This is a genomic window from Acinetobacter legionensis, assembly GCF_048551735.1.
In the GTDB taxonomy this organism is placed as follows: Bacteria; Pseudomonadota; Gammaproteobacteria; order Pseudomonadales; family Moraxellaceae; genus Acinetobacter.
Map to the genome: position 1 here is coordinate 1 of NZ_JBIMBV010000022.1, position 57,671 is coordinate 57,671.

Annotated in this window: 54 protein-coding genes and 1 pseudogene (1 of these 55 running past the window's edge); 27 read left to right on the top strand and 28 right to left on the bottom strand. The window is 37.1% G+C overall.

Translation table 11 applies throughout. The annotated features are described in order from the left end of the window. Positions 1-264: 264 nt before the first annotated feature. Together ACG9ZL_RS17450 and ACG9ZL_RS17455 are read right to left on the bottom strand one after the other, a co-directional pair. A complete protein-coding gene (locus tag ACG9ZL_RS17450; protein ID WP_336954643.1) occupies positions 265-831 on the bottom strand; it encodes a peptidylprolyl isomerase in 567 nt (188 codons plus the stop codon). 290 nt (positions 832-1,121) lie between these two features. Beyond that, positions 1,122-2,189, bottom strand: coding sequence for an alpha/beta hydrolase (locus tag ACG9ZL_RS17455; RefSeq protein WP_336954641.1), 1,068 nt, complete (start codon positions 2,187-2,189; stop codon positions 1,122-1,124). A gap of 201 nt (positions 2,190-2,390) precedes the next feature. Between ACG9ZL_RS17455 and ACG9ZL_RS17460 the strand changes: the two genes are divergently transcribed. The 3 genes from ACG9ZL_RS17460 to erpA all read left to right on the top strand — a co-directional run bounded on the left by ACG9ZL_RS17460 (position 2,391) and on the right by erpA (position 4,695). After that, positions 2,391-2,855 (top strand): hypothetical protein, encoded by a 465-nt coding sequence (locus ACG9ZL_RS17460; protein WP_419328814.1) that lies wholly within the window; start codon positions 2,391-2,393, stop codon positions 2,853-2,855. A 370-nt stretch (positions 2,856-3,225) separates the two neighbouring features. After that, complete coding sequence (locus ACG9ZL_RS17465) at positions 3,226-4,230, top strand: putative solute-binding protein (protein ID WP_004818193.1); 1,005 nt, start codon at positions 3,226-3,228, stop codon at positions 4,228-4,230. 129 nt (positions 4,231-4,359) lie between these two features. Then, a complete protein-coding gene (erpA, locus tag ACG9ZL_RS17470) occupies positions 4,360-4,695 on the top strand; it encodes an iron-sulfur cluster insertion protein ErpA (protein WP_004718915.1) in 336 nt (111 codons plus the stop codon). Positions 4,696-4,766: 71 nt separating this feature from the next. On the opposite strand, the gene ACG9ZL_RS17475 is transcribed toward erpA, so the two are convergent. After that, positions 4,767-5,609 carry an alpha/beta fold hydrolase gene (locus ACG9ZL_RS17475; protein ID WP_336954638.1) on the bottom strand — a complete coding sequence of 281 codons (843 nt, stop codon included), beginning with the start codon at positions 5,607-5,609 and terminating at the stop codon, positions 4,767-4,769. A gap of 285 nt (positions 5,610-5,894) precedes the next feature. Continuing rightward, positions 5,895-7,022, bottom strand: coding sequence for an anhydro-N-acetylmuramic acid kinase (locus ACG9ZL_RS17480; protein ID WP_419328816.1), 1,128 nt, complete (start codon positions 7,020-7,022; stop codon positions 5,895-5,897). Positions 7,023-7,104: 82 nt separating this feature from the next. On the opposite strand from ACG9ZL_RS17480, the gene tyrS reads away from it, so the two are divergent. Continuing rightward, the gene (gene tyrS / locus ACG9ZL_RS17485; protein ID WP_004718921.1) at positions 7,105-8,319 is read left to right on the top strand and encodes a tyrosine--tRNA ligase; all 1,215 of its coding nucleotides are present in this window, start codon (positions 7,105-7,107) and stop codon (positions 8,317-8,319) included. Positions 8,320-8,383: 64 nt separating this feature from the next. Here tyrS and ACG9ZL_RS17490 read toward each other — a convergent pair. Further along, a pseudogene (locus tag ACG9ZL_RS17490) lies at positions 8,384-9,386 on the bottom strand (putative solute-binding protein). A gap of 467 nt (positions 9,387-9,853) precedes the next feature. Between ACG9ZL_RS17490 and ACG9ZL_RS17495 the strand changes: the two are divergent. Together ACG9ZL_RS17495 and ACG9ZL_RS17500 are read left to right on the top strand one after the other, a co-directional pair. Further along, positions 9,854-11,788 (top strand): ATP-binding cassette domain-containing protein, encoded by a 1,935-nt coding sequence (locus tag ACG9ZL_RS17495; RefSeq protein ID WP_336954633.1) that lies wholly within the window; start codon positions 9,854-9,856, stop codon positions 11,786-11,788. A gap of 1,009 nt (positions 11,789-12,797) precedes the next feature. Beyond that, the gene (locus ACG9ZL_RS17500; protein WP_336954631.1) at positions 12,798-13,805 is read left to right on the top strand and encodes a putative solute-binding protein; all 1,008 of its coding nucleotides are present in this window, start codon (positions 12,798-12,800) and stop codon (positions 13,803-13,805) included. A gap of 170 nt (positions 13,806-13,975) precedes the next feature. Here ACG9ZL_RS17500 and gyrB read toward each other — a convergent pair whose 3' ends face one another. The 4 genes from gyrB to dnaA all read right to left on the bottom strand — a co-directional run bounded on the left by gyrB (position 13,976) and on the right by dnaA (position 20,255). Further along, entirely contained in the window at positions 13,976-16,444 is a 2,469-nt protein-coding gene (gyrB, locus tag ACG9ZL_RS17505; protein WP_336954629.1) for a DNA topoisomerase (ATP-hydrolyzing) subunit B, read from the bottom strand. A gap of 52 nt (positions 16,445-16,496) precedes the next feature. Next, positions 16,497-17,579, bottom strand: a complete 1,083-nt coding sequence (gene recF, locus ACG9ZL_RS17510; protein WP_336954627.1) for a DNA replication/repair protein RecF — start codon at positions 17,577-17,579, stop codon at positions 16,497-16,499. 24 nt (positions 17,580-17,603) lie between these two features. Beyond that, the gene (gene dnaN, locus ACG9ZL_RS17515) at positions 17,604-18,752 is read right to left on the bottom strand and encodes a DNA polymerase III subunit beta (RefSeq protein ID WP_336954626.1); all 1,149 of its coding nucleotides are present in this window, start codon (positions 18,750-18,752) and stop codon (positions 17,604-17,606) included. A 111-nt stretch (positions 18,753-18,863) separates the two neighbouring features. Continuing rightward, positions 18,864-20,255 carry a chromosomal replication initiator protein DnaA gene (gene dnaA, locus ACG9ZL_RS17520; RefSeq protein ID WP_336954624.1) on the bottom strand — a complete coding sequence of 464 codons (1,392 nt, stop codon included), beginning with the start codon at positions 20,253-20,255 and terminating at the stop codon, positions 18,864-18,866. A gap of 693 nt (positions 20,256-20,948) precedes the next feature. Between dnaA and rpmH the strand changes: the two genes are divergently transcribed. The 9 genes from rpmH to ACG9ZL_RS17565 all read left to right on the top strand — a co-directional run bounded on the left by rpmH (position 20,949) and on the right by ACG9ZL_RS17565 (position 29,811). Then, the gene (gene rpmH / locus ACG9ZL_RS17525; RefSeq protein WP_000831329.1) at positions 20,949-21,083 is read left to right on the top strand and encodes a 50S ribosomal protein L34; all 135 of its coding nucleotides are present in this window, start codon (positions 20,949-20,951) and stop codon (positions 21,081-21,083) included. A 33-nt stretch (positions 21,084-21,116) separates the two neighbouring features. After that, positions 21,117-21,509 carry a ribonuclease P protein component gene (gene rnpA, locus ACG9ZL_RS17530; RefSeq protein ID WP_004718937.1) on the top strand — a complete coding sequence of 131 codons (393 nt, stop codon included), beginning with the start codon at positions 21,117-21,119 and terminating at the stop codon, positions 21,507-21,509. A gap of 9 nt (positions 21,510-21,518) precedes the next feature. Next, entirely contained in the window at positions 21,519-21,839 is a 321-nt protein-coding gene (gene yidD / locus ACG9ZL_RS17535; protein ID WP_004718939.1) for a membrane protein insertion efficiency factor YidD, read from the top strand. Between the two features lie 5 nt (positions 21,840-21,844). Beyond that, positions 21,845-23,584, top strand: coding sequence for a membrane protein insertase YidC (yidC, locus tag ACG9ZL_RS17540; protein WP_004718941.1), 1,740 nt, complete (start codon positions 21,845-21,847; stop codon positions 23,582-23,584). An 89-nt stretch (positions 23,585-23,673) separates the two neighbouring features. Next, positions 23,674-25,038, top strand: a complete 1,365-nt coding sequence (gene mnmE / locus ACG9ZL_RS17545) for a tRNA uridine-5-carboxymethylaminomethyl(34) synthesis GTPase MnmE (protein WP_419360946.1) — start codon at positions 23,674-23,676, stop codon at positions 25,036-25,038. 202 nt (positions 25,039-25,240) lie between these two features. Then, the gene (locus ACG9ZL_RS17550; protein WP_419360948.1) at positions 25,241-26,467 is read left to right on the top strand and encodes a tyrosine-type recombinase/integrase; all 1,227 of its coding nucleotides are present in this window, start codon (positions 25,241-25,243) and stop codon (positions 26,465-26,467) included. Positions 26,468-26,795: 328 nt separating this feature from the next. Continuing rightward, positions 26,796-27,026: a helix-turn-helix transcriptional regulator gene (locus tag ACG9ZL_RS17555; RefSeq protein WP_419360950.1), complete on the top strand. Its 231-nt coding sequence runs from the start codon at positions 26,796-26,798 to the stop codon at positions 27,024-27,026. Continuing rightward, the gene (locus ACG9ZL_RS17560; protein ID WP_419360951.1) at positions 27,026-27,334 is read left to right on the top strand and encodes a CHC2 zinc finger domain-containing protein; all 309 of its coding nucleotides are present in this window, start codon (positions 27,026-27,028) and stop codon (positions 27,332-27,334) included. Before ACG9ZL_RS17555 ends, ACG9ZL_RS17560 begins: the two co-directional genes overlap by 1 nt. Next, entirely contained in the window at positions 27,331-29,811 is a 2,481-nt protein-coding gene (locus ACG9ZL_RS17565; protein WP_419360953.1) for a DUF927 domain-containing protein, read from the top strand. The genes ACG9ZL_RS17560 and ACG9ZL_RS17565 overlap by 4 nt, the downstream gene beginning before the upstream one ends. Before the next feature lie 129 nt (positions 29,812-29,940). Here ACG9ZL_RS17565 and ACG9ZL_RS17570 read toward each other — a convergent pair whose 3' ends face one another. Genes ACG9ZL_RS17570 through ACG9ZL_RS17580 form a run of 3 tightly spaced genes read right to left on the bottom strand, consistent with a single transcriptional unit; the run spans position 29,941 to position 33,562 of the window. Further along, the gene (locus ACG9ZL_RS17570) at positions 29,941-31,452 is read right to left on the bottom strand and encodes a hypothetical protein (RefSeq protein ID WP_419360955.1); all 1,512 of its coding nucleotides are present in this window, start codon (positions 31,450-31,452) and stop codon (positions 29,941-29,943) included. Further along, positions 31,442-32,527 (bottom strand): DNA cytosine methyltransferase, encoded by a 1,086-nt coding sequence (locus tag ACG9ZL_RS17575; RefSeq protein ID WP_419360956.1) that lies wholly within the window; start codon positions 32,525-32,527, stop codon positions 31,442-31,444. The genes ACG9ZL_RS17570 and ACG9ZL_RS17575 overlap by 11 nt, the downstream gene beginning before the upstream one ends. After that, the gene (locus tag ACG9ZL_RS17580) at positions 32,528-33,562 is read right to left on the bottom strand and encodes a DNA cytosine methyltransferase (protein WP_419360958.1); all 1,035 of its coding nucleotides are present in this window, start codon (positions 33,560-33,562) and stop codon (positions 32,528-32,530) included. 383 nt (positions 33,563-33,945) lie between these two features. On the opposite strand from ACG9ZL_RS17580, the gene ACG9ZL_RS17585 reads away from it, so the two are divergent. Beyond that, positions 33,946-34,308, top strand: coding sequence for a NirD/YgiW/YdeI family stress tolerance protein (locus ACG9ZL_RS17585; RefSeq protein ID WP_004818181.1), 363 nt, complete (start codon positions 33,946-33,948; stop codon positions 34,306-34,308). 32 nt (positions 34,309-34,340) lie between these two features. On the opposite strand, the gene ACG9ZL_RS17590 is transcribed toward ACG9ZL_RS17585, so the two are convergent. Continuing rightward, complete coding sequence (locus tag ACG9ZL_RS17590) at positions 34,341-35,522, bottom strand: MFS transporter (RefSeq protein WP_336954621.1); 1,182 nt, start codon at positions 35,520-35,522, stop codon at positions 34,341-34,343. Between the two features lie 161 nt (positions 35,523-35,683). Further along, on the bottom strand, positions 35,684-35,950 hold the full coding sequence (locus tag ACG9ZL_RS17595; RefSeq protein WP_004818177.1) for a metal/formaldehyde-sensitive transcriptional repressor: 267 nt from the start codon (positions 35,948-35,950) through the stop codon (positions 35,684-35,686). A gap of 87 nt (positions 35,951-36,037) precedes the next feature. Between ACG9ZL_RS17595 and dmeF the strand changes: the two genes are divergently transcribed. After that, positions 36,038-36,988: a CDF family Co(II)/Ni(II) efflux transporter DmeF gene (gene dmeF / locus ACG9ZL_RS17600; RefSeq protein ID WP_419360960.1), complete on the top strand. Its 951-nt coding sequence runs from the start codon at positions 36,038-36,040 to the stop codon at positions 36,986-36,988. A 156-nt stretch (positions 36,989-37,144) separates the two neighbouring features. Next, positions 37,145-37,846 (top strand): DsbC family protein, encoded by a 702-nt coding sequence (locus ACG9ZL_RS17605; RefSeq protein ID WP_336954618.1) that lies wholly within the window; start codon positions 37,145-37,147, stop codon positions 37,844-37,846. Positions 37,847-37,915: 69 nt separating this feature from the next. Here ACG9ZL_RS17605 and ACG9ZL_RS17610 read toward each other — a convergent pair whose 3' ends face one another. The 3 genes from ACG9ZL_RS17610 to guaD all read right to left on the bottom strand — a co-directional run bounded on the left by ACG9ZL_RS17610 (position 37,916) and on the right by guaD (position 40,457). Further along, a complete protein-coding gene (locus ACG9ZL_RS17610; protein WP_004718955.1) occupies positions 37,916-38,167 on the bottom strand; it encodes a GlsB/YeaQ/YmgE family stress response membrane protein in 252 nt (83 codons plus the stop codon). Between the two features lie 198 nt (positions 38,168-38,365). Further along, entirely contained in the window at positions 38,366-38,893 is a 528-nt protein-coding gene (hpt, locus tag ACG9ZL_RS17615) for a hypoxanthine phosphoribosyltransferase (protein ID WP_004718958.1), read from the bottom strand. A gap of 232 nt (positions 38,894-39,125) precedes the next feature. Beyond that, on the bottom strand, positions 39,126-40,457 hold the full coding sequence (gene guaD, locus ACG9ZL_RS17620; RefSeq protein ID WP_419360962.1) for a guanine deaminase: 1,332 nt from the start codon (positions 40,455-40,457) through the stop codon (positions 39,126-39,128). A gap of 243 nt (positions 40,458-40,700) precedes the next feature. On the opposite strand from guaD, the gene ACG9ZL_RS17625 reads away from it, so the two are divergent. Next, positions 40,701-41,267 (top strand): nucleotidyltransferase family protein, encoded by a 567-nt coding sequence (locus tag ACG9ZL_RS17625; RefSeq protein ID WP_419360964.1) that lies wholly within the window; start codon positions 40,701-40,703, stop codon positions 41,265-41,267. Positions 41,268-41,453: 186 nt separating this feature from the next. Here the strand turns inward: ACG9ZL_RS17625 and ACG9ZL_RS17630 are convergent, their stop codons facing one another. The 3 genes from ACG9ZL_RS17630 to ACG9ZL_RS17640 all read right to left on the bottom strand — a co-directional run bounded on the left by ACG9ZL_RS17630 (position 41,454) and on the right by ACG9ZL_RS17640 (position 44,963). Then, the gene (locus tag ACG9ZL_RS17630) at positions 41,454-42,419 is read right to left on the bottom strand and encodes a TerC family protein (protein ID WP_004718969.1); all 966 of its coding nucleotides are present in this window, start codon (positions 42,417-42,419) and stop codon (positions 41,454-41,456) included. A 292-nt stretch (positions 42,420-42,711) separates the two neighbouring features. After that, positions 42,712-43,251, bottom strand: a complete 540-nt coding sequence (locus tag ACG9ZL_RS17635; protein ID WP_419360966.1) for a cysteine hydrolase family protein — start codon at positions 43,249-43,251, stop codon at positions 42,712-42,714. 494 nt (positions 43,252-43,745) lie between these two features. Further along, a complete protein-coding gene (locus ACG9ZL_RS17640; protein WP_419360968.1) occupies positions 43,746-44,963 on the bottom strand; it encodes a sugar transporter in 1,218 nt (405 codons plus the stop codon). 172 nt (positions 44,964-45,135) lie between these two features. Between ACG9ZL_RS17640 and ACG9ZL_RS17645 the strand changes: the two genes are divergently transcribed. From ACG9ZL_RS17645 to ACG9ZL_RS17655, 3 genes are all read left to right on the top strand, one after another. Beyond that, entirely contained in the window at positions 45,136-45,423 is a 288-nt protein-coding gene (locus tag ACG9ZL_RS17645) for a GNAT family N-acetyltransferase (protein WP_336954609.1), read from the top strand. A gap of 51 nt (positions 45,424-45,474) precedes the next feature. Next, positions 45,475-45,759, top strand: coding sequence for a GNAT family N-acetyltransferase (locus ACG9ZL_RS17650; RefSeq protein ID WP_336954607.1), 285 nt, complete (start codon positions 45,475-45,477; stop codon positions 45,757-45,759). A 62-nt stretch (positions 45,760-45,821) separates the two neighbouring features. Next, on the top strand, positions 45,822-46,199 hold the full coding sequence (locus tag ACG9ZL_RS17655; protein WP_419328826.1) for a hypothetical protein: 378 nt from the start codon (positions 45,822-45,824) through the stop codon (positions 46,197-46,199). A gap of 44 nt (positions 46,200-46,243) precedes the next feature. Here ACG9ZL_RS17655 and mpl read toward each other — a convergent pair whose 3' ends face one another. Next, positions 46,244-47,611 (bottom strand): UDP-N-acetylmuramate:L-alanyl-gamma-D-glutamyl-meso-diaminopimelate ligase, encoded by a 1,368-nt coding sequence (mpl, locus tag ACG9ZL_RS17660; RefSeq protein WP_336954604.1) that lies wholly within the window; start codon positions 47,609-47,611, stop codon positions 46,244-46,246. Between the two features lie 664 nt (positions 47,612-48,275). Between mpl and ACG9ZL_RS17665 the strand changes: the two genes are divergently transcribed. The 4 genes from ACG9ZL_RS17665 to ACG9ZL_RS17680 all read left to right on the top strand — a co-directional run bounded on the left by ACG9ZL_RS17665 (position 48,276) and on the right by ACG9ZL_RS17680 (position 52,538). Continuing rightward, the gene (locus ACG9ZL_RS17665; RefSeq protein ID WP_034613299.1) at positions 48,276-48,620 is read left to right on the top strand and encodes a DMT family protein; all 345 of its coding nucleotides are present in this window, start codon (positions 48,276-48,278) and stop codon (positions 48,618-48,620) included. Between the two features lie 282 nt (positions 48,621-48,902). Continuing rightward, the gene (gene purE / locus ACG9ZL_RS17670; protein WP_004718991.1) at positions 48,903-49,415 is read left to right on the top strand and encodes a 5-(carboxyamino)imidazole ribonucleotide mutase; all 513 of its coding nucleotides are present in this window, start codon (positions 48,903-48,905) and stop codon (positions 49,413-49,415) included. A 16-nt stretch (positions 49,416-49,431) separates the two neighbouring features. After that, a complete protein-coding gene (locus ACG9ZL_RS17675; protein WP_419360970.1) occupies positions 49,432-50,553 on the top strand; it encodes a 5-(carboxyamino)imidazole ribonucleotide synthase in 1,122 nt (373 codons plus the stop codon). 695 nt (positions 50,554-51,248) lie between these two features. Next, a complete protein-coding gene (locus ACG9ZL_RS17680) occupies positions 51,249-52,538 on the top strand; it encodes a lytic murein transglycosylase (RefSeq protein ID WP_336954602.1) in 1,290 nt (429 codons plus the stop codon). A gap of 51 nt (positions 52,539-52,589) precedes the next feature. Here the strand turns inward: ACG9ZL_RS17680 and ACG9ZL_RS17685 are convergent, their stop codons facing one another. Continuing rightward, positions 52,590-52,973 (bottom strand): hypothetical protein, encoded by a 384-nt coding sequence (locus tag ACG9ZL_RS17685; RefSeq protein WP_154130490.1) that lies wholly within the window; start codon positions 52,971-52,973, stop codon positions 52,590-52,592. Between the two features lie 111 nt (positions 52,974-53,084). Then, on the bottom strand, positions 53,085-54,005 hold the full coding sequence (locus ACG9ZL_RS17690) for a matrixin family metalloprotease (RefSeq protein WP_336954601.1): 921 nt from the start codon (positions 54,003-54,005) through the stop codon (positions 53,085-53,087). A gap of 152 nt (positions 54,006-54,157) precedes the next feature. Here ACG9ZL_RS17690 and ACG9ZL_RS17695 point away from each other — a divergent pair, with 152 nt between their 5' ends. Next, the gene (locus ACG9ZL_RS17695; RefSeq protein ID WP_419360972.1) at positions 54,158-54,757 is read left to right on the top strand and encodes a hypothetical protein; all 600 of its coding nucleotides are present in this window, start codon (positions 54,158-54,160) and stop codon (positions 54,755-54,757) included. Positions 54,758-54,766: 9 nt separating this feature from the next. Here the strand turns inward: ACG9ZL_RS17695 and ACG9ZL_RS17700 are convergent, their stop codons facing one another. The 5 genes from ACG9ZL_RS17700 to dnaK form a co-directional block, all read right to left on the bottom strand. Beyond that, positions 54,767-55,282 (bottom strand): hypothetical protein, encoded by a 516-nt coding sequence (locus ACG9ZL_RS17700; protein ID WP_336954599.1) that lies wholly within the window; start codon positions 55,280-55,282, stop codon positions 54,767-54,769. A 2-nt stretch (positions 55,283-55,284) separates the two neighbouring features. After that, on the bottom strand, positions 55,285-55,701 hold the full coding sequence (locus tag ACG9ZL_RS17705; protein WP_419360974.1) for a hypothetical protein: 417 nt from the start codon (positions 55,699-55,701) through the stop codon (positions 55,285-55,287). 108 nt (positions 55,702-55,809) lie between these two features. Continuing rightward, positions 55,810-56,106 (bottom strand): putative quinol monooxygenase, encoded by a 297-nt coding sequence (locus ACG9ZL_RS17710; RefSeq protein WP_419360975.1) that lies wholly within the window; start codon positions 56,104-56,106, stop codon positions 55,810-55,812. Between the two features lie 49 nt (positions 56,107-56,155). Then, complete coding sequence (locus ACG9ZL_RS17715; RefSeq protein ID WP_419360977.1) at positions 56,156-56,518, bottom strand: MerR family transcriptional regulator; 363 nt, start codon at positions 56,516-56,518, stop codon at positions 56,156-56,158. Between the two features lie 89 nt (positions 56,519-56,607). Then, positions 56,608-57,671, bottom strand: partial view of a molecular chaperone DnaK gene (dnaK, locus tag ACG9ZL_RS17720; RefSeq protein WP_336954595.1) — the 3' portion only. It continues 880 nt past the right edge of the window; the window shows 1,064 of its 1,944 coding nt (coding positions 881-1,944); its start codon lies beyond the right edge, outside the window — the gene reads right to left on this strand; it ends in the stop codon at positions 56,608-56,610.

Genomic DNA, 57,671 nt, shown 5'->3' on the forward strand with positions numbered 1-57,671 from the left:
ATTAATTTATCACTTCGTCAGTGATAAATAAGACGCAATAAACATTTAACAACTTAACCCTCTAAGCTAAGTTCGTTTGCTGTATCGCGTCGGGATGAGCTCATTATAGGGCAATTTCTTACACACGCAAGTGCTTTTAACTGATTGTTTTATTGAGTGTTGTATTTTTATGCACTATTTTGGATCATTTTTAAACTTTTTATCGTGTAAGCTTTTAATATTAAAGCAGAAATATGAACAAAATATTTCTGCTTTATTTTTTAACTATTTTTTCACATTTGTTTTTATTGTTTGAATACTGATGATTTTTACAGCTTGTTTAGGCACATCTTGGTGCATACCAACTGTTTGTGTTGGTGTCTGTACGATTTTATCGACGATATCCAGTCCTTGAGTCACCTTACCAAATACTGCGTAACCAGGGTTTCCAGCAGACTTATTTAAAAAGTCATTATTTGCAACATTAATAAAGAATTGACTGGTTGCAGAGTTTGGCGCATTGGTTCGAGCCATTGCCAAAGTCCCACGAACGTTCTTTAAGCCATTGCTAGATTCATTCTGAATCGCTGGTTGCGTACTCTTCTCTTTCATGTTGCTATCAAAGCCACCACCTTGAATCATAAAACCAGGGATAACACGATGGAAAATGGTGCCGTTGTAAAATTGACTATTTACATAGCTCTTAAAATTTTTTACTGATATCGGGGCTTGATCATCATAAAGCTCTATATTGATGTTGCCTAAATTGGTTTTAATTTGCATATCTGTATTGGCGAACGCTTGATTCACCAAAACCACTAAAGCAAGACCGATACCTATCTTTTTGATCATTTTCTTTTCCTTAAACATTTTAAATTAATAAGCCTCTCATAGTAGTCTGCCTTTATTCTTTTGAAAAATGACATTTAAACACGTTTACCAATACTCAACAGTATTCACGACTATATTTATATAGCTGTCATAAGCCTTGCTGGTTGTTGAATATGTTTTATAAACAAAAAAAAGTATAGCTAAGCGATTGTTATTAGATTTTATAGAACAATTATTTTTTCTGATTACTTTTTAGCCAATCACTTTTGTTCCACGTGAAACAAAAGTGATTTGTAAAAGATGATATTTTGTTATTGTTTATCCCAGAATTTACGAAACTCTTTACTCATCTCTATAACGTATTTTTTAGCTTTACGTGAAACAGGGGTTAAGTTAATAAATCCGTGCGTTTGATCTTCATAATCCTGATAATGAACCTTTACGCCATTTTGACGTAACTTATAAGCATAAATTTTACCTTCATCATGCAAAAGATCATGTCCAGCCGTTACTACAAATGCAGGGGCAAGTTTCTTTAGCTGACCATTGGTTGGTGAAATGATTGGATCATCCAATGCCATATTAAAACGCGTCGCATAATAGTCAGTCACATAATCAATATCTGAGCCTGTCAAAACTAGGCCATCTTTATAAGCAAAGAAAGATGGATGTCGACTCTTAAAATCAACAGCAGGATAAATCAAGAACTGGGCTTGAGGCGCAAACACTGTATTGACTGTGCGTTGTGCAACAACAGCGCTAATATTTCCGCCCGCACTATCACCTGCAACCGCAATACGGTTTTTGAGAATTTTAAATTGACGGCGATTTTGATACACCCAAGCCAAAGCATCTTCACAAGATTGAATTAAGTCACGTGGGCTAACTTCAGGTGCGAGTGGATATTCAATACTTAAAACCTGAACTTTTGCATGGGCAGCAATTAGGCGACACACTTCATCATGGGTGTCCACACTACCCACCACAAAACCACCGCCATGATAAAATACAATCATTGGCAATTTTTTATTTGGTGCAGGATGGTAATGGCGTGCATAGACACTGCCACTTTGCAGCGGAAGACGAATATCTTCAACAAATTGGATATGGGTCGATTTATTTATAATAGATTGCATTTGTGATTCAAATTGCTTTCTAGAGCGCTCTACATCTGCGCCAATAAAACCCACTTTGCCCTGTTTAAGTTGAGCTGCCATCAAACATTTGGTGAAGCTATCCAATTGAGGAAACTGGTACGGGTAACCCAATAACTTGGTTAATGACTCTTGAGCGAATGTAGGCAAACGATCTAAAGCCCTACCTGCTGAACCCTGCCCTTTTTCGACTAAATCATGAATACTACGTTGAAAAGCAACCATTATGATTCTTCCTTAAATGTTCAAATTCTTCATATTGTCTACATGATCAGGCATCGACTGACTATAATCTTATACAAGTCTCATCATCGATATACAAATATAATTTTTAAATACGCTAATCTGAGTTAAATGACTTGTCATTGACTATTTTGCTATATCTGAATTTTTTTTGCTATTTTGCTTGTTAAATGGAGACAACTTATGGCTATAAAAGCATTAATTGTTTCATTCATGACGTCTATTATTGCTGTTGGTTGTGTTGCATTTCCTGAAGATGGTTATGACTCTCGCGGCTATGGACAACCAGTGTATCGAGATTATGGCTATGGACAACGCTATGATCCAAGATATGACCGAAACAATGATCGCCAACGTTGGGAACGCGAGCGAGCCTATCGTTTACAACAAATGCGCATTGAACAAGAACGGCGCCAAAAGAACTGGGATAAACAACGTTGGCAATATGAACAAGCCAAACGTGATCAAATGAAAAGACAGCAATGGGAACAACATAGAAAAGATTGGAACAATAAATCAAATCGTGACCACCGCTGGGACAACCGACCTGATCAAAAACAGTGGCAACAGCGTGATCGTCAAAATCAACAACAGCAACGTGATAAAAGACGTGATGAGCGTAAAAACAGAGATCAAAACAAAGATTAATCTTCAAGAATCTGGGGCTAACCCAGATTCTTTTGTCTTTTTAGCAAACAATTTAATCATTTATAAAAGCAAAAGTAATGATTTTCCTCAGTAATTAATAGCTTCTGGCGTTTCTTCTTTGCTGAGGAAATTTTGTCATTTGGGTCATTGCGAACTGACTCATTTCAAGTAATGATTTCAATAACATCAATTCATCATTGAACTTGAACAATTGATTTGGAAAATCGATTGTTCAGAATAGATCATGTTTGGTTTAGCAATAAACGATTTTCTAAACTAGATACATTTTTGATGTCACAAAGTTCTATTGATCGAAGCTCTTCGATTTGATTGAACATGAATAATATTGATCATGGAAAGGAAAAAAATAATGAAATGGTCTAATGCTCTCATTGCTGCTGCGGGTCTTTTGCTTGCAACATCTGCCACCCAAGCAAAACAAGTTATGTGTGTGTTTGATTTAGTGGGTAAAAATGGTGATGTTTTTACCTTAATGAAAGATTATCAACTTGCAGCGAAAAACTGGGGTGCGGATCTGGAATTAAAAGTGAATTCAAATGAATCTGTTATTGCTGAAGATTTTAAAGCGGGTAAATGTGATGCTGTCAGTATCACAGGTATGCGTGGCCGACAATTTAATAGTTTCACCGGCTCTTTAGATGCAATTGGTGCGATTCCAGATCTCAATCTCGCGGTAAAAGTAATGCAAGGATTAGCAAATCCAAACTTTGCAAAATACATGACCAGTGGAAAATATGAAGTTGTTGGTGTTATTCCAGTAGGTGATGCTTTCCTGATGGTCAATGATCGCAATATCAATACAGTTGCAAAAGCAGCAGGTAAAAAAATTGCGGTACTCGACTATGACCAAGCACAAAAAATTATGGTTCAACAAATCGGTGCTCAAGCAGTTGCCGCGGATGTTACAAATTTTGGCAGTAAATTCAATAATGGTCAGGTTGATATTATTGGTGCACCTGCAGCTGTATTTAAACCTTTAGAGCTGCATAAGGGTTTAGGCACCAAAGGCGCTATTGTGAATTACCCACTGCTACAAGTCACAGGTAATATTATCATTCGTCCAGATAAATTCCCTGCTGGCTATGGTCAAAAATCTCGTGATTGGATTAAAACGCAATTGCCTCGTGCAAACACCATCATTGGAAAAATGAAAGCAGATATTCCGGCGAAATACTGGATGCAAGTTCCAGATGGTGATAAGCCTGGTTATCAAAAACTCATGCGTGAATCTCGTATCAGTTTGACCAAACAAGGCGTTTATAACAAACAAATGATGAAAATCCTTTGGCAATTCCGTTGTAAAAACGATCCGAAAAACTTTGAATGTGCGCTACAAGATGAGAACTACAAATAATTCTAGATTAAATCTGATAAATTTAGTCTGAATTTACTTTAAAGTTCACTCACTGACCATATATTGAGTATGTTATACTGAATATATGGTCTTTTCATTTAAGCCATTTGAAATCTGAGGAACAATATCATGACCGCCCAAGCACTTGAGCTGACTGACAATGCTGCAAATAAAGTTCGCCAACTTCGTGATAGCGAAGGTAATCAAGATCTGATGTTACGTGTCTATGTAACGGGTGGCGGCTGTTCAGGATTTTCTTATGGTTTTAACTTTGCCGAAAGTATGAATGAAGATGATGCTGAATTTATAAATGGTGATGTAAAAATGTTGGTTGACTCGTTGAGTTATCAATATCTCGTCGGTTCTAAAGTTGACTATATTGAAGGCTTAGAAGGCTCACGTTTTATTGTAGAAAACCCGAATGCAACAACAACTTGTGGTTGTGGTTCATCATTCTCAATTTAATTCAAAGCATATTTTTGAAGCAAATCATGCCCTCTTCTTGTGAGGGCATTTTTATGCTTGAGACATCAATCTTAAATCGTTTCTAAAATATGTTGGCTTAATTGTTTAGCATTCTGTACTGGTATCCAATGCGTCGCATCCATCACAATTTCTTTATAAGCTGCTTTTACATAATGATGATTTAACGCCACGCTTTTAGAACCGATCGCTGAGTCATGTTTGCCCCAAATAAATAAAGTCGGCACATAAACTGGTTGGGTTAAATTTTTATTTGAACTAAATGGAAGTCCTCGATACCAATTTAATGCATAACTTAGACGCTTTTCCTCCACGATGTCTTGTTGGAAATCTTCAAGTTGTTTTGCGGTCATACCTGAATCTTTTAATAAACCCAGACCCAACTTGGGTAGTTTCTCAAATAATAATTCTGGAATTTTAGGTAACTGGAATAAACCGATATAGTAAGATTTTAACAATTGATTACTACTTAACATCGAACGCATAAATGCCGCTTTATGCGGTACAGAAATCGTAATCAAATGTTTTATTTTTTCAGGATAACGTTGAGCAACATCCCAAGCAACCACTGCCCCCCAATCATGTCCAACCAAATAAACCTGTTGTTGGATCATATCGATTAAAGCATTTACATCTTCAACTAAAGCAGAACTTCTATAATCACGGCGGTTTTGCGGTTGTGCACCTAAACTATAACCACGTTGATTAACAGCAAAAGTACGATAACCGTTTTGATTCAAGATCTCTGCAGTTTCTTGCCAGCTTTTATTGGTTTCAGGAAAACCATGTAACAAGACAAAAGGCTGCCCATCCCAAGGACCCGAATCTATCACATCAAAGCTAAAACCCTCTCTTTGAAATGATTCTATGCGCTGTTTCTGTATCGCTAAGTTCATTGTGATCTCAGTTTTAATTTTTATTGATATTGGAAGCTTATGCGCTATTTTTTAACAGCAGTAAAGGACAATCTCAGCGCTAAACAGGTCGATCATTGTTCTACAAAATATCTCACACTGCCAAGCAAAAATGAAACCACAGTTTGAATTAAAATAATCAGTAGCAATTATAAATCAGCAAAACTGGTTTCATTTTGGTTGCTTTCATTTGTTTTACAGCGCATTTATTCTTATGTAAATATTGATTGCTAAGGTGTATAACTCACTTTAACAAGCATATTAGTTTTAAACTGCTGTAATCGTGCCTAAGATACGATAGCCTTTTGCCCCTGTAACAGCAGGTAGGTTGCCACTTAACTGTTGGTCAAAGCGCATGGCGAGCCACGCAAATGCGGTTGCTTCTACCCATGTCGGTGCTAAACCTAATGCAGAAGTCGATTGTACAGACCAGTTGTGCTTACGTAGACGCCAACGGAGTTGTTCAAGTAGATGTGAGTTATAAGCACCTCCACCACAAACATAGACCTCACCCGTATCTAGGGGCGAACGATAAATGGCTTTCTTGATGGCACGTGTCGTGAGTTTCATCAATGTTGCCTGAATATTTTCAGGGGTATCTTCTAATTCATCGTATTCTAAATCATTGCGCCAATCTAAAATCTGCTCATCTAACCATTCCAAATTAAAGTCCTCACGCCCTGTACTTTTTGGAGGTTCTTTAGAGAAGTATTCATTTGCTTGCAGGCGGTCTAATAATGAACGGATCGGTTGACCATAAGCGGCCCAATTGCCATTTTCGTCATAAGGTTGTCCGGTATAACGATGACACCACGCATCCATAAGAATATTGGCAGGACCTGTATCAAAACCATAAACATTCTGCTCATCACCAGCAGGCAGCATGCTGACATTGGCAATCCCCCCTAAATTGAGAATCACTCGATGAATGGTTGAATGCTGGAATAAAGCTTGATGAAACGCTGGAACTAGAGGAGCACCCTGCCCACCTGCCGCCATATCACGACGACGAAAATCTGAAATCACAGGAATTTGAGTAATTTCCGTAATAATATTTGGATCACCAATTTGTAAAGTAAACCCATGTTCTGGGCGATGCCGAATGGTTTGTCCATGACAACCAATCGCTTTAATTTGGCTTTTATCTAAATTATTTTCTTGTATGAGTTGGTTAATACCATTGCCAATCATGGTTGCAAGAGCAACATCAGCCTTACCCATTCGATCGATTTCATTATCATCAGGTAAGGTCAATGCCATTAATTCATCACGTAAATGAGGATCAAAAGCGACTGTAAGCGTGGCATGGAGATGTAAAGGATCAAATGAAGCAGCAACAAAATCGACGCCATCCATGCTGGTTCCAGTCATTACGCCAATATAGATTGTTGTCATGAGATATTCTTCGCCTGCATTATGCTGAAAAAATGTTAGTATATCGCACAAATAGTCTAACTGAAGTATTTGGGTTTTTGTAATGTCAAATTTCCTGCCGGCTGAAGAACAACTTGCCCTCATTCGCCGAGGCACTCACGAAATTATTTCTGAAGAAGATCTTCTGAAGAAACTAAAAGAAAATCGTCCTTTAAAAATTAAAGCAGGATTTGATCCAACTGCACCAGATTTACATTTGGGTCATACTGTTTTAATTAACAAATTAAAAGCGTTTCAAGATCTAGGTCATGATGTCACCTTTTTGATTGGTGATTATACTGCCATGATTGGTGACCCAACAGGTAAGAGTGCGACTCGTCCACCGCTATCGCGTGAACAAGTTTTAGAAAATGCCAAAACATATCAAGAACAAGTGTTTAAAATTCTTGATCCAAATAAAACCAAAGTTCGTTTTAACTCGGAATGGTTTGCAACAAAAACCGCTGCTGATTTGATTCAATTGGCTTCGCAACAAACTGTTGCGCGTATGCTCGAACGTGATGACTTCACTAAACGCTATAATAGCCATCAACCGATTGCTATTCATGAGTTTTTATATCCTTTGGTTCAAGGTTACGACTCTATCGCGCTTGAAGCTGATGTTGAGCTTGGTGGTACAGACCAAACCTTTAACTTACTCATGGGGCGTACTCTTCAAGGTCGTTATGACCAAGAAGCTCAAGTATGCATTACCGTACCAATCCTAGAAGGTTTGGATGGTGTCAATAAAATGTCGAAGTCTTTAGGCAACTATATTGGTGTATTTGATGCCCCAGGCGCAATGTACCAAAAAGTATTGTCTATGCCTGACAGCTTGATTGAACGCTATTTTGAATTACTCAGCTTTAAGTCTATGGACGAAATTGACGTTCTTCTCAAAGAAATGGCTGAAGGTCGTAATCCGCAAGACATTAAGAAAATTCTTGCACTTGAGTTGGTTGAACGCTTCCATGGCGCAGAAGCTGCTGAACATGCACATAAAGGTGCGGGTAACTTAATCACTGAAGGCGAGCTACCTGAAGGTACGCCTGAAGTGACTATTTCTCGTGGTGAATACAACGGAGAAATCTCGATTGTTTCTATTTTACGTGCCGCAGGCTTAACCAAGAATTCAGCACAATCTAAAGATGCTGTTTCACGTGGAGCCGTAAAAGTAGATTGGGAAGTTGTGGATGCAAACTTCACTGTAAAAGAAAATGTTACTTTGGTTATTCAGGCAAGTAAAAAAGCCATTGCAAAAGTGACCTTTACCGATTAATCCCGTGTAAGCCAATAAAACCAGAAAAGCCATCAACATTGATGGCTTTTTTTATTGAATAAATTTATTCACCTGCAAGTGAACATTCAAAGTTGGTGCAATCTACCGTACAGCGTGCTTTTTTCAGTACCGACATCATCACAGGATCGTACACCCCTCTTTTTGTTAACTCAATCCGCCCTTCTCGCAATAATTTCTGATAACGGAGTGCATCATCCTTAGATACATTTAATTTATATTTTGCTGGAATTTCAGCTTCCATTTTTTATATTTTCTTAAATGAACTTGGTAACTGCTTCACAGCCCACTCACGTGACTTAATACCAAAACCTTCTGGAAACTGCTCAGGTTTAATAATTAAATCGGCAGTCACATTCACTACGGGATAAGTAAACATTGCACCATTGCTAGCTAAACCTTTATAAATTTCCAATGGTTTATAGGCATAGGCTGGCGAAGCAATCGCATCCACCTCACCATCATTAAATTTTTTCACAAAATTAAAAATATCAGAAGGAACCCCGATTGCACCTACACGTTCAACGGCAACCTTTTGTGCAAGATCGTAATGCAGATATGCAAACTTTTTACCTTTACCCTTTTCCAAAGTATTCATTGCGCGATCTTTAACAAAGATATAAGCAATACCAATCGGGGTAATCATTGCCAATTCATATTTGACCCCATTTTTTTCAGAAACCAATCTTTTTGCATTGCGTTTATCCAAGGCATAGTTGATCGCTCTTCTGGCAATTTCATTGTTGGGAATTCCTCCCAAAGCATCAATAGATCCACCAAATTTATTGTATTCACGTGAGCGCATGGTGGTCATTGCAGCGGCATCACATTTATTGGTTTTAAATTTTTTATCCACGGCTTCTTCTGACTGATACACGGTTAAATTAATATCAGCGCCCCATGCTTTGGCTGCTAAAGCCCATTCTTCCAAGAGTTTATAAGATTCACCCGCTTTACCCAGTAAATCAAACACACACACATTTTGTTTTGCGTGTAGCAGAGGTGAAAAAAGCTGAAAAAATAATCGGTAAATATCCTATTTTATTCATCATCTCACATCCATATTTTTATAAATAGATTTATCCTTGTAGATGTAAAAGCAATCCGAGTCTTTTACTTTAACTGCATATTTTTAGGTGATACTGTGATTAATTCTACATAAATTGGATATTTTGTATTAATTTTTTAACCAACTTTTAGATGAGATAAAAAATTCAGGGCAAAATTCTGATAAAAATAAGTAGCTGAGCTGATTTCATTGAGCGGTTTTTTATTGAGTGGTTTTAAAATTAAAATATTCTAATGATTATTGCTGGTTTGCGAGATATACGCTTTTTTTATTTAAGCATGCACCATAAAGCATTGTTTATTTTTTTGAATTGATCCTATTTACCCAATTTATTGTGCTTTTCACTCAAGAAAAGACATTTTGTCACTTCTTTTATCAAATACATTTTTTGAACTCTACCATTTATCCTTTACTATACCGCATCCGATATTCAATAGTCAGTTTCCTATGATTCAGTTAGACCAACTTTCAATTCGCCGTGGTGGACGCATTTTATTCCAAAAAGCGTCTATGCAACTTCATCCTGGTTGGAAAATTGGTTTAACAGGTGTAAATGGTGCGGGTAAATCCACATTGTTCTCAGCACTTTTGGGTGGAATGGAGTCAGACAGTGGTAGCTTAACCCGTCCAAATATATGGACCGTTGCCCATATGGCTCAGGAAATCAAAGCCTTAGATATGAAAGCTATTGATTTTGTATTATCTGGCGATGAAGAATATTGGCTAATACAAGACAAACTAAACCATTCTGAAGATTTGAGTAATGATGAGTTAGCGCATTTATATAGCCGTTTTGAAGAAATTCATGGCTATACAGCTGCATCTAAAGCATCTCAACTGATGGCCGGTTTAGGTTTTTTTGAGCATCAATCAGAACTTTTGGTTTCAAGTTTCTCTGGTGGGTGGCGGATGCGTTTAAATCTTGCTCGTACCCTGATGAGTCGTTCAGACTTACTATTACTCGATGAACCGACCAACCATTTAGATTTAGATGCAATTTTATGGTTAGAAGATTGGCTCAAGGCATATGAAGGGACACTCATTTTAATTTCACATGACCGCGATTTCTTAGATGCAATCACAGATCATATTTTGCATATCGAAAATCAAGTACTGACTTTATATACCGGCAACTACTCAACTTTTGAAACTACACGTGCTGAGCGATTAGCACAACAACAACAAGCTTTTGAAAAGCAACAAGAAGCTAAAGCACACTTACAAAAATTTATTGACCGGTTTAAAGCCAAAGCGACTAAAGCACGACAAGCGCAAAGCCGCATTAAACAACTTGAACGTATGCAAGAGCTTGCCCCTGCACATGTGGATAATCCATTTACCTTTAGTTTCCGTGAACCAAGCAAAATGAGTTCACCACTGCTCACACTTGAACATGCAGATATTGGCTATGGCGATAAATTGATTGTCACCAATGTAAATTTGCAGATTACACCAAGTAGTCGTATCGGTTTACTGGGAATGAATGGTGCAGGTAAATCGACCCTAATCAAATCTTTAGTGGGTGATTTGCCACTGATTCAAGGTTTACGTAAAGATTCAGAATTACTCAATATTGGTTATTTTGCCCAGCATCAAATGGATGCTTTAGATGGCAATGCCAGCCCGATGTTACAACTTTCTCGCATTGCTGACCCGAAGATCAGTGAAGCAGCCTTACGCTCCTTTTTAGGAAGTTTTGGCTTTAGTGGCGAACGTATGGACACCCCAAGTGAAAGCTTCTCTGGCGGTGAACGTGCGCGTTTGGCTTTGGCTTTAATCGTTTGGTTACGTCCAAATGTTTTAATCCTCGACGAACCTACTAACCATTTAGATTTAGATATGCGCCATGCACTTACGATGGCTTTACAGGATTTTGAAGGGGCTGTGGTTTTAGTTTCCCATGAGCGTCAGCTGATCGCTTCAGTCTGTGATGAACTTATTTTGGTCCATGCAGGTCAAAGTAAGGAATTTGACGGGGATTTACAAGATTATGCAACGTGGTTACGTCAAGCACGTATCGATATGATCAAGAATGGACAACAGCCTAGTGCCCCTGTTCAATCTCAGGTGGTTGAAAAACCAAGTATTTCAAAACTCGATAAAGAAGCACAACGTAAAGAAGCAGCTCGTCAACGTGAACTGAGCCGTCCTATTCGTAAAAATATCGAGAAAATTGAAAGTCAAATTGGAAAAATTCAACCTAGACTTGTAGAAATTGAAGCATTACTTGCAGACTCAACCCTTTATGAGGCAAACCGTAAAGAAGATTTACTCAAACTCATGAATGAACAGACAGAGTTAAAAGTAAAATTAGAACAAGCTGAAGAAAAAATGCTTGAATTGATGATGGAACTAGAAACATTAGAAAGTTCTTTCGATTAAAAGGCACTTTTAATTAAAAAGTACTATTTAATACAATAAGCTCCTCAAATCAGCTAGAAATAGGCAGATGCTTTTTCTAGCTTTATTTTTAATAAAATAACATTAATAATCAACAACCTAACTAATTAAAACATTTTATTATTTAAATTTTTAACCGCAACTTAATCATTTCAACAAAATTTAAAGCACTTTATCACTTCTCATAAATCTTCAGTAATTCAATACATAGCCACGCTATGCAAACACATTCTCGTATTGATTCTCATTATTCGAGACCCACAGATCAAAAGAAGGCTTTTTAACACAATAATCCAATAAAAATCATAAGCTTATTTTATTTAACATCCAGTCACTTCCAAGCCTAAAAGCATCTTCAAATCCACAAAATACAATCATAACTTTTATTTATAATAGATAATTCACACCGTGGAACATATTAGCATATCTAAATAATAGTAAAAAAGGCTTTAAAAAGGACAATTCATTTGAATTTAAAAATATTTTTATCAATTGTTTGTGGATAAGTTAAAAATTTTAAAATAGTTCTTCTGACTCATTTTTTAAGAGGAATTTTTAACGATTTTGAAATTTAATATGCAAATAAATCAGTCTGTATTCATTGAATTTAGGCCTAATTGCCAAGTTACCCACACACTTATCAACATTATTTTGGTTATTAATAGAACAAAATTCAAGTGCAAAATTTAACCGTTCGTCGCTTTTTATAATGAACATTCATCTATTTTTTTTAATTTCAGCAAAATTATTTAAAATTACATAGATCATGAATTTCGAACAATTTGTAATGAAAAAACATAACTCAGCTTAAAAAACTGATTTATTTATAAAAAGCTTGCCTCTGAAATGAGAGTTAACTCGCTAATTCACAATAATTGTCAAAAAAAAAATAATAAATGGAGTAAATGCTCTATTTTTTTCAAACAAAGCTGATTAATATTGCGCTTATGGAAAAGTTCCTAAAGATGGATAAATAGATAAGGAAGAAAATATGAAAAAAATTGTATTCGCTATTGCTGCAACTTCAATCGTTGGATTTAGTTCAGCATCTCAAGCTGCGACAGATGTCTGCGTATTTGATTTATTAGGTAAGTCAGGTGAGTCATTTCAAATGGCGCAAGAATGGGCATTATCAGCAAAAAGTTGGGGCGCTGATATCAATCTCATCCCAAAACAAGACGAAGCTGTTGCAGATAACGACTTTAAAGCAGGCAAATGCGATGGCGTATTTATGACTGCAATGCGTGCACGTCAATACAATAAATTTGTGGGTTCAATCGACTCTATTGGCGGTGTGCCAAGTAATGCGATTGCACAAAAAGCCATTACTTTTGCCTTAGATGCGCGTAATGCTGCAAAAATGACCACAACATTGGGTGGTAAAAAATACGAAGTTGCTGGTATTGCACCACTTGGTTCAGCATTTATTTTTGTACGTGATAAAAATATCAACTCAATTGAAAAAGCCGCTGGTAAAAAGTTTGCTGTTTTAAGCTATGATAGCGCTCAAAAAATTCTAGTACAACGTGTTGGTGCACAAGCTGTTCCTTCAGATATCACAAACTTTGTTGCAAAATTTAACAATGGTCAAGTTGATATGGTCGGAGCACCTGCTTATGCCTACAAACCTCTTGAAATTCAAAAAGGTTTAGGTGCAAATGGGGCAATGTTTAACTTCCCAGTATTACAAGTAACTGCTGACTTTGTCATCCGTCCGGAAAAATTCCCTGCAGGCTTTGGTCAAAAATCTCGTGATTATTTTGTGAAAAACTTGCCAAAAAGCTTTGCTATGATTAATCGTCTAGAAGCAACTATTCCAGCAAAATACAAAATGAATTTAACCGCTGAAGATAAACTGAAATACCAAAAGTTAATGCGTGATGGCCGTTTAGAACTGACTAAACAAGGTATTTATGACGCAGGTATGATGTCTGTGTTGAAAAAAGCACGTTGTTCAGTAGATAAAGCCAACTTTGAATGTACGCTTGGTGGTGAATAATACTTTAGATGAAATAAGCTAAAGCCTACAAAAAACCAGCTTTGATAAGCTGGTTTTTTTGCTTTAAATTTTTAAATAGAAGCAAAAGTACTATCAAAATTAATATAACGATATAAAAAAGGGAATAAACCGAGGTCTATTCCCTTATTTACTGGTTAGAATGAGTTTAATTAAGCATCAATATCTGCATTTAATGCATTTTCCTCAATGAACGCACGACGTGGTTCTACATCATCGCCCATTAAACATGCAAACATACGATCGGCTTCAATCGCATCATCAATGGTCACTTGCAGCATATTACGGTTTTCAGGATCCATCGTAGTTTCCCAAAGCTGTTCAGCATTCATCTCACCCAAACCTTTATAGCGTTGGATCATCATGCCGCGACGTGAATCTGTCAAAATGTGTTGCCAAACCTGATGGAAAGTCGAAACGTTGATTTTACGTTCGCCTTTTTGCAGATAAGCACCGTCTTCTAACAAAGTGAACCAGCTCTTCGAGTTCTGCAATAAACGCTTATATTCGCCCGATGCCAATAACCCCGCATCTAATAAATAGCTATGCGGTAAATTGTGCACATAAATCGTTATACGCGGGAAATAAATCGTCGTTTTAAGCCCATCAGCAGTTTCTTTATCAAATGATTCCAAGCTCAACACTGGACGTAAACTTGGTTGCGTTGTTTCGATCGCAGCACGAAGTTTTTCACCCCATTGTTGTACATAATCTTGGTCATGATTTTGATCAAGTTTAAAATGCTCAAGACTTAACAAACCATCAAGCAGAGTCGCAGGATAGCGCACGGTTAAACGCTGCAAACTTTTTTGAGAGGTTTGATAATCGGCAATCACTTTCTCTAGTGCTACACCACGAATTGCAGGCGCTTCAGCATTGACACGTAATTCAAGTTCATCAATCGCATTTGAAATCAAATACGTTTCTAAAGCATCATTGTCTTTAATGTATTGCTCTTGCTTACCCTTTTTCAGTTTATACAGTGGTGGTTGTGCAATATAAATATAGCCACGTTCCACAAGTTCTGGCATTTGACGGAAGAAGAAAGTCAAAAGTAGGGTACGAATGTGAGAACCATCCACGTCAGCATCGGTCATGATAATGATTTTATGATAACGCAACTTGTCTGGGTTATATTCTTCACGACCGATACCGCATCCTAATGCAGTAATCAGCGTACCCACTTCCTGAGATGAAATCATCTTATCGAAACGTGCACGTTCCACATTAAGAATTTTACCTTTGAGCGGAAGAATGGCTTGCATTTTACGGTTACGGCCTTGTTTTGCAGAACCGCCCGCAGAGTCACCCTCGACTAAGTATAATTCTGAAAGTGCTGGATCTTTTTCCTGACAGTCTGCCAATTTACCTGGAAGACCGGCGATATCAAGTGCACTCTTACGACGTGTCATTTCTCGTGCTTTACGCGCAGCATCACGCGCACGTGCAGCATCAATGATTTTGCCTGCAATAGATTTTGCAGCCTGAGGATTTTCTAATAAATATTCAGAAAAGGCTTTATTCATTGCCTGCTCGACAGCAGGTTTAACTTCACTCGACACCAATTTTTCTTTAGTTTGTGATGAGAATTTAGGATCAGGTACTTTGACTGAAACAATTGCTGTTAAGCCTTCACGCGCATCATCACCACTAACCGCAACTTTCTCTTTTTTGAGTAAGTTTTCATTTTCCATATAGTTGTTTAAGCCACGCGTCAACGCTGCACGGAAACCAGCTAAATGCGTCCCACCATCTTTTTGTGGAATATTATTGGTAAAACAACGAACATTTTCTTGATAGGTATCGTTCCATTGTAAAGCAACTTCAACACCTATGCCATTTTCAGCTTGTGTGGTGAAATGGAAGATTTCATTGAGATGGGTTTTACCTTGATTGATATATTTTACAAACTCAGATAAACCACCTTCATAATCGAAGACATGTTCTAAGGCAACACGTTGATCACGTAGGACAATACGTACACCGGCATTCAAGAATGAAAGCTCACGTAAGCGACGTGCCAAAATATCGACATTAAAAATCGTTTGGCTAAACGTTTCAGTACTCGGCCAGAAACGAACAATAGTCCCTGTCGTTTCAACATCACCCACAATTTTTAACGGGTAAACTGGATCACCATGTTTATATTCTTGTTGATGAATGTGGCCAGCACGATGAATCGTAAGTTCTAGTTTGCTTGAAAGTGCATTGACTACAGATACACCTACGCCGTGCAAACCACCTGAAACCTTATAGCTATTATCATCAAACTTACCACCTGCATGCAGAATAGTAAGAATTACTTCTGCAGCAGAGACACCTTCTTCTGGGTGAATATCGGTTGGAATACCACGTCCATTATCTGCAACGCTGACTGACTCATCCTCATGAATAGTCACTAAAATTTCATCACAATGACCAGCTAAAGCTTCATCAATCGCGTTATCGACCACCTCAAATACCATATGGTGTAAGCCTGAACCATCATCAGTATCACCAATATACATACCTGGGCGTTTACGAACTGCATCTAGACCACGTAATACTTTGATACTAGAGGAATCATAAGCCTTTTCAATGGTGGGTTCTGTTTGAGAAGCTATTTGATCTTCTGAACTCATGGTTTCTCCCTAGTGAAAAATAGGTCTTTCCAAAATTGGCTAAAATCTAAAATCATGTTGCAACAACACTTACCTGACCTTGGTCAACATTGAATAACTGGTAGGAAATAGACAAATCATGTAAATGTTTTTTTACTGATTCATGGTCTAGTGTGGTAATAAAAACTTGACTACCAAGTTGGCTCAATCGCTCAATTAAACGTTGTTGTGCGCTTAAATCTAATTCTGCTGTTACATCATCTAATAATACCACAGTTTCTTTATTACAGGCATGTAACATGGCAATTTGTGATAGTTTTAAAGCCATTATCAATAACTTTTTCTGCCCTCTAGACAGTACCACATCCGCTTCACCTAATGGAGTTTTTAATCGAATATCTGCACGATGAGGCCCATATTCGGTATAACGTCGATCAACATCTTTTTGGTGATATAGAATCAAATCATGGGCTAAACCATGTTCCACATGGAACCCTGCACTGTATTCCATCTCAATCTTTAAATCGGGCAATAACTGCCCCAAATCTTCTTGTAAATATAACTTCCATTGCTCAATAATTTCGACCCGTTGAGAATGCAACATTTCACCATAATCACTAAGCATTTTGTTCCACGGCTCTAAATCGAGCAACGTCAGATTACGTTTCGTTTTAAGTAAGCTATTTCTTTGTTTTAAAGCGCGTGAATAATATTGCCATGCATGATAGAAATCTGGTTCCACGTGAAACATGAGCCAATCCAATAATTGGCGACGTGGTTTTGCACCATGATCGATAATATCAGTACTTAACGGATCAATCAGTTGCAATGGCAAGATTTTGGCAAGTTGCCCTTGGGTTGCAACAGTATCACCATTTACCTTAATTAACTGCTCACCACTTTGTAGCTTTTGCATACCAATCTTTTCGGTCAGTGATTGAGCAAAAACAATGGCGTCTGATTGATTACTTTGAATGTAATTTTTAGGGATATGTGTTCGAAAAGATCGACCTGTTGCCAATAAATGGATGGCTTCCAAAATGGAAGTTTTTCCTGAACCATTTTGTCCGTAAAAAACATTAAACGGTTGCAACTCATGGAGGGCAACCGTCTTGAGGTTTCGAACACGTTGTATATTTAAACGCGTAATATGCATGGCTATGATTTAAAAATAAATCAATTAAACACGCATCGGCATTACAACGTAAGTTTGATTAGATTGTGTTGGATCTTGTACCAATACAGATTGATTCGCTTCAGACATGGTCATTGCAACATCATCACCATCTAAAACACTTAATACCTCTAAAATATATTGAGCATTAAATGACATTTCCATAGGAGCATTGGCATATTGAATAGCTAAATCTTCAATCGCTTCATCTTGCTCAGGGTTATTGGCACGTAATTGCAAAGAATCAGCATTAAAATTTAAGAATACCCCACGTAATTTTTCATTACTTAAAATCGCAACACGTTGTAATGATTGCTTAAATACATCATGTGGAATATTTACAACTTTGTCACCACCACGTGGAATCACACGTCGATAATCAGGAAATTTCCCATCAATCAATTTTGTGGTGAAACGTACGGTAATATCGCCTTGTTCTTTATCACGGCTAGAGGTTTGAATGGTAACATTCAGCAATTCACGACCAATTAACAAAGTAAGCTGCTCATCTTCGATACTTAAAAGACGCTGTAACTCACCTACTGCTTTACGAGGAACAATGGCTTGAACCAATTGAGCAGCAGTTGAAGACGCCAATGTTTCGCACAATGCTAAACGATGTCCATCTGTGGTGACTGCGCGTAATTGATTTTCATCAATTTCCAATAATGTACCAGTTAGATAAAAACGTACATCTTGAACAGCCATTGCAAACGAAGTTTTTTCAAATAAACGCTTTAATTCACGTTCAGTCACTTTAACTTGAGTGCCCTGGCTATTTTCATTGGTTAATAGTGGATAGTCTTCAGCAGGCAACGTCCCTAAAACAAAGCGACTGTTTCCAGATTTTAAAATACAGCGCTGATCTTCAGTAATCTGTAAATCAATCAAAGCTGCTGCTGGTAAAGATTTACAAATATCAACTAACTTACGTGCAGGAACAGTGGTTTCCCCTGCTTGTAAACATGCGCCTTCAGCTAGAGTTGTACTTGCAACAAGCTCCACTTCTAAATCTGATCCAGTAATCGTAAGCGCTTGATTTGTAGCTTGAATTTTCACGTTTGAAAGAATGTTTAAAGTATGGCGACGTTCAACTGCTCCTACCACATGGGACAAAACATTAAGTAAGCTCTCTTTCGCGATTTTCAAACGCACGGTGGAATTCCTCTAACTAAATATGACAGAAAATGTGGGTAATAAATTTTTTTTAATGACGTACTATGCGGCAGTTTATGCCGCATTGCAAGCGCGTAATTTGTACAAATTTTAACTTTGTAACAGGCGCATGAGGTTTTTATAATCCTCATTAAAAATTGGATCTTCGTCGCGTAAACTTTGCACTTTTTCACATGCATGCATGACCGTACTGTGATCACGCCCGCCAAATGCCATCCCAATTTCAGGGAAACTGTCTCCAGTCAGTTCACGTGCTAGCCCCATCGCCAACTGACGTGGTCGAGCGTAAATACGTGTGCGTTTTGGCCCCACCAATTCTTTCAATGGAATTCGGAAGTATTCACTCACCACTCGCTGAATATTTTCAGTACTGATGGTTCGGGCACGAATCGCCAAGACATCTTTCAAAGACTCACGAACCACTTCTAGATCGATTGCAGAACCCTTAAAGCGCGAGATCGCCACAACTTTGTTTAAAGCGCCTTCAAGCTCACGCACATTGGCAACAACTTGTTGTGCAATAAATAAAGCGCAATTGCGAGGAAGATCTATCCCACTACTTTCAGCTTTTTTCAGCAAAATTTCGATACGTGTTTCAATATCTGGTGGTTCAACTCCAACCGATAATCCCCATGAAAAACGCGATACTAAGCGCGGATCCAATTCGGTTAATTCTTTTGGATAACGGTCAGAGGTTAAAATAATCTGTTTAGACTCATCCAATAAAGCATTGAATGTATAGAAAAATTCGACAAGACTGGCTTCTTTACCTGCCAATAAATGAATATCATCAACCAATAATAAATCTAAAGAACGGCAATTCTTTTTAAATTCTTCAACCTTACCTTTTTGCAGAGAGCTGACAAAATCTTGTACAAAACTTTCCGCAGTCATATACATTACACGCGCATTTGGTTTTGCTTGTAATAATGCATTCCCAACTGCTTGCATTAAATGCGTTTTACCAAGCCCTGTAGGACCATATAAAAATAGTGGATTATGTTGAGATTCTCCCAGTTGTGTTAAAACTTTACGACACGTTTCAGCCGCCATTTGGTTAGAACGGCCTTCAACAAATAGAGCAAAATTAAACAATGGATTTAGTTGGCGTTTCTTCACATTTTTTGCAGAAACAACTTCATATTCTTTATCTTTTTTAGCTTTTGTATGATGGGTGGGTGTAGGCGAACTTTCAAGTGCTGCTGTTGTTGTCGCAGGTTGTTCAGAGGCAGAAAGTATAGCTCCCGGACGCGAGTCGACTATAATTTCGACTTTGCGAATTCGCCCTTCAGATAATTGTTCCGCCAAAATAGAAATCAGTTCTAAATGATGTTCTTGAATGTAGCGAGTCCAATATGGATTGGGTGCATACAGTTTTAAAGTATCTTCGACTTCTTCTGCAACCAAAGGACGAATCCACATGGCAAAGACATTATCAGAGAGCTCTTGTCGCAAGCGAGTTAAGCAGTCCGTCCAAAGCATGTGAAACCCCTTCATTCAATTTTAAATTCAAAAAAGACTATTTACCCCTACCCTAGTAGGTGAAGGGGTCGCCATTCTAACCAAGTTATCCACATCTGTCATGGTTAATTCAATCTAATTCGCTCAAAAAAGCAACCTTCTGTAAATAAATTTAAATTTAAAGCAACTGTGGATAAGGTTTTCCACAAGCTGTGGATAAATTATCACAGAAAGTTATCCACAATCCATCAAATTAATAGAAACATGGATACTCACAGGGTAAGTTATTATTATTTATCTTAAAAAAGCTGTTTTCCACAGAAAAAACGCTCCCTAATAATAATAAATATAAATTTTAAATTTGAATTTATTTATAAGGATCAGGATTTCTGTGGATAAAGCTTAAGTTATGAATTTAAATTCAAAACAACACGATTTTTAAATTTAAAATTAAGAAATTAAAGTTAAATTGTGAATCAGCCTATGGATAACTTTGAGGATATATCTGTGTGTAACTCTTATTTATATTATAAAATAATAAGTTATGCTGTGAATATATATTTTTAATAATTTATTCAATTTAATCTATATAAAGTTGTTGGCTGGGTAAAAATAAAGCGTCTATATAAAAGAAATGTGTATATTTATTGACAGAATAAAGAATGCACAATACAATCGCGAACCTTTAGAAAAGATCAATTTTGGAGTTTCGATATGAAACGTACATTCCAACCATCTGAATTAAAGCGCAAGCGTGTTCATGGTTTCCGTGCTCGTATGGCTACTAAGGCTGGTCGTCAAGTATTAGCTCGCCGTCGTGCAAAAGGCCGTCATAGTTTAACTGTTTAATCTTTTAAACAGTTGATAGACGACTTGGGTGTTATGTCTCTTTATAGTTTCAGTCCAGAGGTGAGAATCCACTGCGCTGCTGATTACAAAGATGTATTTGATGGTGCGCTTTTTAAAGTGCATCAACCCCATTTTATATTCTTAGCAAAAGTCACCGAACAGCCTAAAAGCCGTTTGGGTATTGTTGTTGCAAAGAAGAAAGTGCGCCGTGCGCATGAAAGAAATCGAATAAAACGTTTAACGCGTGAAAGTTTTCGCTTAAACCAGCAAAATATAGATTTGTTGGATATTGTGGTGATGCCTAAAGTTGGTATAGAAGCAGTTCCAAATGCTGAGCTTTTTCAGCAATTACAATTTGCTTGGTTAAAATTGCAGCGCATTGTTAAAAAGCACCATAAAATAGCTCAATCTTCCCCTCAAAAATAGAGGATACCAATGATTCGTTTATTGCATTGGTTGATTCGTTTCTATCAAATTGCGATTAGTCCTCTCATTGGACCTCGTTGTCGTTATATTCCGACTTGTTCTCAATATTCGTTAGAAGCAATCCATACGCACGGCGCATTAAAAGGTAGCTGGTTAGCAACCAAACGCGTGTGTCGTTGTCATCCTTGGGGTGGGTATGGTTATGATCCTGTGCCAAAAAAAACAATTCGTTTTATTTCATTTCAGCAAATAGATTCTCAAACGCTTCATGTTCCTGTACCCTTGCGTGAACGTTTATTGAACCAAAATCACTCTAACCACTTGGGGTAATAGATATGCAACAATGGGCCAGGTTTGCAATCCTTGGGGCCATGTTAGTCACCGCATATTTGCTCATTTTGGCTTGGCAAAAAGACTATGGTCATGACAATACATCGAAGGCTGCGACACCGCAGGCTGTTGTAGCGCATGATGTGTCTGCCGATCTGCCAAAAGGTCAAGCAACTGCGGCCACTAGCGATGTTCCACAAGCAAATATAGCTGCTGCACAACAGAATACAGCTGCACCAGCCACAGCAAATCAACAATTGATTTCAGTACAAACTGACCTTTATCATCTTTGGATTAGTCCTAAAGGTGGTGATATTGTTCGTATTGAATTACTGAATCATGACAAGAGCAAAGACAGTGATCAGCCTTTTGTTATGCTTGAAAGTGATGCAAAACGTACCTATGTTGCGCAATCTGGGTTAATTGGATTGAATGGTCCGGACAGTAAGCCAGATCGTCCAAACTATGCGTTTGAAAAAACTGCTTATACTATTGCAGATGCCAAAGCAGCCAAGGACAAAGATGGCAAAACATCTCAAGTTTTAGCTGTACCAATGGTATTTAAAACAGCAGATGGCGTTGAAATCATCAAAACATTTACCTTTAAACAAGGTCAATATCCAATCGATGTGAGCTATCAGGTTGTCAACCGTAGTGCGCAAAATTGGCAAGGACAAATGTTTGGTCAAATTAAGCGTGATAACTCAGATGATCCAGGAAAAACCTCGCAAGGGATTTTTACACTTGGAACATATTTGGGTGGCGCTTGGGGTACCCCTGATGAGCATTATAACAAGCTAAAATTTGCAAATTTTACCGATGAAAAACTCAACACTGAAGCAAAAGGCGGATGGGTTGCGATTGTTCAGCATTATTTTGTAAGTGCTTGGATGCCAGGTCATTTTGGCGGTCAAGAATACACAGCAAAATTGGAATCTCGTAAATCTGCAGATGGTATGAATATCATCGGGTTTACTTCTCCAACCATCAATGTTCCAGCTGGAAAAGCAATGAGCATTGATGCAACGTTCTACTCAGGTCCAAAAATTCAATCTGAATTAAAAGACTTGGCTGTTGGTTTAAACCAAACTGTAGACTATGGTTGGTTATGGCCAATTGCAAAATTATTATTTGCTGGCTTACAGTTCTTCCATAATCTTGTGGGTAACTGGGGCTGGTCAATTATCTTATTGACTGTATTGGTTAAGCTTATTCTTTGGCCTTTGTCGTCTAAGAGCTATCGCTCTATGGCGAAAATGCGTGTGATTGCACCTGAAATGCAACGCATGAAAGAAGAGTTTGGTGAAGACCGCATGCGTTTCTCACAAGAAATGATGGCGCTTTACAAACGTGAGCAAGTTAATCCACTTGCGGGTTGTCTACCATTGTTGTTGCAAATGCCAATCTTCTTAGCATTGTATTGGGTATTGATGGAATCTGTAGAGCTTCGTCATGCACCATGGATGCTTTGGATTCAAGATTTATCTGCAATGGATCCTTGGTTTATTTTGCCGTTGATCATGGGTGTAACGATGTTTGTTCAACAAATGTTGAACCCACAACCTACTGATCCAATGCAAGCTAAAGTCTTCAAAATCATGCCGATCATGTTTACAGTATTTATGCTGTTCTTCCCTTCAGGCTTGGTTTTATACTGGATTGTGAACAACTCGATCACGATTCTGCAACAATGGTTTATCAACAAAAATGTTGCTAAAGCCAAAGTCGCAAGCGAAGTGGTTTAATCTTCATAGATTAAGCAATAGCTGAAAAAATCCGCTTAAGATGGTAATCTTAGGCGGATTTTTTTATTGTCAAAGTTTGAGTAATTTAGATGAGCAACCCTGTAAGCCAAACCACAATTGCAGCAATTGCGACTCCACCTGGACGTGGTGGTGTAGGTGTGATTCGTCTATCTGGTCCTAAGGCTTATGCGATTGCACAAGCTTTAACTCAAAAAGTGCTTCCTCAAGCGCGCTTTGCTGGTTTTCGTCAGTTTTTTGATGAAAAAGGTGAAGTGATGGATGAGGGCCTAGCAATTTGCTTTCCAAATCCAAACTCGTTTACGGGTGAAGATGTGGTGGAATTGCAGGGACATGGTGGTCCTGTAATTCAAAATGCACTTCTTGCACGATTGTTTGAGCTGGGTGCTATCGCCGCCAAAGCAGGCGAGTTTTCCATGCGAGCCTTTGAAAATGGCAAAATGGACTTGGTTCAAGCTGAAGCGATTGCAGATTTAATTGATGCGACCTCACAAGCAGCTGCACGTTCAGCAGTACGTTCTTTGCAAGGTGCGTTTTCCAATAAAGTGAATACCGTGTTGGAAAAACTGATTCATTTACGTTTGCATGTTGAAGCGGCGATTGATTTTCCTGAAGAGGAAATTGACTTTTTGGCAGATGGAAAAATTCTTCATCTGCTTGAAGATGTGCAATCTTCTGTTTCTGCTGTACAACACTCTGCGCGCCAGGGACAGTTATTACGTGAAGGTCTGCAAGTGGTGATTGCAGGTAAGCCCAATGCGGGTAAATCTTCGTTATTGAATGCCTTGGCGGGAAATGACCGTGCCATTGTTACGGATATCGCAGGAACAACACGTGATGTACTGCATGAGAAAATTACTTTAAATGGCTTGCCTATCACACTGACAGATACTGCGGGCTTACGTGAAACAGGTGATGTGGTCGAAAAAGAAGGCATTCGCCGAGCAATCAAAGAAATTGAACAAGCGGATTTATTACTTTTGGTCTATGACCTCAGCCAAGGTGAAAATCCTTTAGCACTTGCTCAGCGCTATTTTGAAGATCATTTAGAAACTAAACGCTTGATGTTGATTGGGAATAAGTGTGATTTAACTACACAATCACCTGAATTAAGTGATTTTCAAGGTTTTCGCCATATTAGCGTATCGGCCAAGCAGGAAATGGGCGTACAAGCGCTTATAGATGCGATTACAGCGCATGCTGGCTTCCATCCTGAAGAAGATACCTTTATTGCACGGACTCGCCATTTAGACGCAATGAAGCGCACTCAGCACTATCTTGCAGAAGCACATGAGCAACTTGAGGTCTATCATGCGGGTGAACTGGTCGCTGAATCGTTACGTTTAGCACAGAATGCCTTAGCTGAGATCACAGGCGATTTTAGTGCTGATGATCTGTTAGGGGTAATTTTTGGCTCGTTCTGTATTGGAAAGTAATTTCAATTTAAGCCATTATTCTAGTAAGTTACAGTTAATTCCAAGATAAAATTAATAGCAATAATTTTTAATGACTTATTGCTATTTTTTATATTTTGATTATTCCAATGTATTTATTTAAATCAACTGGTGCTATTGTTTTTTTAGTCACCTATTAGGTGCATAATAATATAACTGAAAGGAAAAAAATGAGTGACTAAAAGTGCCGATTAAAACGAATATATTTTTTTCAACTGATAGAGAAATTCAAAATCTAAAAGCGCAAGCAAAGCGTTTTACTGTCAAAGATAAACTGAATAATGGCTTATTCATTGAAGTCAAAGAATCAGGTATAAAATCTTGGCACTACAGATATACCCTAAACGGTAAACAAGAACGATTGGTTATAGGACGTTATCCGGATCTGTCGTTAAAGGAGGCCCGGCAAATTAGAGATGAGTCTGCTTCAATGGTGGCTAAAGGTATATCTCCAAAAAAAGAAAAAGATGACAAAAAATTAGGCAACAGTAACAGCATATTATTTAAAGATTATGGTGAGCGTTACTTAAATGAAGTGATCAGAAAAGATAGAAAAAGTCCCTACAATATGATTTTGTGCTTAAAGAACGATATTTATCCGTTTATTGGGGAATTATCTTTAAAGCAGATTACTATTGATGAGGTCAGAAAAGTAATATGGCGTAAAAAAGATCAAGGTTATGATTCTGCGGCTAGTCAAGTACGAGGTTTGTTAAAAAGAATGCTTGATTACGCAGTAACATTAGGCATGATTCAATTTAATCCTGTTTTATCCATACCTACTAGACATGTTTGTAAAGCCAAACCAAGAGATCGATTTTTAACTGAAGTAGAAATTAAGACTTTTTACACAGCAGTTTTCACTTCAAGAATTTATAAGCCTCGGAAATACGGTCTATTATTATCGCTATTAACCTTGGTGCGAAAATCAGAATTATTAAAAGCGAAATGGGAGCATATTGACTTTGTTAATAAAACTTGGTTGATACCAGAGACTAAAAGGGATGGTAATTCAGGTCATTCTCGTGAAATGATTGTATATATGTCTGATCAAATCATTTCAATATTAAACGAGTTAAAAATTATTGGTGGTAATGAGCCTTATATTTTTGTTGGGCGGAAATCAGGAACACATATTAGCCACAATGCATTTAATACAGCACAAAAAAATGTTTTGGAATTTACCACTTTGTCGCCTTTTACCATTCACGATCTTAGGAGAACAGCGAGCACCCACTTACATGAGCAAGGCTTTAATAGTGATGTAATTGAGGCAAGCTTGAATCATACAGTCAAGGGTATTCGGGGAGTTTATAATAAAGCTTCATATAAACAACAACGGATTGATATGCTTCAAAAATGGAGTGATTACATTTACGGTATCATTGGTAATATACCTTTAGTGCAATAATTTTTAAATTTATCAGTTTTACTGAATTATTAAACTTAAAAAACTGATGTATGTACACGATAATTTAAAAAAAATATTGCATTTTTTAAATTACCCCCTAAATTGTCTTTATTGATTTGATGTTAAATCGATAATCGTAGCAGTTTTATAAACTGCTGAATTTAATGACAGATTTTTTGTCTTTAATGCTCGTACCTTATTTGTCAATTCTTGTAGCGGAGAATTGAGTTTATTTTAAGCCCAAAAGGCATATGCAACCTTATAAAATTGGTTGAAAATTAAAACTTGAAATTTGTCTGAATCTATCCTTAATAAAGAGATGATCCAGATGAATAATATTATTCTGACTCAAAAAAATCGTTTAATCCGTCGTAAAGAAGTACAGACCAAGACTGGTTTGTGTGCTTCATCAATTTATGCCCTTATGAAACAGGGTAAATTCCCCCACCCCATACATTTATCCATACGCAGGGTTGCTTGGATTGAATCCGAAGTAGATTTATGGATTGAAGAACGTATCACTAAAAATTACGGTTCAAAAATATGGGGGGTTAAATAATGTCCTATCCAAAGCATAAAAATCGAAAATATAAATTTAGACTGAATAAAGATCTGCTCCCAAGAGTGCCTGAGTATTTATCTGCGCATGGTTTTGATCATGACAGATCAAAAACTTGGTCAATGATACTTTGCCCTTTTCATGATGATACGAATCCGAGTCTGGGTATCAATTTGAATATCGGTTGTTTCAATTGTTTTGCATGTGGAACCAAAGGTGGTGACTTGATTGCGTTTCATATGAAATTTAAAAAAATAAGTTTTATCGATGCATGTAAAGATTTAGGTGCTTGGGAAGAATGCAAATGAAAAATACACAATTAATGCATGAGCAGGCTGAAGTTTTTGCACAATCAATTGTTAAAAAACAAAACGGTTTTAAATTTGAAGCTGTCTTTCAATATACTCATGAAAATGGCGATGTGATTTACTGGAAATTGAGGGCTAAAAATCCAAATAATGGACAGAAATTTATACGTTCATTTTCATTGGAAGGTAGCGCATTTGTATTGAAAGAGCCTGACTTTCGTGAGGTCTTCCCACAAGGGAATGGTAGCAAACCACTATATGCATTATGTCGGATCTCAGTCTCAAAAGATCAGCCGATCTATGTGGTAGAGGGTGAGCAGAAAGCTGATTATTTAAATAAACTTGGTCTATATGCGACCACAACTGGTGGTTGTCAAAGTGTCAGCAAAACAGATTTGAGTCCTTTATTTGGTCGCTCAATTATTGTATGGCCTGATAATGATGAACCAGGATTAAAATTTTTGTCTACTTTGAATGAAGCTGTTCATGAAAAAAATACGTTGGTTTCTGTAATTAAACTGGATGAACTTAATTTAGAAAGCAAAGATGATGTCATCGATTGGGTAGAGAAACGTGCGGTTATTGGACTGGAAACATCAATCAAGGATGTCCAAAATCTTACAATAGTTCCATACAAATCGACTGAATTTAAACAAGTTGAAAAAAATAATGAAGCTGAGCTGCATAAGAAAAGTGAGGTTCTAGCCGCCCCTATGCCTCATAAGAATGGTCAGTTTGAGATTACCTCAGATGGTGTACATTATCTAAGAATGCGCGATGGTGAATTGGAATGCTTTTGGTTATCTACACCTGTTTTAATTTTAGCTAAAACACGAGATCAGACCTCAAACGATTGGGGACGATTGCTTAAATGGGTAGATGATGCAAATGTAGAGCACAAATGGGCTTTACCTATGGAAACTCTGCAAACTGATGGTGCAGATATGCGTAAAGCACTTGCTCATATGGGAGTAACCCTTTCTACTTCCAGATCCGCTCGAGAATTATTTCAAACGTATATAGCCAATTACCCAGTTGATACATTTGCAAAATGTGTAAACAGAGTTGGATGGCATGATCATCAATATATTTTGCCCAATAATGTTATTGGTGAAAATAGCAGTGGTGAGCTCATCGTTTATCAATCTACTCACAATGTAATTGATAAATATGTACAAAAAGGTACCTTGAATGATTGGCAGAATAATGTCGCTAAGTATTCGGAAAATCATGATTTTTTAGTTTTGGCTCTGTCTAGTGCTTTTACAGGTCAGTTGCTTGAACCTCTGGGCCGTCATGGAGCTGGTATACATTTCAAAGGTAAATCATCTAAAGGTAAAAGTACTGCCGTTTTTATTGCCTGTTCTGTATGGGGGAATCCTGAGTCGTATTATCATACATGGCGTAATACAAGTAATGCATTAGAACAAACAGCATTTACGCATAATGATGGCTTACTGGTATTGGATGAAATCGGCGAAATTCCGAATCCTAAAGATCTGGGTAATATTATTTACATGCTAATTAATGGCTCAGGTAAAGGCCGGATGACAAAAAGCCTGACTGTACGCGAGACAGCTCGGTGGAGGCTTGTATTTCTTTCCAGCGGTGAAAAAACATTGTCTGAGTTGATGAACGAAGCCGGTCAACAAGCCAAGTTGGGGCAGGAAATTCGATTAATTAACATCGATATAGATCAGTCTGAGCATGGTATTTTTGATCAAATTGATTTTTCAGAAAATGCAGCTCAACAAGCATTGTTGCTTAATAGTAATATCAAGCAACATTATGGAGTAGCTGGGGCTGCTTGGTTGCAATATTTGACTTCAGATAAAGTTAAAGTAACAGAAATAGCAAATCGCTTACTTGATGAATATGCTCAGGTGTTAATTGGACAGCATAAACAAGGGCATATCATTCGTGTAGCAAACTATTTTGCTTTGGTTGCTGTTAGTGGTGAGATGGCAACAATTGCGGGTATAACGGGATGGAAGTCAGGTACAGCCATTAGATCAGTTCAAAATATTTTTAATCATTGGATTGGTAACTTTGAACAAGTTGGTGATTATGAAGATGAAGAAATTTTGAATCAGGTACGTACTTTTTTCACGCTTCATGGTAGTAGTCGTTTTGAGCTGATTAACACTGAGTTTAGTGAGCAGACTAAAGTATTTAATAGAATGGGATTCGTTAAAGTTGAAGCTGATGAACGACAATTTTATGTTTATCCAGAAATTTTTAAACAAGAAATATGTAAGTCACTCAATTCAAAAGTTGTTGCAAAAGTCTTGAAAAAATATGGATGGATTGACTGTGATGGTAAACTAATGACAAAAGTAAAAAGGTTGCCAGAATCAGAAAAGGTTACCCGTTTATATGTTTTTAATGCCAATGTTATGATGAACTTCGATATTGAAGCTAAAAGTGAAATAAAACAAAGTAACAGCAGTAACTTTAGTAACATGTTTGAAAATTAAAGCTTTATTTGGTAACAAATAATATGAACTAAATGTAACAGGTAACATAATGTTACCTGTTACATTTCTGTATCAAGTAGTGTAACTTTTAAAATTTTTAAAAATCATGCAGTTAACAGTGTTACACCGTTACAAGTTATTTGTATTCATGTACTCAATACTTTCTTGTACTACTGGCCAATTAATCAATAAGCCTGTCCCTAAACGAAATGGTGTACCTTCATCAATTAATCCTAAATATTTTAGAAAAGGTATTTCTGCTTGAAAGGCATTTCTTGGGTTTCCTGGTGACCGAATAGAGGATGTTAAAATGAGAGAAAGATCATCTTTCATTTTTTCATATAAATATGCTTTAAATCCCACATTATCAAATTTGATAGTGCCATTTTTTCTATTCATACTCGCAAAATACATAGCTTCTTCGCTAAATACTTCTTCAGAAAGTTGATATACATAATGTAAAAATGCTGAAAAATTGCCATATACCAACGCAGTTCCTCTTAAAACTTGCATAGATGTAGACGCATATACCGAATTTTCTTTATCTGCTTCATCGACAAATCGATAGCCTACTTTTGTTAAATTACCTTCATTATCAATCAAATTTAGATGGTATAGACCTGAATCAATTACTTCACGATAACTGTGAGCTTGGTTACGTACGGTTCTAGCGTATTCTTCCCAAGCTTGGTTTTCAGTAATAGATCCATTATTTAATTTTTCAACTATTTTCTCTTTAAGTGAATCTCTTCTTCCACTTAAAAAATTGGCAAATTCATTTTTATTTTGTTTAATCAGGCTAGGTATAGCATTTACAGCATAAAGACCTGTATGGGGATCTTTGATATATATGGGTGTTAATTTTTTATGAAAATAATAATTAAGCCAGACATGTAACCAAGTTCGATCCAAAATGGAATCATCTTTTGTATAACTTAAAAATTTAATTGGATCTGCCGTAGGCATCAGTCTATTTACAGCTGCAATTAATTCATTTGGAAGTTGAAAATTTCTATTCTTAGGGTACGAAGTAACGAACTTAACTTCTTTACAATATTTATAAAAAACATCAGGATAGCTCATTCCTTCTCGAACATGTGCCCATAAAGTAGATGATTTAGGTCTAGAACTAACAGAAGCTCCTGTTAATAAGGGTGATAAAGATAACTGTGGTTTTCGATAACAAGTAATCTTATTTTCAAAAGGATTAAGTTTTGCTAAATCAGGTTCTTCATACCCATATACGCCTACAGGCATTGTATTGGCTGTAAGGTCTAATATATCTGCAATATGATTAGCTGGTGTATTGTGGGAAGTGTATTTTTTAGGTATTACAATAATAGAAGCGTGATAGCCTTTATGTAAGTAAGCTAAAGATTGTCCTAGAGCAGTCAGGGTGCCATGTAATCCTTCATTTGTACGCTTAAACTCAACGGCAATATTTAAATCATCTGCGACAGATGCATGATAGGAGCTGATAACACCGTCAGCTAAGGGCCATAATCTTCCTCCTTCTCGACCAGAACCAATTGTCCAACCAGTGGAGTAGCTGCCAGTATTGGCAAAGTAAGAAGGTTGATCATGTCTAATTATATTTGCTATTTCGGCACATGCCCATGTTGCGTACAAGTCATGACTCATCCCCTACGTTCCCCTTGTTATATTCTTCAATGTATTCATTGATCTTTTTAAAGAAAGGTTCTGCCATTTTTGGTGGTACGGCATTACCTGCTTGAATACATTGTTGCTGTCTTGTGCCAAAAAATTCAAGTGTATCTGGAAAAGTTTGTATACGTGCAGCTTCTCTAGGGGTTAAAGTTCTATTGAGGGTAGGATGAATAGGAAAAGCATTATGACCTGGTACCATAGTAGTAGAGGGTTTATCACGATCTAATCGCTTATAAACATGACTATAGTTTGTAACTTTGCCTGTTTTGGAATCTTTACGTGTCGCATTTTGAAGATGTTCAGGTAAGGTATTTAAATCGAGCTTACCCCCTTCAGATACATAACTCATTCTTTCAGCAACAAGCGGTTTATGTGCTAAAGCAATATGATTAGGAATATCTTTTTCGTTTAAACTAGCAATATCTAGAATTGCTTCTCCAACAGTCGCATATGGTAATAAATTTGGATCTTTATCTGAATGTGTTTTTGGTGGGGCTTCAAAATTAATACCTAATCTATTACCGATCATAAACATACGATGACGTTTTTGAGGTACGCCATAATCAGCTGCACAAACAACTTCACACCAAATATCGTTGTATCCTAATTTTTGAAAAGTTCTGATTACCTCTTGAACGAATAATCCATTATCTAAAGACATAAAACCCTTTACATTTTCCATGAAGAAAAATTTTGGTTGTGTTTCTTCGACAATACGAATGTATTCATATACTAAGTGGTTACGTGGATCTTGTTTAGGGTCATAGCCTTGTGTATTCACAAAGCGTCTTTTTCCAAACATTGAAAATCCTTGGCAAGGTGGCCCACCTACAACAAGATCTACTTCTTTATCACCAATATACTGTTTGATTTCCTCAATTTTAAGATCTTTAATATCTTTGTGTATTAGTGGGATATCTTTAAAGTTATGGTGATGTGTTACTGCACAAGCATCATCTATTTCATTAGCAAATAAGATGTTACAACCAAGATTTTTTTTAGCTATTAATAAGCCACCAGCACCTGAAAAAAGATCAATACTATTCACTTACTTAACCTTTAATAATTCATTTTTGATAAATTCAGCTAAAACTTCTGAAAATTTTGGTGGAACAGCATTTCCAACTTGATGACCTTGTTGACGTCTGTTGCCTGCAAAAATCATCTCATCAGGGAAGGTTTGTATACGTGCCGCTTCACGAATCGTTAAACTACGATGTAGGACAGGATGAATAGGAAAAGCATCATTTCCAGGAACCATAGTTAAACTTGGTTTTTCACGATGTAGACGTTTATAAGTATTGCCAAAATTCTTTCGATACAATTCTTCTGAAAGTTTGTGTTCTGGTAATCGCCCACCTTCAGGGATTAACTTGTAACGTTCAATATTTTTTTCAGTATGCTTTAAAGCTACATGATTAAAGTCTGGATCTTCAGGTAAATCTGCTAAGTCATGAATGACATCCCAACACTTATTCCATTTTTGACAAAGAAGACTTGGATTTTCAGAATGAGTAGGTTCAGGAAATTCAACAGGAAGGCCCACTCTATTGCCTAAAATAATGACACGTTGTCTTATTTGAGGTACCCCATAATCAGCCATGTTAATTAGCTTGTAATCAACGTTATAACCCGCTTCTCTCAGTAGGGATAAAACATTTTGTAAGTAGGCACCTTTGTCCATGGTAAGAATGCCTTTTACATTTTCCATGACAATAAATTTAGGTTTTAAATCACTAATTAATTTAGCGTAAGTGATGACTAATTCATTGCGTGGATCATGAGCGGCTCTCTTTTCTGGATCAGACGAAGATCGTTTACCTATGGTTGAAAAGCCTTGACATGGAGGACCCCCAGCCATTACATCTAGATTCCCCTCAATAAAAGAAGCAATTTCTGTAGAAGAAATTAATGCAATATCTCTATTGATAAAGGGGATATGGGGGAAATTTAATTTATGAGTTTTTTCAACCTGTTGATTATTATCAATGCAAAGTTTTGTTGTGAAGCCTTGTCGCTCAAAGCCAATGTGTAGACCACCAGCACCGCAAAATAGATCAACCACATTAAACTGATTAGACATTAAACTTAACTCCAAATAAAAACTGCCGTATTATATGTTATCAAGTAACCAATGCCTAAATTTATATACTATATAATCGAACGACAAGATATGTCGTTACAATGGTTGGTCCTAAACTAGTTAAATTAAGTATTAAAATTATATAAAAAGTCACAGATTAGTCACTGGTTTATTGTTATTTTATTAAGTATTTAATTATTATTGATTTATTTTAATTAATTACGTTCTGTATTGGAAAGTAATCCTTTACTGTAAAAGATTAAAAGTGGACATGAGTCCGCTTTTTTTTTGATGAAAAGTTGTGCTTTTGTAAGCTTAATTTACATCAATCTTATAATTGTTTACTGTAAGATCAATTACATATTCAACAAAGGCTTCTTTTCATGAAAAAAACTCCTTTATTGCTTGCGATTGCTGTTTTAGTGATGACGTCAAATGTTTGGGCAGGTAAAGATGATCATGTGATTATTCAAGAAGCTGCCAAAAACAAGATCACCATTGGACAAGCAATACGTGCCAATGATGAAACAGCTGTTACCTTGACGGGGACAATTGTTCGTCAAATAAAACATGAACATTATGAGCTAAAAGACAGTACAGGAACCATCGGGATCGAAGTGGATGATGATCTTATCGATTTAAAAAAGTTAAAACCGGGTACCAAAGTTAAAGTTGTAGGGGAAGTGGATACTCACCGCTATAAACCCACTGATATAGAAGTGGTTAAAATTGAGATTATTCAATAATCGATTTTAACCAACATCTAGGCGCACAGCGCCTAGATGTTTGATCTAGCTTTAGTTTTTAAATGACTGATCAATAAATAAATACATAAGATACCAATTCCTGCACAAAAGCCTAAAACACCAACCATTAAACCGAAATGATCAGATAAAAAGCCTGCGCTAATGATCGGCACAATGGTACCAAAATAGGCAATAAACAAATAAGTGGAAACCACAGCTGCCCGATTTTCAACATTGGTCATGTGGTGAATCAATGCAAAAGCACTCAGTAACGTTAAACCATGCCCCATTCCGACCAAAACCACACTCAAAAAGAATAAGAAACTCCACTGCATGGTCATACAGATCGATAAGATAATATAGCTGGAAATCAATAAGACTAAGCCAGTATTCAATGCTTTATGCATATCAAAAGACTTTGCGATAAATTGGACGATTGCAGAAACCATTAAGATACTGGCAATGGTTGCACCACTGACCAATGGCCCATGCCAAGGAATCACATCTCGAATAAAGGAGGGTGCCAATGAGGCAAATAAACTAAATGAGCCAAAAGCACAGAATGCGGTAAAACTGGCGATATAAAACAGTTTTTTAAATTGAGCTTCTGGCAGTTGTAAGTGGGGCGCAATAGAAAATGGCTGCCTTTCAAACCTCATGGTTTTAATCGTAAATAAACTCAGCAAACTGATGATTGCTGCAACAATTACGGGTAAATAAGGTGTGACAAGTGGGCGATCAGAAAATTGTGCGATTGCACCACCAATAAACGGGCCAAGTCCAAAGCCAATCACGGTAATAATTGAACTTAACTGTGCTGCATTCTGCTTATGTGAGTCAGGAATGGTATAAATCAAACCTAACATTGCGGAGGTACTGATCAACCCAGAGGCAATACCAATAATAAAGCGCCCAAATCCAAGCAAATATGTGGTTGATGCAAACACTGAAAGTGTTAAGCCAATCACAGCAAACAATAGCCCGATTTGTAAGGTACGAATAAAACCAAAACTATTACTGCTACGTCCTAAAAATAATAATGTGGTTAAGCAACCAAACATATAGGCCACGAAAATATAGGTGATCTGGCTTGGAAGTAATTGCCAAAGTTGTTGATAAATTGGATATAAGGGGCTAGCAAGCGCTGTACCAATCGTACCAATACATAAGGCTAGGCTGATCATTAAAAATGAACGCCATGATTGTTGATTCATAAATATAGGACTTCAAATGCAAATGTTTTGCAGATAAAAATGCCAAACCTGTTCAATACAAAGTTCGGCATGGAAGGAATTGAGTATGGAAAGATTAAAACTTAATCAGTAAAGGGTCAATGGAAACTTAAACATTCAAGCACAGATGACTGTGAATTGAGTTATGAATAGCGTTTTAGCAACTTTAAAAATTCTTGTAATTCAGCTTCATCCACGGCTTGGGTGTCTTTAATCACATGCTCGGTTAAATGCTGCTCAATCAATTCATTCATTAAGCCATTCACGGCACCTTTAATTGCCGCAACTTGCTGTAAAACGCTGATACATGAGCTGCTTTGATCATTCAAAGCTTCTTCAATCGCATGAATTTGTCCTTTTAGTCGTTTCACACGATTGAGGACTTTTTTATCTTGATGTAAATGACTCATAAACTAATCCGCTATTTTATATACTCCCTTATAGTATATTTTAAATTGAAATTATATACTTGAGGGGAGTATATAGGATCATGTCTCATGCAATTCAAAACCATTCAGCGAAAGCATAGCCATCAATTTGATCAAGGTAATCCTTTAGCACAAAAGAAAATCTTATGGGCGACCATTTTGACTGGATTGATGATGTTTTTTGAGATTGCGGGAGGCTGGATTTTTAATTCCATGGCATTACTCGCAGATGGTTGGCATATGAGTTCGCATATGCTGGCATTAGGCTTGGCTTATGCTGCTTATCGAGCCGCTCATTATTATGCGCAGGATTCGCGTTTTAGTTTTGGCACATGGAAGATTGAAATTCTTGCTGGCTATAGCAGTGCAATTCTATTGATGGTGGTGGCCTTATTTATGGCCTTCCAGTCGCTAGTGCGTTTATTTCATCCTGTACAGATTCATTATAATGAAGCGATTTTGATTGCTATTTTAGGCTTATTGGTCAATTTGGTTTGTGCATGGTTATTACACGATCATGCTGACCATCACCATCATTCACATATGCATAATGACCATCATGGACATGATTTAAATCAAAAAGCTGCGTTTTTACATGTGGTTGCAGATGCACTGACCTCTGTCTTGGCGATTATTGCACTCTTTGCTGCAAAGTATTTGGGTTGGGATTTTTTGGATGCTGTATTGGGGATTGTTGGGGCAATTTTAGTCGGACGTTGGTCATTGGGTTTAATCAAAGAAACGGCCCAAACATTATTGGATGCGGAAATGGATGATCCTATCGTCGAGGAAGTACGTAAAGTGATTGAGCGTCTAAATGTTGAAGCCCAAATAACCGATATTCATGTGTGGAAAGTTGCTAAAGGCAAATTTTCAGTGATTTTAGCGCTTGAATCCAATGATAAAAATTTAAATGCAGATCAGGTACGTCAGGTTTTATCTATTCATAAACAATTGGTGCATATTTCTGTTGAAATCAATAAAACCGCGATGTTTAGTTGGGTTTCACGTGAAACCTGAGCAAGAATAAAGTACAGCTTTTTTAACAGTTCAAGGTACTATGATTGGCAGAGAACCATTGCAATCAGAGATAAGGATCAATCACAGTTTTTAAACAAGTCAGTTGATGAATTATGCTTTAATGCATCTCAATATTTATTTTGATTTTATCGATTTATGTTAAAGCAATTTATCGCATTGAGCTTAAGCCTAGCTTTTTGTACAGCTGGTTTTGCCAGTGTTGAAACTGTGAAAGCAAAATTAGCCCAGCAGTATCCCAATGTAAAAATTAATAATCTGCAAATCACAGAAATGCAGGGTTTATATAGTGGAACCTTGGATAATCAAATTGTTTATGTCAATGAGGATGCTCAGCATTTATTTATTGGTTCAATGATTCGTTTGAAAGATCAGCATAATTTAACTAAAGATTTAGCAGTTAAAGAAAATACTATAGATTTTAAAGCCTTACCTTTGAATGATGCGGTAAAAACAGTCAGGGGGAATGGTAAGCGTCAGCTTGCAATCTTTTCTGACCCAAATTGCCCATATTGCAAGACTCTTGAAGGGAATTTAGCCAAGCTCAATGATGTGACAATTTATACATTTATCTATTCGATCAAAGCACAATCGATTTTGCCATCTAAGCAAGTATGGTGTTCTGTAAATAAAGAATATGCATGGAAAAATTTAATTCAAAATGGGATTAAGCCGACAGCGCCAGCAAATTGTGCAACCCCCATCGAGCGTAATTTGGAATTGGGTAAAAAATTAGGTTTGCATGGAACACCAGCGATTATTTTCTCAAATGGTTATAAAGTCATGGGCGCCTACCCTGCTGAAGAAATTGAGAAAATATGGAAAAATTTTGGATTATAAACAATACTTAGAAAGCTAACGACGTAAAAAAGCACCCATTCAAGGTGCTTTTTTTATGGAGAAGAAAATTTAAGTACGTTTGGCAATCATGTTATAGATAAAGAGTACAACTATTGCGCCAATGACTGAGGCAATAAATCCAGCTGAGGCACCTTTTGGATATAAGCCGAGTAATTGACCACCATAGGTTGCAACTAATGAACCTACAATACCAAGTGCTGTTGTTACAATGAAACCAGCTTTGTCATCGCCTGGATGAATCGCACGTGCAATCAAACCTGCAATAAAACCAATCACAATTGCACTAATCAGTGACATCATAATCTTTCTCCTTTTTCTTTATTTTGTCGTGAGTTACTGTGTCGAATGAGTTTAATAATCAAATATTCTGTTGTGAAGTAAAAGCGCTTATTTGCTACAAGTTGTTGCATTTTTGTTCACTATAACAGCTAAAAAATAAAAAAAAGCGACCGAAGTCGCTTAACTCATTTTAGTTAAAATGATGTGATGAAGTCTCAATTAAAGACCAATTTCTCCAATAAACGGAATATGACGATATTTTTGATCATAGTCTAAGCCATAGCCCACAATGAATTTATCTTCAACTTCAAAGCCAAGAAATTTCACGTCTAAATCGATTTCACGGCGAGACGGTTTGCTGACTAAAGTACAAAGCTCGATCGAATTGGGATGCCGTGTACTTAAAATTTCCAATACTTTGCTTAAGGTATTGCCAGAGTCAATAATATCTTCTACGACTAAGATATCCTTACCGCGAATTTCGCCATCTAAATCTTTGAGAATTCTGACATCACGAGAAGATGTTGTACTGCCACCATAGCTTGAAACGGTCATAAAATCGAGTTCATGAGTTTTGCTGATTGCACGACATAAATCAGCCATAAAGATCACTGAACCACGCAATAAACCAATTAAGACAAGTTCTTTATCGCTATTGGCATAATGTGCATCAATTTTTTTACCAAGTTCCTGAACTTTTGCATGAATTTCTTCAGCAGAAATCATCACTTTCATTTCAATAGTCATGGGAAATACCTAAAAACGTAAACATCAAATTCTAAAATTAAAAAAGGTGTTGACTAGCAACACCCTAAAAGATGACATAATTTTAAAACATATCAGATCAAGATGCATCTTTTTTGACATTTGAAAATGTAAATGTCCTAATTTAAACCAAAATGATTAATGTGCATCACGTTTTAAAATGAATGCACAGATCACAAAAACTGTACCAATCAAAATTAGTTTTTTCTTCGATTTACGCGTTTTTTGTTTCGCTTTGCTCATAGGTTTTTTGTCCATAAATATAGGTGGCTTGAATATTACGATCATCCCCCATGGTAAATAAGGCAAATAATGCATCGTCTATGTTTTTAGCACGTTCCTGACGCAGTTGTTGTAGCGCCGTTGCTTTTAAATCTAGCACAACAAAATCGGCTTCTTTACCGATATTGAAATTGCCCAATTGCTCATCCAAATGTAACGCTTTCGCTCCACCAAGTGTTGCATGGTAAAGCGCTTCCATTGCCGAAAGTTTATCACCTTGGAGTTGTTGCACTTTGTAGGCTTCATTGAGGGTTTGTAATTGGCAAAAGGCTGTTCCTGCACCAATATCTGTCCCTAAGCCGACTTTCACCTGTTTTTCCCAGGATTTTTTTAATGGGAATAAACCACTTCCCAAAAATAAATTGGATGTCGGGCAAAATGCAATCGCTGAATCAGTTGCATGCATACAATCCCACTCATGCTCTTCTAAATGAACACAATGTGCGAAAACAGAACGCTCTCCTGTTAAACCATAGTGGTGATAGACATCCAGATAACCTTTCTGCTCTGGGAATAAGTCTTTGACCCATGCAATTTCATTTTTATTTTCACTAAGATGGGTATGCACATATACCGTTGGATACTCTGCTTTTAACTGGCCTGCTTTTGCCAATTGCTCAGGTGTAGAGGTTGGAGCAAAACGCGGGGTAATGGCATATAGGTTACGACCTTTACCATGCCATTTTTCAATCAGTGCTTTAGAGTCAATATATGCACTTTCAGCAGTATCTGTGAGTGCTTCAGGTGCATGACGATCCATCATGACTTTACCTGCGATTAAACGCATCTGATGCTGTTCTGCAGCTTCAAACAAGGCATCGACTGATTGCGGATGTACTGTACAAAAAACCAGTGCTGTCGTGGTTCCATTTTTAAGTAATTCTTGGACAAAAAACTGTGCGATTTTGTCGGCATAGGTTTTATCTGCAAACTGAATTTCTGTTGGAAAAGTATAAGTATTTAACCATTCTAAAAGTTGTTCACCATATGCACCCACCATTTCTGTTTGAGGAAAATGGATATGGGTGTCTATAAAACCAGGCACAATCAGTTGTTCTGGGTAGTGATCAATTTGAATATCATCTGTCAGGTGAGACTGTGCATTTTCCCAAGGGCCAAACCATGTGATTTTACCTTGCTCTGTGATGAGTAAACCATCTTCGATATAACGAACTTCATCAAATATTTGAGCTGCTTGAGAAACGGTATTTTTAATATCAAGAAAACGCCCACGAACCGCTGTTTTCTGTACAACACAAGACATGTAAAACCTGCAATTTATCCTTTTTTCGATTGATTGTACCTGAAATTTGTATCAGGTGTTGTATGCAGTTTTACGCGAAAGCATTCTAAAAAATTGAATAATGTTATTTTTTATTGTTTTAGCAGCGAGAATTTTTTATCGAAATATAACTAAAATTAGTGGTTAAAGGCATATTCTATATTGTGAGTTTATCTTTATAACAATAATCGGTAGAGTCTAGTAAAATGGTGAAATAAGACAATAATGGACAATACTAGGCAGTTAAAACAGATCATCTATTCATGTCCTGAATTGATGCTCCGATTACAGTATTTGCGAGATATTCATGCACATGCATATTTGAGTGCAGGTGTAATTCGTAACTTGGTATGGTCTATTTTACATCATCAGGGTTATGGATTTGATCAGATTGAAATCGATGTTATTTTCTATGATTTAAATGATCAACAAGGCCTTAAAGAGCAACGTTTGACTGAATTGTTAAAGCAAAAATTTCCCAATAATGAATGGGATGTGGTTAATCAAGCCTATGTGCATTTGTGGTATAAAACAGATGATGGATGTTCTATCTCTCAATACCAATCCTTATTCGATGCTTTATCCGTATGGGTTGAAACGGCAACTGCAATTGCAGTACGTTTACTTGAAAATGATGATATCGAAATTATTGCGCCGTTTGGACTAAATGATTTGTTTGAATTAAAATTAAGATGGAATAAACGTTTAGTCAGTTATCCAGTTTTTTTAGCACGGATTCAGGCTAAACAGTTTTTGATCAGATGGGAAAAGCTGCTTGTTGTGGATGATTAGGCGATCAGGATTTAAATCAATCAAAGCATAGTGAAGAGCATACTCCAAGACAACAGATGGCTATTACAACAGATGATTATGCTGATGGATAAAGATTTCATTTCCATACTGTCTATACAATTTAAATCGTTGAGTATTATTGTTGATCATAAAAAAGCCTTCCAATTGGAAGGCTTGATCTAGTGTTTATAAGGTTGTTTCATGGTGCTTTTTGCTATGGCGAATAGAGAGCCAAGCTGTAATTGCCAAGACAATCACAATGAAACCTAACGAAATCCAAATCGGCATATGGAAGACATCCAGCATTAACATTTTAAAGCCAATGAAGACTAAGATGATGCCTAGGCCATAAGGCAAGTAATGCATTTTAGACGCGGCACCCGACAATAAGAAGAACATTGCACGTAGACCTAAGATCGCCATTAAATTCGCAGTTAATACAATAAAGGGGTCACTGGTCACCGCAAAAATCGCAGGAATAGAATCGACCGCAAAGATCACATCGGAAGCTTCAACTAAAATTAAGACAAGGAATAACGGGGTTGCCCACAACACGCCATTTTGACGAACAAAGAATTGAGCACCTTCTAATTTTGGGGTGATTCGCATGTGTTTACGCAACCATTTTAGAATAGCCATATCTTCGATATTGGTTTCTTCTTCATCCTGTCCTTTAAGGAATTTATAGCCTGTATAAACCAAGAAAGCACCAAAGAGATAAAGCACCCAAGAGAATTCTTGAACGAACCATGCGCCAATAAAAATAAAGATGGTACGTAAAATAATTGCACCTAATACACCATAGAGCAGAATTTTACGTTGTAAGCCTTGTGGAATTGCAAATGCAGCAAAAATCATCAACCAGACAAAGACATTGTCGATCGCTAACGATTTTTCAAGTAGATAACCTGCAAAGTATTCCATGACTTTGCTATTGGCAATAGAAACACCCGCGGTCTGTTGTAAATACAGCCATAAACCACCACCAAATAATGCTGCAACACTGACCCATGCAATGCTCCAATAGGCAGCAGTTTTAATTTTGACTTCTTGCCCTTCTTTTTGTTTAAAGCCTAAAAAGTCGATCAGTAGCATGACAATAACAATAGCGAAGAACGCTAGATACAGCCATGGATTGCCAATAGTTTCCATAAAACTCTCCGAATCTGGCAATCAGGCATAAAAAAACCTTGACCTGTTGCCAGATGATTAAACATCTGTGTCAACATGATCAAGGTCTTGCCTACATTTGAGTTATGTACATCAATCTCAAATGCTCAGATACCGGCTTTTTTCAAAGCGTAATGACGATATTCTGATTAAAGGAGGCTACTCCCCTTGTTCAATATACTGTGTAAGAAATCTTTCATTTCTTAATATCTAGTGAGAATCGCATATTTATTAAAAATGTGCAAATTTTGAATGTATTTTTATGTAGTTTATTTTATGTACAAAATTCAGCGCTGGTTTTTAGCGCAACAAAAGCTTGATTAAGTGTTGAATTATGATGCTGAATAATACGGTCAGCATTGAGAACCTTTGAATCGATTGTGCTATGCGCATCTGAAATTAATATCACTTTATAATTTAAGTCTTTTGCCGCACGACTTGTGCTATCGATACAAAATTCAGTTTTTAAACCACAGATGATCACTTCTTCAACATTTAACGACTCTAATTGTTGTGCTAAATCTGTTTGGAAAAAGCAATTTGGCCGTGTTTTTTCTAAGATGTAATCTGTATTAGGATCAATATTTAATTCAGCGATAAGTTGAGTCATTGGACTATTTGGGGCGAGTCCTGTGTCTGCTAGACCAACATGACGTATCGCAAAAATCGGAATGTGTTTAACACGCGCATATTCAATGAGCTGATTGATGTTTTTCAACAATTGATCAGCTTGAAATGGAGGATGCTGTGCATGAAATAGGCCATTTTGTAGATCAATAACGAGTAAGGCTTGTTTATTGTGATACTCAGACATGAGTTTCTCCGTAAATATTGACCAAATCACGGAGCAAAAAATAACCCCGCTCATTGGCAGGGTTGGTTTCTACATTTTATTTTAAATGTATACATCCACACTGCCGATGCAGCGTGGTGGTTAATAATTTAAATAAAATGATGGGTTGCATTGATGATCATTGTTTTATCAAAGTACTTTAATGTAAGTTAAAGTTTTTAACTCAGCATGTCACTTTAAATCTTGTAAAAAGATATTTAGGGTCTGTTGGCATTTCATAAATGGCTTGCGTTGTAGGTTAAAATTGAGCAGGCAAGGCATTAAACGAAGAGAATAGTGGGTCTATTTTCGAGTTTCATAACGAAGGCTGAGATAATTTTAACCACAACCCTTCGGGACTAGTGTGTTTTTTGCCGCTACGTTGTTACGAACTACTTATTTAGAATGACTAAATTTCGTATTTCGCGCCTAGTATCGCCTAAAAAACACACGTAGTCGCAAACGTAGACGAATTGTCAACAGACCCTATTTTTTTGAATAAAATCTTTACGTTGTACAAGCACTAAAGCTAACAGGGTCCCAAGAACAGCAATCATACCGCCAACGATGCCAATATGATTGAGCCCATAATTGGTAGTCACTATGCCACCCAGCAAAGCACCTCCCCCAATGCCCACATTATAGAGCCCTGAATAAATCGCCATTGCGACATCAGTTGCATCAGAAGCTAAAGCCAAGGTTTTAGCTTGTTGAGCTAAGCTAAAGCAAATAATTGCCATACCCCAAAATAAACTCAGTAGACTAAAGTTGGTAAAATCAGTGCTCAGTGAAGTCAGCAATAACATCGAAACAGCCAATACAGCACTACTTAATGGTATTGGAAATTTTGGATATTTTTTGGCAAATTTACCAAATAAATAAGAGCCAAAGAAACCCGCTGCGCCATAGATTAATAATAAGGTTGTAGTCTGTGTCGAGCTAAAATGCGCAACATTCAGAGCAAAAGGTTCGATATAACTGTATGCGGTAAATTGCGCGGTAATCACAATAATGGTCAGAGCAAAAACAATCATTAGGCTTGGGCGTTTTAAAAATACCTTTAAACTACTCAGAGAACCTGAATTGACGCTTGGTAAGCGTGGCAATGTTTTGGCTAAGATGACGCAAACTATAGCCGCACCAATTGCAATCAAAGCGAAAGTATTACGCCAACCATAAGATTCACCAATCATTCGTCCAAATGGAATACCTAAAACCATCGCCAATGCTGTACCTGTGGCCAATAGCCCCAAAGCTTGAAATTCCTTACCTTTGGGGGCGACTCGTACTGCCAGTGATGCAGTGATTGACCAAAATAAAGCATGAGAAAATGCGATACCAATTCGACTGATCAGGAGTACATCGAAACTCCATGCAAAATAAGATAATGCATGACTGGCCACAAAGACCATAAACAAGATGATCAGTAAAAACCGTCGTTCAATATTTTTGGTCAATAACATGATCGGCAATGAAATGGGTGCAACGACCCATGCATATAGAGTAATCATGATGCCAACATCAGTTGCAGGCATCGCAAAGCTTTTTCCAATGTCACTCAGTAAAGCAACAGGAACGAATTCTGTGGTATTGAAAATAAATGCTGCAAAAGCAAGGCTAATCACACTGATCCATTGCTGGGATTCACTGGGGGCAGATTGTGGTGTTGAAGTTTGGGGAGATAAGGCAGACATGGTCAATATTAAAAGAGGTTAGCGCTAAATTTTAGGCTGAATTGTGGAAAAAGTTAAGCTAAGTTTGTTGTATAAAAAATAGAACTGTCAGACAAAATTTAACAATAATTCAAATATAGTTATGGCATTTTGAATAGGCCTATAAATTTAAACGTATATAAGAGTAAATAAAATGTTAGAAATCAGACATAAAGATGATGGTAAAAAAGGTGAATTTTATATTGGTGAAGAAGGTCACCATTTGGCTGAAATGGCGTACACATGGGCGGGTGAAAATATGTTGATTATTGATCATACAGTTGTAGAAGATGAATTGCGTGGTCAAAGTGTAGGTCGAAAATTATTAGATCAAGTTGTAGAAATGGCACGCTCAAAGAATGTAAAAATTATTCCACTCTGCCCTTTTTCAAAATCAGTGTTTGATAAAGATCAATCGATTCAGGATGTTTTGAAATCTTAAGTTTGCTTTGCTACAGTGGAATAGTGTTTAGAACATCCATGAGAAAAATATATGCAATTCCAACATGTAGATAATCAACAAAAAGGTGAATTTTACTTCGATAATGAACAAGGTAAGCGAATTGCTGAGATCAGTTATTTATGGCATGGTGAGCATCAGATCATTGCGAACCATACCTGGGTAGATGACTCCTTGCGTGGTCAAGGAATTGCGCGTCAGTTGTTGGATACTTTGGTTGAATTTGCACGTGAAAAGAAGCTTAAAATTGTACCAACTTGTTCCTATGTCGAAGTCATGTTTAAACGTGATAAAAGTTTTGTTGATGTGAAAGCTTAGCTGTATTGTGTGCCCAATGCTCATTGGGCCGTTCAGATTCATATTCGGTTAGAAGATTAAACATGTTTAAAAAAATGATAATCACTGTATTGTTATTGAGCAGTTCATCGTTCAGTTTAGCAATGAGTTGTTTTGAATTAAATTTGCAAACCTATAAAAAAGAGCAAGAAATACAGCCCCGTTGGGAGTTGTTAGGCAAATCTAAACATCGTATTTATTTTTATTCAGCGCCCAAAAACATCTGTAAGATGAATGATACTTTTGTGCTTCAAAATGATAATGTTACGGCTTATTCAATCTATAAAGACAGAAAAAAACAAGACTGGGTTTATGTGGTATTTAATGATCCAGATCAAAATATAGAAGATGATCTAGTTGAAGGGTGGGTCAAGCTTAAGGATTTTAAATTTATTGAAAGGACACCTTCAGTAAATCAATAAGAAAACCCACAAAATTTTGTGGGTTTTCTAAACTTTATTTCGACTTATTTTGCTTTTAAAGCTGCAATCAATTTTTGATGTAATCCACCAAAACCACCATTGGACATAATCACCACAGCATCGCCCTCACCTGCTTGTGTAATAACAGTACTAATAATGTCATCCAGTGTACGAGCCACAATGGCATTATTGGTTGCAGCGTCAATGACAGGCTTTAAATCCCAGTCCAGACCTTCAGGTTGATACCACATCACTTCATCTGCAAGACGTGCAGAATGTGCCAAGCCATCTTTATGACTGCCCATACGCATGGTATTTGAACGAGGTTCAATAATCGCCCAAAGCTTACGCTCACCTAAACGTTTACGTGCACCTTCAAGTGTTGTATCAATCGCAGTTGGGTGATGGGCAAAGTCATCATATACTTCAATACCATTTACCGTATCAAGTAATTCCATTCGACGTTTAACCCCACCAAAATTCGATAAGGCTTCACATGCTGTTTCAATTGAAACACCGACATGTTCAGCTGCTGCAATGGTTGCTAAAGCATTGGCAACACTGTGTTGTCCTGTCATATTCCACTTCACTTCACCTTTAATTACGCCGTGTTGAAGTACTTTAAAATGTGAACCATCCGCAGAAAGTTGTTCAGCATAAACTTCAGCGCTGTTATTGGCGTCAAGTGACGTACGTACTACAGGTGTCCAACAACCCATTTGCAATACTTCATCAATATTGGTTTCAGTGATCGGGGCAATAATACGACCTTCACTTGGAATGGTACGGACCAAATGATGGAACTGTTTTTGAATCGCTGCTAGATCATCAAAAATATCGGCATGGTCAAATTCAAGGTTATTTAAAATTGCAGTTTTTGGATGGTAATGTACGAACTTAGAGCGTTTATCAAAAAAAGCAGAGTCATATTCATCTGCTTCTACACAGAAGTATTTTCCACCACCTAAACGTGCGCTTTCACTAAAGCCTAAAGGTACACCACCAATTAAAAAGCCAGGATTTAAACCTGCTTGATCGAGTACCCAAGCTAGCATTGTTGTTGTGGTGGTTTTACCATGGGTACCTGCAACACCAAGTACATGTTTGCCTTGTAAGACATGGTCAGCAAGGAATTGTGGACCTGAAATATATGCTAAGCCTTCATTGAGCATATATTCCACTGCATCTATACCACGCTTCATTGCATTGCCTACAATGACAAGATCTGGATGTGGTTGTAAATGACTACGGTCATAGCCTTGCATTAAGGTAATGCCAGCATTTTCGAGTTGGGTCGACATCGGTGGATAAACGTTCGCATCTGAACCGGTGACCTTATGCCCTAAATCACGCGCTAATAGCGCCAAGGAACCCATAAAGGTGCCGCAAATACCCAAAATATGCAGATGCATTCGTGTTAACTCCAGTGCTTTTATAGACACATCACTTTGTTGTTGTGGTGTAGCCGTTTCATTTGATTTGAAAGCAACGATAGCAAGGGTTAAGGCGAAAAGATAGTTTTTCTTGTTACGATTTTAAAGGTGGGTTTTTATTGAAAATAATGAACTCTCACTTGGTATTTTTATTCTTCTAGCAATGCTAATATCGATTGAATACTCTGAATTATCTATTAAAAATGGATATACATGATTTTATCTTTCTGCTGATTAAAAATATCGCTTATTTTATTTTTTTGATTATTGTTTCTGCTTTGATAGCAGGCATTGCAAAAATAATATCCATACCTTTAATGGTCGCAGCTGTAATTTTAATCTTCTTCCAATATTTTGCGTTCATTTGGATGGGATACCTCAATACAAAAGAATCAAAAGATCACAAATTAAAAAATGGATTAATTTTTCATCTCATTTGGGTTGCTTTAATTGGCATATTGAGCTGATTTTATGATGATCAATCGCTATTGAAACAAGTATTAGATACTGTATTGTTGCTTGGTACTTTGGAAATAGGCTCGCTCATTTATTATTTCAAAAAACGTAAAAAATTACCTTAGTGCTTTAATGTTCAGACATTGAATGTTCAAAAATATATTTTGATAATTTAATTGGTATCAATATGGCTTTATCTCTCCCCCTTTTATTACTAATTATCTCCAACTGTTTTATGACCTTGGCTTGGTATGGGCATTTAAAGTTCTTGCATGACGCACCTCTGTGGCAAGCGATCTTGTTTGGTTGGATCATTGCCTTACTTGAATACAGCTTTATGATTCCTGCAACACGTCTATTGGCGCAACATGGTTGGTCGTTGGGGCAAATGAAAATCACCCAAGAAGTGGTGACACTGTTGGTGTTTGTTCCATTTATGATTTTCTTGTTTAAACAACCATTTAAATTAGATTATTTATGGGCGGGTTTATGTTTGATGGGCTGTGTGTTTTTTGTGTTTAGAAGCCAATAGATCAGCTATGATGTTATGAATTAAAAAGGATTACACTCAGACAGCATATTCATATTATGTCCAAATCTTTAGCAATTTTTCTGCTGTTTATATCTTCGAGATCATATTAATTCTCAAATCAAACGGCTTTTAGGTTGTTCCCTAAAAAAAAATTGACTTCCTACGTCTGTTAAATTTTCGTGAGATGAAAAATCAGTCTATAATAGTGCGCTTCTTGATATTCATTTAAACACTGATCACCAGTATTTAAACTTCCTTACATTCGTTTATGGAATATATGCAATGAATGCGGCCGCTGTACAAGACGCTCCTCTCGTTGGAATTATTATGGGTTCTCAATCAGACTGGGCAACTCTCGAAAACACTGCCAATATGCTGAAACAGCTTGGTGTTCCTTTTGAAGCCGAAGTAGTTTCTGCGCATCGTACGCCAGACCGCTTATTTGAATATGCTGAAACAGCACGTGAACGTGGTATTCAGGTGATTATTGCTGGTGCAGGTGGTGCAGCGCATTTGCCAGGAATGTGTGCAGCAAAAACAGATTTGCCTGTGCTGGGTGTTCCTGTGAAATCTTCAATTTTAAATGGCGTTGATTCATTGTTGTCTATCGTACAAATGCCTGCAGGTATTGCAGTTGGCACATTAGCTATTGGCCCTGCGGGTGCAACCAATGCCGCAATCATGGCCGCTCAAATTTTAGGTTTAACTCGCCCTGAAATCGCAAAAAATGTTGCAGATTTCCGTGCCGCTCAAACCGATAAAGTGGCAAGTAAAAATATTCCGGGTCAAGCTTAAAAACGGGACACAGGTTATGAATAAAACCATCGGTATCTTTGGTGGTGGTCAACTCGGCCGTATGATGGCGCAAGCTGCGCTCCCATTAAATATCCAATGCACATTTTTTGAAGCTGATGCGGATTGTCCATCTGCAATATTGGGACACGTTTTTAGCACTAAAGCTGAAAATGGGTTACAAGATTTTATTGCCAGTGCAGATGTTTTTAGTTTGGAATTTGAAAATACGCCATTGATTGATGTTGATGTATTAACCAAGCAAAAAGATCTGTATCCGCCACGCCAAGCTTTAGCAATCGCACAACATCGTCTTTCTGAAAAAGCTTTATTTGATGAGCTGGAAATTCCTGTTGCGCCGTACAAAGCAGTCGATTCATTGGAGACGCTTAAGCTTGCAGTGAGTGAATTAGGCTTACCAATCGTACTTAAAACTGCGACAGGTGGTTATGATGGTAAAGGTCAATTTGTACTGCGTTCAGTCGATCAAATTGATCAGGCATGGGCTGAGTTGGGGCCAGCAGGATCATTAATCGCTGAAAGTTTTGTGATTTTTTCTCGTGAAGTTTCAATTATTGCGGTGCGTGGTATTGATGGTGATTTAAAAACTTGGCCTTTGGCTGAAAATCATCATCACAATGGTATTCTCTCGCATTCAATAGTTCCTGCTCCAAACAGTGCTGATTTACAGCCCGTTGCGCAGGAATACATCACCCGTTTGTTAAACCATTTGAACTATGTCGGTGTGTTAACACTTGAATTGTTTGTGACTGAAAAAGGCTTATATGCCAATGAGATGGCTCCACGTGTGCATAACTCTGGGCATTGGTCAATTGAAGGCGCAGTATGTTCGCAATTTGAAAATCACATTCGCGCAGTGGCAGGTTTACCACTCGGTTCAACCGAAGTGGTTCGACCAACAGTGATGGTAAATATCATTGGGCAACATCCGAAATCCGAAGATGTTTTAGCGTTAAAAGGTGCACATTTACACCTTTACAATAAAACAGAACGTGAAGGTCGTAAAATTGGTCATATCACCCTGATGCCAAATGATGCTGCTGAATTAACGACTTTATGTCGTCAATTGGCGAAGATTTTACCTAATCCATTGTCATTAAGCGAAGATATGAACATTTAAGCTTGATTTTGTATGTAAAAAAAGCGGTCAAACTCTTGCCCGCTTTTTTCTATTCTACTGTTCTGTATCATGACGCTCCCCCTATTTTATCGCTAAGCAATGACCCAAAAATGGATCATTTTCTGGGGCTATAAAAACAAGAATGATGAAAAAATAGCTTCAATAAACAGAAAAACAAGCATCTATATTTAAATTCAAAGTTCAAATTTAAAGGGTTTAAAACATTTGAATTCAAAAGTATTAACAGCAAAACCCAAAAAGTTATCCACTTTGCATTTAAATTAATTTGAGCGTGGTTTTTGAATTTAAAACTTTAAATTTAAACTTTTGCTTGTTCGAAGTGAAAATAACGACTGTGGATAAGTTTTAATTCATCAATCTAAAATCCAAATTGTGGATAAAAATAAACACTTAAGCGAGTTTTGAAGGGATTGAGTGGAATTTTAAATTTAAATCTAAGGTTGCTAAAATAATGATGTTTTTTGAATTCAAAAATTGTGCGAAAGTTTTGAATTTAAAAAATGATCAGTTTGCTGGGGTGTGGGTAACTATATTTAAATTCAAAACAGTGAACTGTGTATTATGAATTTAAAATCAAAAAATGAATTCAAAATTTACGTTTTTACATCTGTCATTTTATTCACAGACTGCTATGGTATTCACATAATTTAAATTTAAAACTTTTTGTGGATATTATGCGTCATTTAACTTTGATTTGTGGATCTGTTTTGTTGGCAGCATCGCATGCCAATGCTGAATTAATCATTAACGGTCAGGCTGTATCTAGCTCACCAATTACAACAACACCGAATACAAGCTATACACCCAATTCTAATTTTCAAAGCTGTATTGCAAATTTACGTTCGCAAGCAATCAGTTCAGGTGTTAGTGGGACAACCTTTGATCGTTATACGCAAAATCTAACACCTGATTATTCGGTCATTAGCAAACTGGATTATCAACCTGAGTTCTCAACACCGATTTGGGATTATCTTTCAGGTTTGGTCGATGAAGAGCGGGTAGAAAAAGGCCGTCAAATGCTGGCTCAGCATCGTGAAGTTTTAAACCGTGTCTCAGCAGCGTACGGCGTTCCAGCAGAAACGGTTGTTGCTGTTTGGGGCGTGGAAAGTAATTTTGGTGACATTTCAGGAAAATATCCTTTATTACAAGCTTTGGGAACTTTAAGTTGTGAAGGGCGTCGACAAGGTTATTTCCGAGGTGAATTCTTTGCCACAATGCGTATTTTACAACGAGGTGATTTACGCGAAGAACAGTTAAAAGGTTCATGGGCAGGGGCATTTGGTCATACTCAATTTATGCCTTCAACGTATGAAGAATTGGCCGTGGATTTTGATGGTGATGGTCGACGCGACTTGGTTTCAAGTACTTCGGATGCTTTGGCATCAACAGCAAACTTTTTGAAAAAACGTGGCTGGCAAACCGGAATGCCGTGGGGCTTTGAAGTAAAAATTCCAGCTGGCGCTTCTGTAAGTGGCGAAAGTCGTCGTAATAAAAAATCGTTGAGCACTTGGGTAAATCGTGGTTTTACTCGTGTTGATGGTACTCCAATCATTCAAGGCAATTTATCGGAAGGCGCTCAGGCCGGTTTAATGATGCCTGCGGGTGCAAATGGTCCAGCATTCTTAGTGTTTAAAAACTTTGATGCAATTTATTCGTACAATGCAGCGGAAAGTTATGCATTGGCAATTGCGCATTTGTCTGATCGGTTACAAGGCAAGGGCGGTTTTCAAACCGCATGGCCAACTGACGATGCAGGAACATCGCGTACAGAACGCCGAGAAATTCAAAATTACTTATTGAAAAAAGGCTATGCGATTGGCGATGCAGATGGCTTGATTGGCGATAAAACGCGTCAGGCTATTCAGCAAGAGCAAGTGAAGTTAGGATTGAGTCCAACAGGTCGAGCAGGGCAACAGATTTTAAAAGCTTTTAGAAATGAAGCTGCAAAGAATATGATGAAATAAACGTTTGATCTCACTTAAAAGGTCTGCATAAGCAGACCTTTTTTATGTGGATTATTCAATTGCGAAAGGGTCAATTTTGACCGCTTCTAGGACATCTAAAATGACGGCAGTAACATCCTGCGTATGATCACGATCATTAAAGATTTCATAGGCTGTAATGGTTACATCGGTATCGCTAGGTAACTGTTTTTGTTCTTCTTCAATTAAATGTTGAATTGGCAATAAGGTCTGTTTAATTTCAAGGTGTAGAACATCTTTAAACTCGACATTGTCGTCTTCTAGTTCAATGATTTGTTCGTTGAAATAAGGCAGCAGAATGGAATGGAGATAAGGTTGAAGTTCAGTAATATCAAAAATTTCAATATCACGAGTTTGCTCAATCGTGCTGATATGATCATTTACTTCTAAAATAATATGATAATAGCTCACAGTCATCTCCTCAATTTATTGCTTCAGGGGTTCACAATAACATGATTTTGCATAAAACTGATTTAAATACATAAATAAATTATGGATTTAAAATTGATAATCATCGCTAAATTTTGCTTATCGTTGTCTTGAGTTTAGCATGGCTAAATCCGCTGTGGTTAATCTAAAATTTTTCAAATCTTGTTCTTTCATCATTGGGTACATGAGTGCTTTAGGATCATTATTGTGCGCTAAGCCCAAAGCATGCCCCAGCTCATGTGCAATCGTGACACGTAAATCTTCGTCTGATGCAAATTCATAGATATTAATGGTTTTACCATCGAATACGCCTTTATCAAATTGGCGCGGTTGGAAACGACTATTAAAGTGATCCACAGATTGATTGTATTGTTGATTGACTGTGTTGAGTTGTTCAACTTGGTGATTTAATTCATAGACTTTTTGATTATAAATATCTAACTGTTGTTTGAGTTGGTTCTGCTCGATGATCAGTTGATTTTTCTGCTGATCTAGCTGAAATCTTGCTGAGGCATCTAAATTTTGATGGGATTGATTAAGAGTATTGACCAGCTGATTATACTGGTCAACTTTACGTTGATAATTGGTTTTTTGGAGGTCCAATTTATCATTGGTACGATCCAACTCAGCATGAAGTTGCTGAATTTTTTGCTTTTGGCCTTGGGTATATTGTTGGGTATTCTGCAAAATACGCAACTCTTGGTTTCTGGCACTAGATTCCGCTTGGCGTTCGTCATAAATTAAGTTAATCGTCAGTTTGGCCTGATCATCATAAACAAAGAGACTTTTCATGGTTCCTAAATGCCAAATATCTGTGGCTTGTTGTGCCAAATTTTGTACTTGCTGTTTACTGACATGAAAACGCGGATCTACTTCGCCAATACGATAACGTAAACGGGTATCTAAAGGATGCGTGATACGATCAATGGCAGAATTATGATTTAATTGCGGATACATCATGCGTTGTATCGCAAAATAAGCAGTAAAGGCAATTACACAGAGTAGAATCCAAAAACGCATGATTGATTTAAAAATAATTGTTGTTGTGGATAATTTATCTGAAAATATAACAATCGCAAATGCTTAAGCAAGTAAAGCTTGCGTGATCATTATAAATATTGATTTCAATTAATGATGTTTTTAACAAGCTGCTTTAGGTGGAAAACAACAATATGAATGGAACTCTGATTTTAGGCTGGATTTCTCTAATCCTTGGTATCGCTTGTTTGATAAGGGCTTTCTACAGCCTATTTCTTATGTTTCGATCACGTTTAGTGCTGGACTTAGTCTTAAATCAAAAAATTAAAAATTTTAAAATCAGCAAAAAGGGCGGCTATGCAATTTGGCAAGAGGGTCCATTATTTAAACTTGCACCTATGCTATTGATTCATCCACAAATCACCAATACAGATCTTCAGCAGATTGTGAAGCTATCACCAAGTACTGCAAGAGCAAGTAAAAATGGGTTTTCTCGTGCTTCAATGCTGATGTTTTATTGTGAGTTGGATGTTGGACACTATTGTTTAGAGGTACTCGATGGTTCGTCATTAAACCCAATCGAAGATAAGATTTCTCAGACCATCACCGATCATTTATCCATGCAAAAACAAGCTGACAGTCTATACAATTTACAGATACGTGAAAGCCTGAGCAAAAAGCAAAGAATCATCATGATCATTTGCATATTTGCAGGATTACTTTTGTTGATGAAAGGATTATTTACCATCATCGCACTGAGTTTGGGCATCGCGATGGAAGGTTCATTCACATAATCTGTTTATTTAAGCGTTAAACAGGACTTGGATATCAATAAATAAGAGAATAAAAGCAAAAACGCTGAGTAATCGATTCATCCAAACAGATCTTTTTAAATAGCCAGGGCTGATATATAAGGCTTTGAATTGTAAAGGATGCAGCATGATATAGCTGATTTTCTGTTTAAATACTGGAGAGACGGATTGTTGTTGTTGCTTTAAAACCACTTGGTGCAGAATAAAAGCATTTAGCCACCAGAGTATAAATAGAATGAGTAAAATAATGCTGATACTTAATGTCAAACGAATCCAAGCATTCTGTTCAAAATAGGCAATTTCAGTATAAAAATGGCTCATCAATACAATGCTGACCAGTAACATGGTGCGATAAAAAGTTTGCCGTGTAAATTCAAGGTGCAAAGGATGATTAAGCTTTTGTTTATCCGCTTTACTCACTATTTTCCCTGCAAAAAATGCAAAACCATGACATAGAATCTCTAAAAAGAGATATAAGCCAATGCTGATAGCAAGCGTTTTATACATGATTAATCGTGTATAAAAATAGGTTGATAGAGTGATGGAGTCACTAAAATCATCAATAAAATTCCAGAACAAACAAAGGCCAGATCGTTAAAAATCGCTGCATAACTGGTCATATAAATCCAATGCATAAAGGGCATAAAATAAATCAGAAATATTGGGAAAAATGTATAGAGATAAGCCTTTCTTGCCCATTCTTTTTTTAAACATAAACCAAATGTGATGATGAGGATGATTAAGCCTGCAACTGACATAACCCCCAATTCCCAAGCTTGCGGGTCTTGGTAAAGCGTTTTATCCAGAAGTTCTAACTCGGGTTCAGTACTGTATATATCGATGACTGCTGCAATGATAGGCAATATAAATTGCGCTATGATCAAGCTGTAATACACAGTATTGGATACAGCAGGAGAGTTTTTCATCGTTTGACTCATTATTATTGTGATAATTAAGATAAAAGATTTAGTGAAGATTGGCAATTGATCAATAAGAAAAACCACTCGATGACTAGAGTGATTTTTCGAGCTTTTTTATAGCACAATATCACTGACGAAATGTTGCACCACTTCGGTTAAATCTTTGGAAAGATAGTGTTGTGTATAGTGCTGTTTAAAATGGGCGTTGTAAGACTGTTCCGAGTCGAAGCGCTCCCAAAGTAGTAAACGGGTTGGTTCTTCTTGACATTGATGCAGTTGAAATAAGGTGCATTCAGGTTCTTGTTGAAGAGTGAGCTCACATAATGCTTGTAAGGCTTCACGGGTTTCTAATATTCTGTTTTTATCTTTAATTTTTAATTCTGCGGTGATGTAAAAACCTGAACTTAACATTGTCTACTCCTAACTCAAATCGTGAGTCAAAAATATTAACTGCTCGAGTTCACTCTAGCTCAAGCATTTTTTGTGCATATATTTCAATTTTATAGTCGACTATACTTTGTTCTTGCTTGAGTCTTTTAATTTCTTGTTTTAATTGAGCAGAATGCGCAATAAGAAGCGCTTGTCTTTGTTTTAAGGTTTGCTCTCCTTGTAGTCGAAATTGGGCAAAATCTTGCATTTTTTCTAAAGGCATGCCTGTTGATTTTAAGCGTTTTACCCATTCAAGCCATTCTAGATCAAGTTTGGTATGTACACGTCGCCCAGATTGATTACGATGGATATTTTTCAGTAAGCCTATTTGTTCATAATAACGAAGGGTATGGATAGAGAGTCCAGTTTTTTTAGAGATATCAGAGATAAACAAAAGTGACTCCATAGCTTTACGGATAAAAATAGATCATATAAAAAAACCGCTCAATCTCTTGAGCGGTTTTCTAAGATTAAAGTGACAAATTATTTTTTGTCATCTTTAACTTCAGTGAATTCAGCATCTACAACGCCATCATCAGCTTTTTGCTGTTGTTGGCCTGCATCACCACCGAATTGGTTAGGATCGAAGCCTTCAGCGCCGCCTTGACCTTGAGCTGCTTCATAAGCACGTTGAGTGATTGGCATAATGATGTTTTGTAAAGCTTCAGTTTTTGCTTTAATCGCATCAACATCATTTTCTTTTGCAGTCACTTCTAACTCAGAAACTGCTGCTTCAATTGCCGTTTTTTCATCAGCAGTAACTTGTTCGCCAAGATCTTTCACAGCTTTGTTTGCAGAAGCAACTAAAGCATCAGCTTCGTTACGTGCTTTTGCAAGTTCTTCAAACTTACGATCTTCTTCAGCATTTGCTTCAGCATCTTTGATCATTGCTTCGATTTCAGCATCAGACAAACCAGAGTTTGCTTTGATCTGGATCGATTGTTCTTTACCAGTACTCTTGTCTTTTGCTGATACTTTTAAGATACCATCAGCATTGATGTCGAACGATACTTCAATTTGTGGCACACCACGTGGTGCAGGTGGAATGTCGCCTAATTGGAAGTTACCCAACAATTTGTTTTGTTGAGCCATTTTACGTTCACCTTGGTAAACTGAAATATCTACCGCTGGTTGGTTATCTGCTGCTGTAGAGAATACTTGAGATTTCTTCGCAGGAATCGTAGTGTTTTTCTCAATAATTGCAGTTAATACGCCACCCATGGTTTCGATACCAAGTGTTAATGGTGTTACGTCAAGTAAAAGTACGTCAGTTTTGTCACCAGACAATACCGCACCTTGAATTGCAGCACCAATTGCAACAGCTTCATCTGGGTTCACATCTTTACGAGGTTCTTTACCGAAAAACTCTTGTACTTTCTGTTGAACCATTGGCATACGTGATTGACCACCAACCAAAATCACGTCAGAGATGTCAGAAGTCGAAAGACCTGCATCTTTAAGTGCGATACGGCAAGGCTCAATTGTACGCGCAACTAAATCAGCAACTAAACCTTCTAGTTTGGCACGTGTTACATTCATCACTAAGT

Bases quoted from the DNA above. Each gene is read 5' to 3' on its own strand.
- ACG9ZL_RS17450 (WP_336954643.1), bottom strand. From the start codon at position 831: ATGATCAAAAAGATAGGTATCGGTCTTGCTTTAGTGGTTTTGGTGAAT.
- ACG9ZL_RS17455 (WP_336954641.1), bottom strand. From the start codon at position 2,189: ATGGTTGCTTTTCAACGTAGTATTCATGATTTAGTCGAAAAAGGGCAG.
- ACG9ZL_RS17460 (WP_419328814.1), top strand. From the start codon at position 2,391: ATGGCTATAAAAGCATTAATTGTTTCATTCATGACGTCTATTATTGCT.
- ACG9ZL_RS17465 (WP_004818193.1), top strand. From the start codon at position 3,226: ATGAAATGGTCTAATGCTCTCATTGCTGCTGCGGGTCTTTTGCTTGCA.
- erpA (WP_004718915.1), top strand. From the start codon at position 4,360: ATGACCGCCCAAGCACTTGAGCTGACTGACAATGCTGCAAATAAAGTT.
- ACG9ZL_RS17475 (WP_336954638.1), bottom strand. From the start codon at position 5,609: ATGAACTTAGCGATACAGAAACAGCGCATAGAATCATTTCAAAGAGAG.
- ACG9ZL_RS17480 (WP_419328816.1), bottom strand. From the start codon at position 7,022: ATGACAACAATCTATATTGGCGTAATGACTGGAACCAGCATGGATGGC.
- tyrS (WP_004718921.1), top strand. From the start codon at position 7,105: ATGTCAAATTTCCTGCCGGCTGAAGAACAACTTGCCCTCATTCGCCGA.
- ACG9ZL_RS17495 (WP_336954633.1), top strand. From the start codon at position 9,854: ATGATTCAGTTAGACCAACTTTCAATTCGCCGTGGTGGACGCATTTTA.
- ACG9ZL_RS17500 (WP_336954631.1), top strand. From the start codon at position 12,798: ATGAAAAAAATTGTATTCGCTATTGCTGCAACTTCAATCGTTGGATTT.
- gyrB (WP_336954629.1), bottom strand. From the start codon at position 16,444: ATGAGTTCAGAAGATCAAATAGCTTCTCAAACAGAACCCACCATTGAA.
- recF (WP_336954627.1), bottom strand. From the start codon at position 17,579: ATGCATATTACGCGTTTAAATATACAACGTGTTCGAAACCTCAAGACG.
- dnaA (WP_336954624.1), bottom strand. From the start codon at position 20,255: ATGCTTTGGACGGACTGCTTAACTCGCTTGCGACAAGAGCTCTCTGAT.
- rpmH (WP_000831329.1), top strand. From the start codon at position 20,949: ATGAAACGTACATTCCAACCATCTGAATTAAAGCGCAAGCGTGTTCAT.
- rnpA (WP_004718937.1), top strand. From the start codon at position 21,117: ATGTCTCTTTATAGTTTCAGTCCAGAGGTGAGAATCCACTGCGCTGCT.
- yidD (WP_004718939.1), top strand. From the start codon at position 21,519: ATGATTCGTTTATTGCATTGGTTGATTCGTTTCTATCAAATTGCGATT.
- yidC (WP_004718941.1), top strand. From the start codon at position 21,845: ATGCAACAATGGGCCAGGTTTGCAATCCTTGGGGCCATGTTAGTCACC.
- mnmE (WP_419360946.1), top strand. From the start codon at position 23,674: ATGAGCAACCCTGTAAGCCAAACCACAATTGCAGCAATTGCGACTCCA.
- ACG9ZL_RS17555 (WP_419360950.1), top strand. From the start codon at position 26,796: ATGAATAATATTATTCTGACTCAAAAAAATCGTTTAATCCGTCGTAAA.
- ACG9ZL_RS17560 (WP_419360951.1), top strand. From the start codon at position 27,026: ATGTCCTATCCAAAGCATAAAAATCGAAAATATAAATTTAGACTGAAT.
- ACG9ZL_RS17565 (WP_419360953.1), top strand. From the start codon at position 27,331: ATGAAAAATACACAATTAATGCATGAGCAGGCTGAAGTTTTTGCACAA.
- ACG9ZL_RS17570 (WP_419360955.1), bottom strand. From the start codon at position 31,452: ATGAGTCATGACTTGTACGCAACATGGGCATGTGCCGAAATAGCAAAT.
- ACG9ZL_RS17580 (WP_419360958.1), bottom strand. From the start codon at position 33,562: ATGTCTAATCAGTTTAATGTGGTTGATCTATTTTGCGGTGCTGGTGGT.
- ACG9ZL_RS17585 (WP_004818181.1), top strand. From the start codon at position 33,946: ATGAAAAAAACTCCTTTATTGCTTGCGATTGCTGTTTTAGTGATGACG.
- ACG9ZL_RS17590 (WP_336954621.1), bottom strand. From the start codon at position 35,522: ATGAATCAACAATCATGGCGTTCATTTTTAATGATCAGCCTAGCCTTA.
- ACG9ZL_RS17595 (WP_004818177.1), bottom strand. From the start codon at position 35,950: ATGAGTCATTTACATCAAGATAAAAAAGTCCTCAATCGTGTGAAACGA.
- dmeF (WP_419360960.1), top strand. From the start codon at position 36,038: ATGCAATTCAAAACCATTCAGCGAAAGCATAGCCATCAATTTGATCAA.
- ACG9ZL_RS17605 (WP_336954618.1), top strand. From the start codon at position 37,145: ATGTTAAAGCAATTTATCGCATTGAGCTTAAGCCTAGCTTTTTGTACA.
- ACG9ZL_RS17610 (WP_004718955.1), bottom strand. From the start codon at position 38,167: ATGATGTCACTGATTAGTGCAATTGTGATTGGTTTTATTGCAGGTTTG.
- hpt (WP_004718958.1), bottom strand. From the start codon at position 38,893: ATGACTATTGAAATGAAAGTGATGATTTCTGCTGAAGAAATTCATGCA.
- guaD (WP_419360962.1), bottom strand. From the start codon at position 40,457: ATGTCTTGTGTTGTACAGAAAACAGCGGTTCGTGGGCGTTTTCTTGAT.
- ACG9ZL_RS17625 (WP_419360964.1), top strand. From the start codon at position 40,701: ATGGACAATACTAGGCAGTTAAAACAGATCATCTATTCATGTCCTGAA.
- ACG9ZL_RS17630 (WP_004718969.1), bottom strand. From the start codon at position 42,419: ATGGAAACTATTGGCAATCCATGGCTGTATCTAGCGTTCTTCGCTATT.
- ACG9ZL_RS17635 (WP_419360966.1), bottom strand. From the start codon at position 43,251: ATGTCTGAGTATCACAATAAACAAGCCTTACTCGTTATTGATCTACAA.
- ACG9ZL_RS17640 (WP_419360968.1), bottom strand. From the start codon at position 44,963: ATGTCTGCCTTATCTCCCCAAACTTCAACACCACAATCTGCCCCCAGT.
- ACG9ZL_RS17645 (WP_336954609.1), top strand. From the start codon at position 45,136: ATGTTAGAAATCAGACATAAAGATGATGGTAAAAAAGGTGAATTTTAT.
- ACG9ZL_RS17650 (WP_336954607.1), top strand. From the start codon at position 45,475: ATGCAATTCCAACATGTAGATAATCAACAAAAAGGTGAATTTTACTTC.
- ACG9ZL_RS17655 (WP_419328826.1), top strand. From the start codon at position 45,822: ATGTTTAAAAAAATGATAATCACTGTATTGTTATTGAGCAGTTCATCG.
- mpl (WP_336954604.1), bottom strand. From the start codon at position 47,611: ATGCATCTGCATATTTTGGGTATTTGCGGCACCTTTATGGGTTCCTTG.
- ACG9ZL_RS17665 (WP_034613299.1), top strand. From the start codon at position 48,276: ATGGCTTTATCTCTCCCCCTTTTATTACTAATTATCTCCAACTGTTTT.
- purE (WP_004718991.1), top strand. From the start codon at position 48,903: ATGAATGCGGCCGCTGTACAAGACGCTCCTCTCGTTGGAATTATTATG.
- ACG9ZL_RS17675 (WP_419360970.1), top strand. From the start codon at position 49,432: ATGAATAAAACCATCGGTATCTTTGGTGGTGGTCAACTCGGCCGTATG.
- ACG9ZL_RS17680 (WP_336954602.1), top strand. From the start codon at position 51,249: ATGCGTCATTTAACTTTGATTTGTGGATCTGTTTTGTTGGCAGCATCG.
- ACG9ZL_RS17685 (WP_154130490.1), bottom strand. From the start codon at position 52,973: ATGACTGTGAGCTATTATCATATTATTTTAGAAGTAAATGATCATATC.
- ACG9ZL_RS17690 (WP_336954601.1), bottom strand. From the start codon at position 54,005: ATGCGTTTTTGGATTCTACTCTGTGTAATTGCCTTTACTGCTTATTTT.
- ACG9ZL_RS17695 (WP_419360972.1), top strand. From the start codon at position 54,158: ATGAATGGAACTCTGATTTTAGGCTGGATTTCTCTAATCCTTGGTATC.
- ACG9ZL_RS17700 (WP_336954599.1), bottom strand. From the start codon at position 55,282: ATGTATAAAACGCTTGCTATCAGCATTGGCTTATATCTCTTTTTAGAG.
- ACG9ZL_RS17705 (WP_419360974.1), bottom strand. From the start codon at position 55,701: ATGAAAAACTCTCCTGCTGTATCCAATACTGTGTATTACAGCTTGATC.
- ACG9ZL_RS17710 (WP_419360975.1), bottom strand. From the start codon at position 56,106: ATGTTAAGTTCAGGTTTTTACATCACCGCAGAATTAAAAATTAAAGAT.